Source organism: Streptomyces hokutonensis (assembly GCF_042751305.1).
Taxonomy (GTDB): domain Bacteria; phylum Actinomycetota; class Actinomycetes; order Streptomycetales; family Streptomycetaceae; genus Streptomyces; species Streptomyces hokutonensis_A.
In genome coordinates, this window is sequence record NZ_JBHYWD010000026.1 from 1 (window position 1) to 52,940 (window position 52,940).

The 52,940-nt window shown below is 69.4% G+C and carries 44 protein-coding genes, 1 tRNA gene, 2 pseudogenes and 1 riboswitch; of the genes and pseudogenes, 11 read left to right on the forward strand and 36 right to left on the reverse strand.

Translation table 11 applies throughout. The annotated features are described in order from the left end of the window. Positions 1-433: 433 nt before the first annotated feature. A pseudogene (locus ACFXC1_RS42350) lies at positions 434-714 on the forward strand (IS5/IS1182 family transposase); the annotation flags it as partial. 16 nt (positions 715-730) lie between these two features. On the opposite strand, the gene ACFXC1_RS42355 reads toward ACFXC1_RS42350, so the two are convergent. The 5 genes from ACFXC1_RS42355 to ACFXC1_RS42375 all read right to left on the reverse strand — a co-directional run bounded on the left by ACFXC1_RS42355 (position 731) and on the right by ACFXC1_RS42375 (position 12,055). Further along, positions 731-7,066 carry an AAA family ATPase gene (locus ACFXC1_RS42355; RefSeq protein WP_381253358.1) on the reverse strand — a complete coding sequence of 2,112 codons (6,336 nt, stop codon included), beginning with the start codon at positions 7,064-7,066 and terminating at the stop codon, positions 731-733. Between the two features lie 690 nt (positions 7,067-7,756). Beyond that, entirely contained in the window at positions 7,757-8,671 is a 915-nt protein-coding gene (locus tag ACFXC1_RS42360) for an IS982 family transposase (RefSeq protein ID WP_381253361.1), read from the reverse strand. 86 nt (positions 8,672-8,757) lie between these two features. After that, positions 8,758-9,696: a MerR family transcriptional regulator gene (locus ACFXC1_RS42365; protein ID WP_381253363.1), complete on the reverse strand. Its 939-nt coding sequence runs from the start codon at positions 9,694-9,696 to the stop codon at positions 8,758-8,760. Between the two features lie 220 nt (positions 9,697-9,916). Then, the gene (locus ACFXC1_RS42370) at positions 9,917-10,651 is read right to left on the reverse strand and encodes an RNA polymerase sigma factor (RefSeq protein WP_381253366.1); all 735 of its coding nucleotides are present in this window, start codon (positions 10,649-10,651) and stop codon (positions 9,917-9,919) included. 648 nt (positions 10,652-11,299) lie between these two features. Beyond that, the gene (locus tag ACFXC1_RS42375) at positions 11,300-12,055 is read right to left on the reverse strand and encodes a hypothetical protein (protein WP_381253369.1); all 756 of its coding nucleotides are present in this window, start codon (positions 12,053-12,055) and stop codon (positions 11,300-11,302) included. 599 nt (positions 12,056-12,654) lie between these two features. Between ACFXC1_RS42375 and ACFXC1_RS42380 the strand changes: the two genes are divergently transcribed. Both ACFXC1_RS42380 and ACFXC1_RS42385 read left to right on the forward strand, forming a co-directional pair. Next, the gene (locus ACFXC1_RS42380) at positions 12,655-12,792 is read left to right on the forward strand and encodes a hypothetical protein (RefSeq protein ID WP_381253372.1); all 138 of its coding nucleotides are present in this window, start codon (positions 12,655-12,657) and stop codon (positions 12,790-12,792) included. 815 nt (positions 12,793-13,607) lie between these two features. Next, the gene (locus ACFXC1_RS42385) at positions 13,608-15,347 is read left to right on the forward strand and encodes an AIPR family protein (RefSeq protein WP_381253374.1); all 1,740 of its coding nucleotides are present in this window, start codon (positions 13,608-13,610) and stop codon (positions 15,345-15,347) included. Between the two features lie 743 nt (positions 15,348-16,090). Here ACFXC1_RS42385 and ACFXC1_RS42390 read toward each other — a convergent pair. From ACFXC1_RS42390 to ACFXC1_RS42400, 3 genes are all read right to left on the reverse strand, one after another. Continuing rightward, entirely contained in the window at positions 16,091-16,828 is a 738-nt protein-coding gene (locus ACFXC1_RS42390; RefSeq protein WP_381253377.1) for a SpdA protein, read from the reverse strand. Next, entirely contained in the window at positions 16,821-17,780 is a 960-nt protein-coding gene (locus ACFXC1_RS42395) for a tyrosine-type recombinase/integrase (protein WP_381253380.1), read from the reverse strand. Before ACFXC1_RS42395 ends, ACFXC1_RS42390 begins: the two co-directional genes overlap by 8 nt. 118 nt (positions 17,781-17,898) lie before the next feature. Then, positions 17,899-17,972: transfer RNA gene (locus ACFXC1_RS42400), tRNA-Pro, on the reverse strand. Positions 17,973-18,130: 158 nt separating this feature from the next. Between ACFXC1_RS42400 and ACFXC1_RS42405 the strand changes: the two genes are divergently transcribed. Then, on the forward strand, positions 18,131-18,838 hold the full coding sequence (locus ACFXC1_RS42405; protein ID WP_381253382.1) for a transketolase: 708 nt from the start codon (positions 18,131-18,133) through the stop codon (positions 18,836-18,838). 52 nt (positions 18,839-18,890) lie between these two features. Further along, positions 18,891-19,811, forward strand: coding sequence for a transketolase family protein (locus tag ACFXC1_RS42410; RefSeq protein WP_381253385.1), 921 nt, complete (start codon positions 18,891-18,893; stop codon positions 19,809-19,811). A gap of 31 nt (positions 19,812-19,842) precedes the next feature. Here ACFXC1_RS42410 and ACFXC1_RS42415 read toward each other — a convergent pair whose 3' ends face one another. The 9 genes from ACFXC1_RS42415 to ACFXC1_RS42455 form a co-directional block, all read right to left on the reverse strand. After that, positions 19,843-20,202 carry an MmcQ/YjbR family DNA-binding protein gene (locus ACFXC1_RS42415; protein WP_381253387.1) on the reverse strand — a complete coding sequence of 120 codons (360 nt, stop codon included), beginning with the start codon at positions 20,200-20,202 and terminating at the stop codon, positions 19,843-19,845. Between the two features lie 30 nt (positions 20,203-20,232). After that, complete coding sequence (locus tag ACFXC1_RS42420) at positions 20,233-20,772, reverse strand: GNAT family N-acetyltransferase (RefSeq protein ID WP_381253389.1); 540 nt, start codon at positions 20,770-20,772, stop codon at positions 20,233-20,235. After that, complete coding sequence (locus ACFXC1_RS42425; RefSeq protein ID WP_381253392.1) at positions 20,769-21,347, reverse strand: helix-turn-helix domain-containing protein; 579 nt, start codon at positions 21,345-21,347, stop codon at positions 20,769-20,771. Before ACFXC1_RS42425 ends, ACFXC1_RS42420 begins: the two co-directional genes overlap by 4 nt. Before the next feature lie 35 nt (positions 21,348-21,382). Next, positions 21,383-22,285, reverse strand: a complete 903-nt coding sequence (locus tag ACFXC1_RS42430) for a LysR family transcriptional regulator (protein WP_381253395.1) — start codon at positions 22,283-22,285, stop codon at positions 21,383-21,385. 59 nt (positions 22,286-22,344) lie between these two features. Beyond that, the gene (locus tag ACFXC1_RS42435) at positions 22,345-23,538 is read right to left on the reverse strand and encodes a glycine C-acetyltransferase (protein WP_381253398.1); all 1,194 of its coding nucleotides are present in this window, start codon (positions 23,536-23,538) and stop codon (positions 22,345-22,347) included. Positions 23,539-23,592: 54 nt separating this feature from the next. Continuing rightward, entirely contained in the window at positions 23,593-24,621 is a 1,029-nt protein-coding gene (gene tdh, locus ACFXC1_RS42440; protein ID WP_381253400.1) for an L-threonine 3-dehydrogenase, read from the reverse strand. A gap of 164 nt (positions 24,622-24,785) precedes the next feature. Further along, entirely contained in the window at positions 24,786-25,160 is a 375-nt protein-coding gene (locus ACFXC1_RS42445) for a YybH family protein (protein ID WP_381253403.1), read from the reverse strand. A 15-nt stretch (positions 25,161-25,175) separates the two neighbouring features. Beyond that, positions 25,176-25,889, reverse strand: coding sequence for an SDR family NAD(P)-dependent oxidoreductase (locus tag ACFXC1_RS42450; protein WP_381253406.1), 714 nt, complete (start codon positions 25,887-25,889; stop codon positions 25,176-25,178). A 172-nt stretch (positions 25,890-26,061) separates the two neighbouring features. After that, positions 26,062-26,982 (reverse strand): LysR family transcriptional regulator, encoded by a 921-nt coding sequence (locus tag ACFXC1_RS42455; protein ID WP_381253409.1) that lies wholly within the window; start codon positions 26,980-26,982, stop codon positions 26,062-26,064. 139 nt (positions 26,983-27,121) lie between these two features. Between ACFXC1_RS42455 and ACFXC1_RS42460 the strand changes: the two genes are divergently transcribed. After that, positions 27,122-27,415 carry a muconolactone Delta-isomerase family protein gene (locus ACFXC1_RS42460; RefSeq protein ID WP_381253412.1) on the forward strand — a complete coding sequence of 98 codons (294 nt, stop codon included), beginning with the start codon at positions 27,122-27,124 and terminating at the stop codon, positions 27,413-27,415. Between the two features lie 97 nt (positions 27,416-27,512). Here the strand turns inward: ACFXC1_RS42460 and ACFXC1_RS42465 are convergent, their stop codons facing one another. The 6 genes from ACFXC1_RS42465 to ACFXC1_RS42490 form a co-directional block, all read right to left on the reverse strand. After that, positions 27,513-28,121, reverse strand: a complete 609-nt coding sequence (locus tag ACFXC1_RS42465; RefSeq protein ID WP_381253415.1) for a TetR/AcrR family transcriptional regulator — start codon at positions 28,119-28,121, stop codon at positions 27,513-27,515. 23 nt (positions 28,122-28,144) lie between these two features. Beyond that, the gene (locus ACFXC1_RS42470) at positions 28,145-28,705 is read right to left on the reverse strand and encodes a GAF domain-containing protein (protein ID WP_381253418.1); all 561 of its coding nucleotides are present in this window, start codon (positions 28,703-28,705) and stop codon (positions 28,145-28,147) included. Between the two features lie 61 nt (positions 28,706-28,766). Beyond that, positions 28,767-29,384 carry a GTP-binding protein gene (locus ACFXC1_RS42475; protein ID WP_019069668.1) on the reverse strand — a complete coding sequence of 206 codons (618 nt, stop codon included), beginning with the start codon at positions 29,382-29,384 and terminating at the stop codon, positions 28,767-28,769. Continuing rightward, positions 29,362-29,733: a DUF742 domain-containing protein gene (locus ACFXC1_RS42480; protein ID WP_019062160.1), complete on the reverse strand. Its 372-nt coding sequence runs from the start codon at positions 29,731-29,733 to the stop codon at positions 29,362-29,364. Before ACFXC1_RS42480 ends, ACFXC1_RS42475 begins: the two co-directional genes overlap by 23 nt. 2 nt (positions 29,734-29,735) lie before the next feature. Beyond that, positions 29,736-30,170, reverse strand: coding sequence for a roadblock/LC7 domain-containing protein (locus ACFXC1_RS42485; RefSeq protein ID WP_019069670.1), 435 nt, complete (start codon positions 30,168-30,170; stop codon positions 29,736-29,738). 95 nt (positions 30,171-30,265) lie between these two features. Beyond that, positions 30,266-32,365: an ATP-binding protein gene (locus tag ACFXC1_RS42490; protein ID WP_381253423.1), complete on the reverse strand. Its 2,100-nt coding sequence runs from the start codon at positions 32,363-32,365 to the stop codon at positions 30,266-30,268. Between the two features lie 530 nt (positions 32,366-32,895). On the opposite strand from ACFXC1_RS42490, the gene ACFXC1_RS42495 reads away from it, so the two are divergent. Then, entirely contained in the window at positions 32,896-33,300 is a 405-nt protein-coding gene (locus ACFXC1_RS42495; RefSeq protein WP_381253426.1) for a hypothetical protein, read from the forward strand. Between the two features lie 64 nt (positions 33,301-33,364). Here the strand turns inward: ACFXC1_RS42495 and ACFXC1_RS42500 are convergent, their stop codons facing one another. Next, positions 33,365-34,567 carry an MBL fold metallo-hydrolase gene (locus tag ACFXC1_RS42500; protein ID WP_381253428.1) on the reverse strand — a complete coding sequence of 401 codons (1,203 nt, stop codon included), beginning with the start codon at positions 34,565-34,567 and terminating at the stop codon, positions 33,365-33,367. Positions 34,568-34,776: 209 nt separating this feature from the next. On the opposite strand from ACFXC1_RS42500, the gene ACFXC1_RS42505 reads away from it, so the two are divergent. Next, complete coding sequence (locus ACFXC1_RS42505; RefSeq protein ID WP_381253431.1) at positions 34,777-35,955, forward strand: Glu/Leu/Phe/Val dehydrogenase dimerization domain-containing protein; 1,179 nt, start codon at positions 34,777-34,779, stop codon at positions 35,953-35,955. A gap of 44 nt (positions 35,956-35,999) precedes the next feature. Beyond that, entirely contained in the window at positions 36,000-36,614 is a 615-nt protein-coding gene (locus ACFXC1_RS42510) for a TetR/AcrR family transcriptional regulator (RefSeq protein WP_381253433.1), read from the forward strand. A gap of 234 nt (positions 36,615-36,848) precedes the next feature. Here ACFXC1_RS42510 and ACFXC1_RS42515 read toward each other — a convergent pair whose 3' ends face one another. The 3 genes from ACFXC1_RS42515 to ACFXC1_RS42525 form a co-directional block, all read right to left on the reverse strand. Beyond that, positions 36,849-37,634, reverse strand: a complete 786-nt coding sequence (locus ACFXC1_RS42515; protein ID WP_381253674.1) for an SGNH/GDSL hydrolase family protein — start codon at positions 37,632-37,634, stop codon at positions 36,849-36,851. Positions 37,635-37,823: 189 nt separating this feature from the next. Beyond that, positions 37,824-38,741, reverse strand: a complete 918-nt coding sequence (locus ACFXC1_RS42520) for a M23 family metallopeptidase (protein WP_381253435.1) — start codon at positions 38,739-38,741, stop codon at positions 37,824-37,826. Between the two features lie 4 nt (positions 38,742-38,745). After that, a riboswitch (cyclic di-AMP (ydaO/yuaA leader) is annotated at positions 38,746-38,908 on the reverse strand. A gap of 301 nt (positions 38,909-39,209) precedes the next feature. Then, positions 39,210-41,282, reverse strand: coding sequence for an alpha-galactosidase (locus tag ACFXC1_RS42525; RefSeq protein WP_381253437.1), 2,073 nt, complete (start codon positions 41,280-41,282; stop codon positions 39,210-39,212). Between the two features lie 162 nt (positions 41,283-41,444). On the opposite strand from ACFXC1_RS42525, the pseudogene ACFXC1_RS42530 reads away from it, so the two are divergent. Beyond that, positions 41,445-41,588: pseudogene (locus tag ACFXC1_RS42530) on the forward strand (SDR family oxidoreductase); the annotation flags it as partial. Positions 41,589-41,711: 123 nt separating this feature from the next. Beyond that, the gene (locus ACFXC1_RS42535; protein ID WP_381253440.1) at positions 41,712-42,509 is read left to right on the forward strand and encodes a tyrosine-protein phosphatase; all 798 of its coding nucleotides are present in this window, start codon (positions 41,712-41,714) and stop codon (positions 42,507-42,509) included. An 18-nt stretch (positions 42,510-42,527) separates the two neighbouring features. Here the strand turns inward: ACFXC1_RS42535 and ACFXC1_RS42540 are convergent, their stop codons facing one another. The 9 genes from ACFXC1_RS42540 to ACFXC1_RS42580 all read right to left on the reverse strand — a co-directional run bounded on the left by ACFXC1_RS42540 (position 42,528) and on the right by ACFXC1_RS42580 (position 52,788). Next, on the reverse strand, positions 42,528-42,653 hold the full coding sequence (locus tag ACFXC1_RS42540) for a DUF6126 family protein (RefSeq protein WP_019069690.1): 126 nt from the start codon (positions 42,651-42,653) through the stop codon (positions 42,528-42,530). Continuing rightward, complete coding sequence (locus ACFXC1_RS42545) at positions 42,650-43,282, reverse strand: helix-turn-helix domain-containing protein (protein WP_381253443.1); 633 nt, start codon at positions 43,280-43,282, stop codon at positions 42,650-42,652. The genes ACFXC1_RS42540 and ACFXC1_RS42545 overlap by 4 nt, the downstream gene beginning before the upstream one ends. A gap of 73 nt (positions 43,283-43,355) precedes the next feature. Next, positions 43,356-44,741, reverse strand: coding sequence for an aspartate aminotransferase family protein (locus ACFXC1_RS42550; protein WP_381253446.1), 1,386 nt, complete (start codon positions 44,739-44,741; stop codon positions 43,356-43,358). After that, positions 44,738-46,645 carry a 1-deoxy-D-xylulose-5-phosphate synthase gene (gene dxs / locus ACFXC1_RS42555; protein WP_381253449.1) on the reverse strand — a complete coding sequence of 636 codons (1,908 nt, stop codon included), beginning with the start codon at positions 46,643-46,645 and terminating at the stop codon, positions 44,738-44,740. Before dxs ends, ACFXC1_RS42550 begins: the two co-directional genes overlap by 4 nt. Before the next feature lie 26 nt (positions 46,646-46,671). Continuing rightward, entirely contained in the window at positions 46,672-47,829 is a 1,158-nt protein-coding gene (gene ispG, locus ACFXC1_RS42560; RefSeq protein ID WP_381253452.1) for a flavodoxin-dependent (E)-4-hydroxy-3-methylbut-2-enyl-diphosphate synthase, read from the reverse strand. 4 nt (positions 47,830-47,833) lie between these two features. Continuing rightward, positions 47,834-48,856 carry an adenosyl-hopene transferase HpnH gene (hpnH, locus tag ACFXC1_RS42565; protein ID WP_019069695.1) on the reverse strand — a complete coding sequence of 341 codons (1,023 nt, stop codon included), beginning with the start codon at positions 48,854-48,856 and terminating at the stop codon, positions 47,834-47,836. 5 nt (positions 48,857-48,861) lie between these two features. Then, positions 48,862-49,503 carry a phosphorylase family protein gene (locus ACFXC1_RS42570; RefSeq protein ID WP_381253455.1) on the reverse strand — a complete coding sequence of 214 codons (642 nt, stop codon included), beginning with the start codon at positions 49,501-49,503 and terminating at the stop codon, positions 48,862-48,864. Further along, positions 49,503-51,542 carry a squalene--hopene cyclase gene (shc, locus tag ACFXC1_RS42575; protein ID WP_381253458.1) on the reverse strand — a complete coding sequence of 680 codons (2,040 nt, stop codon included), beginning with the start codon at positions 51,540-51,542 and terminating at the stop codon, positions 49,503-49,505. Before shc ends, ACFXC1_RS42570 begins: the two co-directional genes overlap by 1 nt. 112 nt (positions 51,543-51,654) lie before the next feature. Further along, entirely contained in the window at positions 51,655-52,788 is a 1,134-nt protein-coding gene (locus ACFXC1_RS42580) for a polyprenyl synthetase family protein (RefSeq protein WP_381253460.1), read from the reverse strand. Between the last annotated feature and the right edge of the window lie 152 nt (positions 52,789-52,940).

Here is a 52,940-nt window from a genome sequence, read left to right on the forward strand (position 1 = left end):
CCCCGCTACGACGTCGGCAAAACCGTCAAACGCCCCGAGACCCTCAAGGCCATCGGCAGACCTGGCCGATCTTGGTAGATAAAGAACAAGCTTAGCCAAGTGGCAGGTATGACACAGCGGTTGAACATTGCTGTCTGTGCTCTCGCCACCAGGAGCGAGTTGCTGCACACGATCCGCGTCCGCGAGGACGAGCAACCCGCACCCGCACTCCGGGCAGAGCACGGAGGCGAACGACCCCTGAGAACAGCCAGGGCAGCACCACACACTGAGCTCGCCGAGCACGCACCGAAGCGACTCCTCGCTAGTCACAGTCGGCGGTTCGCCATGACCGGATTGCCTTATACGTCATCCGCTTTCCGAACGCGATGAGTAGGTTCGGGCCGGGGGAGCATGAACTCTCGTCGATGGGGGGAAGGGTGGGCGTGATTAGTCCAAAATCGGCTGGAGCATGGCCAGCGTGGACTCGACCTCGTGCCGAGCTCGCCAACACGAGGTCGGGGCGCCGCAGTTGAAGGACTTGGCCAGTCCCGAGGCAGCCTCGCCTGCAAGATCCACCTTGCCGGGAAAGGCGGCCGTTGGCCTTGCTGATCACACCCGGTCAGTGGGGCGACGGTCCCCAATCGCCAGTACCTGCGCAGACGGCAGATCAGGCACACCATTCCTGAGCCGAGGGACCAGCGCGCCAACCATCGGCACCGCGGCAGCAACAGTGGCCATCGCCTGCTCTTCTTCAGTCCGTCTCCAGCCGTATAACCACGTCGCGGGTGACGATCGGTGTGGAAGCCAGCTCGGACAGGATGTCCAGCAGATCGGGGCGGATCACAACGGCGCAGCCGGTCGTCCGCGGCCAGGGCAGGCGGTAGGCGCTTCGCTCGTACTCGGTGCGCCAGCAGATGAGTCGCAGGGCCGGACCCCGGTCGTCCTCCAGTGTCAGCGTGGCTCCGGGCCTCAGTCGGAGTGCGGTGCGGAGCCACGGCGTGGGTGTCAGTGCGAAGCCGGGTAGTCCCAGACCTTGGGCGGCGTCTGCGGCGGCGGTCATGGCGCGGTCGAGGCCCAGGAGAGGAATCCCTGGCGGGGCGTCGGCAGCGGAGTGGTGTCCCGGCGGTCGGGTCCATTCCTCGATATCTCCGTCCGCGAAGGGGGGAACGCCGCTGTTGCGGTTCCCGTAATCCGTGACTTCCGGGCCTGAGAAGTGAACGACGGTCAGGCCGGTCGTCCGGGTGCGCGGTGACAGGAACTTGCGTTCCTCCACGGAAGCGAGGATGCGCCAGCACGGAAGGGTCTGTCCGGTGAGGGTGGCGGCTTGCATCAGTGGCCGTGTGGAGATGGTCTCGGCGGTTGTTCCGGTCAGCGGAGTGTCCTGGCTGGCCAGGTCGTCCGGGCCGGGTGGCAGGGGAAGATCGGGGCGTGGCCAGCGTGCCTCTTCGAAGGCCAGCGGAATGCAGGGGTCGTCTGTCAGTACGGTGGCCAGCTGATCCTCCCAAGCTGCCGGATCGCTCACGCCCAGGCCCTGTGAGAGCCTGTACGCGCGGCTACCCGTTGCCACCGTCTGGATCGCCTCTTCAATAGTTTCCTCGATGGCGAGGTAGGCGTCCGGCGGTTCGCCCTCGTCGGCGCTGCGGTTGGCGCGGGACTGGGCTTTGTTCCTCTCGATGGTGCGCTCCGCGTAAACCTCGCGGCGAACCCTGGCGAGGACCGCTCGGATCAGCCCGGGCTGCAGGTGCTCGGCTTCGTTCAGCCGCGCGCCAGCCACCTCTCCCACCATCCCTTTCACGACGCGGTCTCTCGGGCTGTCTCCCTGTGCGGCGGAGGTCCACAGGCGGCTCGGCAGGTTCAGCCCGGCCGGGTCCGACGCTCCCATGGGCACGCTGGCCGCATCGGTGAGCAGCCGGCGGGCGAGAGCGCGGACAGTGAGCAGCGGTCCTCGGGCCAGCTTCTCGATTGCGTCCTGGCAGTGGTCCACGACAGGTTGGGCTTGCGGCCCTTGTTCTTGGAGGAGGCGCAGCAGCCACATCAGGGTCGCCGGATCGGAGAGTTGCTCCAGTGTGAGGGCTATGGCGGGTGCCGTGGCTTCGGGGCGCAGTGTGACCAGGGATCGCGTCGCAACCATCGCTCGGCGTTTGCCTTCCCGGTCCGCGTGTGCGACTGCGGCCAGTGCCGCAGTCGCGAAGGCGTGGTCGAGATCGCCGGGGACGGGGGTTCCGTCGTCGTTGTCGGGGGCGCGGTAGGGGTGTTGGGGGTCGTCGCTGTCGTGGACGCGTGGCGCTCTGCTCTCGATGACCGTTGCGGCTTCGTCCCAGATGGCGAAGGCCAAGTCGAGGGAGTCGTTCGGGGGCAGGCCGAGGGCTTGCTGGGCGAAGGCGAAGATCAGTGCCTGGGTGATGCCGTGGGTCCCGTACCGGCCTGCGCTCACAGCTGCTTCGGCCTCTTCGGTGATGACGTGGTGAGTGAGGGTGGGATCGAGTTGCGCGGCCGTACGAAGGGCGTCGAGGGCTGTCTCGCCTCCGAAGTTCAGCCATCCGCCTTGTCCGCGGGTGCGTACCCAGGTCAGTGCGTAGGCTTCGGCGGCGAGCACGTCATGGCCGTTCTGGCGGAGCTTGTCCGCGAATCGGCGCAGCAGGAGGGGACCGTCCCGGAAGTCGAAGGGGCCGGCGATGGCACGCAGGACTTGTGCGGCCTCGTCGGCCTGTCCTCGGGTGGCAAGGTTGAACAGGCCGTCGCCAACGAGGTCTGTCATCTGTTCGAGGGTGTGTTGTGGTGCGTCGGCCTCGTTAGGGCTCAGGTGCCAAGCGCGCAGGACCCGGATCAGGCCGACCGGTTCGGAGGGCGCGGGCGAGGGGGCGGCAGGTGAGGTCGGGGCCGTGGCCGACTGCGCGGGGATGGGTGCGCTGCGGCGAGACTGGGACTCGTCGGTGACCGGTGGTTCGGGCAGGCGGGTGAGCTGCGGGGCGCCGACGCGTTCGGCGACGGCGTTGAGTTCCGCGACCAGCTGCGCGTCGGCCGGCCTGGTCTGGTCGCTGGACGAGTCGCGGTTGGCCTGCCGCTCGTCGGCCCTGCTCAGCGCGATGCGCAGCAGTTGTGGAACCCCGTCGGGCGTGGAGGGGCCGATAGTCCGGGCGAGCCGGTCCAGAAGTGCGGCATCGCCTTGGAGGAGCGGGGTGTCCAAGGTGATGCGGAGCGCGGTTGCCACGACCGCATCGGCGGTGTCGTTCCACGCTTGCCAGAGGTCTTCTCGGGCACCGTGGAGGATGGTGTCAGGGCCGTTGCAGTCGCTGAGCAGGCCGGTGGCTGCGAGATCAGCGAGGGCCGCGGGGTCTGCCCCGGCCAGGACGTTCCACCACTGCGGGCGGGCAGCGTTGGTCTCCTTGCCATCGGTGTGACGGACAAGGCGTTCGCACAGTGACTGGATTCGCGCCACCCGGGTCCGTCCCCGGGCCGGGTCCGCGGTGACCAGGGCGGGCAGCGGATCCAGCAGCTCATAGACGGTGATGTCCTTGTGCCACCCGTAGGCCACCAGGAAGTGGCAGGCCGCCAGCCAGTGTTCCTCCACCTTGGCGAGGTCGTCGGCGGTGAGGGCGAGGCGTGCGTGGATGAGGAGGTAACGGGCGAGGTCGCTGTAGAAGCGTCCGCCGGCCTGCTGGAGGAACTCGTTGCGGACGGCTTCAGCGACGCCGGCCCGCCGTGCCGGCGTGGTGTGCTCGACTGCGATCGTAAGGAGTGTGTCGGCTGGCAGTGGTCCACCCATCTCGCCGCGCAGGCTGACGCTGATCTCCCGGCTGACGTGGATGAGCGTCCTCCACGCCTGTGGCCAGTCCTGGTCGGACACGAGGGCGGCCGACCGGCGTACCGACTCTTCGATGAGCGGATGGATCGGGTAGAGGTCGCACGCACGCGGGCTACCGGTGAAGGGGCTTAGGTCTGCGGTCAGGAGCCCAAGGGCTTCGATCACCAGGCCAGATCGAGTGTGTGCCGCGGCGACTTCGGCGCGCGCGAGGGCGATCGCGAACCGCAGCCAACAGGGGTACCAGCCGGGCCCCTGAACGAGCGCCGGTGCCACGTCCAGGGCGATGGGGTCGGTCTGTGCCGTGATCGCCAGGGCATCGAGCCACCTGGCCACGGCCACGGGGCTCCACTGGACACGTTCGTGCTGGACTTCGCGCGTGAGGGAGAACAGGGTGTCGCGGGCAGTCGGAGTCTCGTCTGTCGAAATGCCCTCAGCGAGATCGGCGGCAGCGACCCCCAGCGCGAGCAGCCGGTGCACCGTTCCCAGCACGTATCCCAGGTCGGCCGCCTCCTGAGCCCAGTCCGCAGGGCTGTGCGCCTCACCGGGTACCGCGTCTGCGGCGATCTGCTCGGCGAGTGCGAGGCGTACCGGGCCGCCCGTTGCAAGGCGCGGCAGCAGGTCGATGACGGCCTCGACTCCGACGGTGTCGAGGAGCGTCTTCACGACAGCGTCGGCCGTTGCCTGGTCACCCCGTTCCTCAAGCCACTCGGCGATGCGGTCCAACGACACCGGCCGGTCAGACCCGTCCTCGTGGGGCTCCCCGCCTCTCCCCTGATCGGTAGCCGACAGGCGCAATCGGCCCCGCAGGCGGGCCAGTTGGACGGCTCGGTCGGACTCCGGCCCGTAGGAGGTGTTGTCCGACTCGGCCTCGTGGTCGTGTGCCGTCAGGTACGCGTGCCAGGGTGCCACGGCGCCTGCCGCGTCGAGGACGGCGCACATCTGCAGACCTGCCCGGGCGGGCATGACGGTCCGGCCGTCGTGCAGGAGACGGTCCGCCAGGGTCTGAGCTCCCATCAAGGCGATCGGTACGTCGGCGAATTCCACCAGGTCCGAGTCGAAGCGCTCGAACTCGTACGTCTGCGCGGCCCTGGCGAGTTCGACGCAGCGCACGACGGCGGGCCAGTTCGCCGTCCTGGCGGCGCAGCGGACGCCGGTGGCCAGGTTGTCCCTGATCGCCGAGGCCGGGTGGGCGGTGGAGACGGCCCGGGTGACGAAGTCCCGCCCGATATGGTCCAGCACCTCCGTGTCGCGTCCAGCTTCGGCGAGGATCTGCAGGAGGCGGCGGAAGGCCCTCGGGTCGTCGAACAGTCCTTTCCCGGTCAGCCACGTTGCGATCAGCGCCAGCGTCGATTCCAAGGCTCCGGGGTCGCTGTCGTAGCCCAGACGCAGGTAGCGGGCGAACGACTCGTGGTAGACGCGGATTTCACTGGGTCCGGCCGTTGTGGAGAGTACGGGGGCCAGCACCTTCAGCGCGCCGTCGATCCTGTGCGCCCGGTCCGGGATGATCTGTCCGAGCTCCTCACGGGTGACGGAGACGCCGAGCAGAGCGATGATGTCCGCGACGACATCGGCCTCCGCGCCGAGCGTGTCGTAGAGGTGGGCGTAGTAGCCCTCCAACGATCCCTGGTAGGCGGGGAGCGCCCGCACCACTGCCGCGGCCTTCGTGATCGTCTCCGGCCGGAGGGCCACCTCGCGGCAGAGGTACGTCGTGTACAGGGCGTTGCCGCCCGAGCGTTCGTGCAGCGCGTCCAGGAAGTCGGTCACGTCGCGGTCGTCGGTCAGGAGGGCCTCGGTGCGCTCGTCCTCCGCCGCCGGGACCAGTCCGAGCCGCTCCGCGACGGCGCGGCACTCGTGCGCAGTCAGTGGCGGCACGGCGACGGAAGCCGCCCCGGCGCTCTGGAGGGCGGCGAGGTGGTTCCCGGGCTGGCTGAGGACGATGAGGACGCTGCCGGGCGGAAGAGGCAGCGAGCCGAGGACCGCAGCGAGGGCCAGGGACGGATCGGCTCTTCTGGTCCTTCCTCCTTGTACGCGGGTGACATGGTCCAGTCCGTCCACGACGAGCGCCACGCGCCGGGTGGGGTCCTTGCGAAGAGCGGTGTCCACAGCCGTCGTCAGCGCTTGTGCATCGGCGGCAAAACGCGGGCGCTGCTCCTGGACGAGGTCGGGGTCCGACTCGGCCAATCGGCCCAGCAGGCTACCAAAGACCGTTTCGGTGACCACCCGCGTCAACTGATCGCCGTCGGCGTCGCCGAGGTAGCAATAGTGCTCGGCAACCAGCCATCCACCACCGGTGAGTTGGTCGACCAGCTGCTGGCACGCCCAGGACTTGCCTTGTCCCGGAGGGCCCGTGACCAACAGGACTCCCCCGTCGGCCGCCGCTGCCCCGGCCGCCTCCGCCAGGATGCCGACCGTGGCGGGCCTGGCCACTTCCAGTGCCCGGTCGACAGGGTTCGCGCGCACCACGGCGCCGAGGTCGCTGCGCAGCTGGGCCTGGCGTAGCAGCTCGCGGAATGTCACCTCGACGCCGCGCTGCCGGGCGGAGCGAACCGTGCGGATCAGCGCCTCGGCGACGTCCACCGGTGACCGTCCTTCGTTGGGGTAGATTCCCGCGCCGAGCTCGCCGCGGACTCGTTGGAGGAGAAGCTGTTCGGCCGGCCCCGGCCGCAGGAGGTCTGTCGTCATGGCCGGTGCGCCGACTTCCACCACCAAGTGCTCGCACAGCCATTCCAAGTCCTGCTTGGACACGGCCTTGTCACCACTGGTCAGGAACCCAAAAGCGTTACCCGCCTTACGTCGGCCCCGCGCGGGCAAGTCGAACCCTCGCCAGAGGGCTTCCGCGTCGAACCGGAGAAGTGTGGTGTTCATCCCAGGCAAGAACGGCACGTCGGAGGAGCGGGCGGGCACCATCACCGCGCTCAGTGCGTCGTCGTCGGGAGGTGCGTCGCGCATCACGATGCGCAGCCGGTGGACGGTGGCGCCCGCACCCGGTCCGTCCCGGTCGGCTACGCCAGCCGCCACAAGGTGGTTCAGCATCAGCCCACGATTGTCCGTCGTGAATGTGGTGTAGCCGAGGGGACCTTCCTCGTCCGAGTGCTTGAACTGGGTCCGTTCACGAGATCCGTCCGCGTTGATCACCGTGAGGTCGTCGAAGCGGTCGTCCGTCACCAGCTTCTCGTCAACATGGACCCTGGCGATCCCGCCGAGCAGTAGGTCGACGACGCGTCCTGCCTCCATCAAGTCCTGGTACTCGTAACCGCGGTGCGCGGCCGTTAGATCACTCATGTCGGCAGCATTCTCCACCGTCGAACACCCTGCTGGCACAGAAGTGACCAAACCGCGACGAAGGCTCCCGATCAAGGCCACCGGCTTTGCCATCCCCCTGGCTGCATCGCTTGAGCCAGACTGTCGCCCACCTCGAGGGCTACGGCACCGATCCCATCGAGGCAGGCCACGAAGACAGCCCACAGCCGCGGCCCAGATCTCAGCGTCCAGTCCAAACCCCCTGGCGTGTGCCAGGAGGACATCTTCGACGTCCCGGTCCCCTCCCGCGACGGCCCTCTGCGCAAGAAGCCCCCGAACTGCCGATCCTGGTTCCAACGAACCAGACGGGGAAGCGGTGACAGGACCAGACCCGGATGATGAGCCGCCCGCTGAACTTCAGCTCACTGCGCTAGAGAGAGATCGCTGGCACGCCTACCGCCACGGCCTCAAGCCCGATGTGAGTACCGGCCTCCCCGAGGACACCAACGTGTCCCGAGGACCGATCGGACCCCACTCGAGGGGCCACAGAGGCTTCAACGACGCCGCCTCTGATGAGGCCACCACCCACCCTGTCTGGATAACGCCCAGTAACCGCAGACTGAGCCGTTGCTTCGGACTGGTCACAGAAAGCTGTGGACATACCCTTCTGGGTTGCCAGTGGGCCCGGCGGAGCATCGGCTAGATGAATGAGTCCAAGGGGTGTCGTCGCGGTCAGTGATCGTAGGCGATCAGGGATCGCTTGACGGGTTGGCCGGTCTTATCGTTCAGCCAGATCGCGGCGGTGAGTGCCAGGATGCGTGTCAGTACCCGGGCGATCACTCCGGAGGGAGTGCGCCCGCCGTGTTGTTCCAGGTCGAGCTGCCCTTTGAAGGTCTGGTTGATCGACTCGATGACCTGCCGCAGCGGCCTGAACAGGTGTACCCCAGCCCGTTCGGGTTCGCCCTTGCGGGCCGGGCGTAACAACTTCAGGTGACGATCGGTGAGATCGCGCTCGAAGCCGCGGCCGTAGTAGTTCTTGTCGCCGATGATCGTCTGTCCTAGATGGGTGGCGGCGACGTCGTGTGCAGTGTCGAGCATATCGCGCAGTGTTTCGCGTTCGTCGGCCTTCGCGCCGGTGAGCGCGAACAGAACGGGCAGTCCGCCCAGCGTACACATCAGGTGCAGGCGCAGGCCCCAGAAGTACCGGGAGTGCGACGCGCAGTAGCCGTACTGTGCCCAGCCTGCGAGGGCCGAACGCCTGGCGGTCTCACGGGAGCAGCCGCAGCCGACCGGGGTGGAATCGCCCACCCACACGTCGTCGCTCCACAGCGAGGTGCCCTGAGCCAGCATCCTGATCATGTGCTTGAGCAGCTCGGATGCGTTGCGGAGTCGCTTGTTGTAGCCGGACTGCTGAGGCAGATACGGGAAGAGGTGGCGGAAGTCCCGGCCGGCGCGCCGCAGCCACCTCCGCTCCGAGGTGTAGCCGAGTAGCGCCGACATCGCCGCGACGGTGACCAGTTCGGCGTCACTGAGCGTGGACGCGATTCCGACGGCCGGACGCCACGGAGCCAGATGCGGCGAAGCCTTCAACGCGTCATCGATCCTGACATACAGTGCCGTTGCGAGGGTGTCCAAGTCCGTCATCACACACCGACATTGGACACCCTCGCGCCATGTCCGCAGGCCACCCTTTGGACTCATTCAGGGATTCCGGGCGGTCTCCACTACGGCGACTATGCGTCACGGTCATTTCGCAGGGCCTGCACGAGCCAGGGGTACACCGGAATCAGGTTCGGTACTACCAGCCAGCCGTTGACGATCCACACCAGCCGCCAGTACCGGTCCACCCGGGGATCGTGCGCCTCTTCGAACTGCTGCGCCATCCAGTCCCGGAATTCCGTGTCAGGGGTGCGCGCGAACACCTCGGCGAAGCGGTGCACGAGGTCGTCGATGACGGATGCGACCCTGTCGCTGAGCGGGTCGATGCCCGACTCCATGGCCTCGGCCACCTTCTGACGGGTGAACTCCATCAGTTCCTCGCCGGCATCGCTCTCGATGTCGAGCGTACGCCCGGCGGCCTGGCACATGGCCGTCCGGCGCATCCGGGCACGGAAATCCTCGTCGCCGACCAGCTCGGCGAGCTCCACCCACGCGGCGACCTGCTCGCCGGTCGGATCATCGGGGAGGTCGGGAGTGGCAGCGCGAACCATGGCCACCGCGGCCGGGTCGGCATCCACTGTGCCGAAGGTGCCATCCACGAAATCGTCGATCAAACGTCGGCGTTCCTCGCCGGACAACTGCGTGAGCCTGTGCATGAGCTTGGTCTCCTCGGGACTGGACCCGCGGCTGGCCACGACTCGCAGAACGCTCCGACGCAGTCGCAGCATTCGGATCTGGACGTCCAAGGCGTCGGCGTGCGCCGCGGCGACTTCCGCCACCGAGAGCTCACGGTCCAGTACCCGTTGAATCGTAGGCAGGTCCATGCCCAACTCGCGCAGTGTGCACAGGAGTTCCAGACGAAGCAGTGCGTCGAGGTCGTAGAGCCGATAACCGGCGGGACTTCGGGTGGTCGGCGCTACCACCCCCGAATCGGAGTAGAACCGGATCGTCCTCACGGACAAGCCGGTCCGCCGGGACAGCTCCCCGATTGAGTAGAGGGTCGTAACGTCCATGTCCCCCACTCTGCCGTCTCCAGTCACTGGAGACTCAAGGCCATTCCCCAGCTGGGCCCCGACCGAGACGTCCTCCGAGTTGCTGAAGCATGCCTCGCGTGCTCTCCGCTGACCGCCAGGATGAAACGGGCACGCCTTGCACGCGCTGGGCGAGCGATGGCAGCGACATGCGACACCGCTCGCTGGCGGCCTACGGCTACGAGCCCTTGGACTCAATCATCTAGGGCTCGCGGAGATGGGCTGGCACACGACGACGGCCACGCACGCGAACGACCACGATCAGCCAGCTCACAACGTAGAGGGCCAGGAGGAACGACGGAAGCGCTCCCATCCACGGCCACCCGGGCACCGCCGGCAGCGCCGGGCCATTGTGCGGGTCGTCCGCAGGTGTCGTGCGCTGGAACGCACCGCCGACCGCGAAACCGAGGGAGGTCAGGACGCCAACGATCGTGGCAGCGATGGCCGCACGCATCAGGACCAAGGCGCGCGTGCAGTGCTGGGCAACTGTGCCGGGATGTTTGTCCATCAACACGGCCGTCTCGGCCCGGGTGTAGCCCAGACCTTGGGTCGCCCACACCGCCGTGCGCTGCGGGATCGACAGGCCCTGTGCCGCCCGGTACACCGCGTCCCGGTTATCTACCAGAGCGCTGAAGTCGGCGATATGCGGGGCCGGATGGTACAGCGGATCGGCTGCCCACTTCTCGTCCAGCCGGCGGTGCTCCCCGAGGCGCGTCGCCAGATGCAAGACCTCAGTACGGATCAGTTTGTGCAGGTAGGGGCGCGGTTGCCGCACAGCGCCCGGGTCCCGCAGTGCCGTGGCGAAGGCGCTGCTGACGATGTCGTCAGCGTCCGCCACCGACTCCGGCACACCGGCGTCACTGAGAAGCCTGCTCGCCTTACCCATCAACTCGCCCTGGTACTGCGCAAACACCCGCGCCAGCGAATCGGCGGTCACCGCCTCTGGCTGAGTCACCGCACCCTGCCCTTCCCCCGTTTCGCCTGCTTCCACCTGCCGGACGGCGCGCGCCCCGGGTGCTCGCCGCCACGCTCTGCGCGGATGATCTCGGCTTTGCCTCGTGCTCTGATCCTGTACGCCAGGCTGTTCAAGAGCTTCCTCATACTCGGAACCAACAGCAGGAGCACCAACGCCACCGTGCCAACGACCTCCACAGCCCAACCTCTCTTTCAGTGTGCGGCCGTTGAGGGCTCAGGTACACGAGCGTCGGCCGTTCTTACTGAAGGGCCGCGAGGGCACCGTTTTGATGACGCCGATCCCAAGTTATTTTGGAGTGGCTGATGCCGCCTTGCTGGGACGGACACCAGCAAGGCGGGGTCCGTCCCAGCACTCGGTGCGGCGGGAGATGCACCCCTTCAAGAGAGCAAGATCGTGAGCATGCTCAGGATGAGCGTCATCGACCCCAAAAATGTGCCGGCGCCCCAGCCAACGGCCTTGAGCCCGCGCCCGCCTGTGGCATAGGCGAGGAGCGCTGCGGACAGGGCTGCGATAAGCGAGAGAAGAACCGCGACCGTCACGAGTAGCGCCCTCGTGTGAAAGTCCCCGTGCATGAATCCGTCCTCGATGGAGCTGCCGCCCCGAAGAGGGCTAAACAGCCAGGGTCATGGTCGATTGATGAGGCCATGTCCGAATGCCGGGCGCACCGGGGACGATCGGCGTTGCGAGTCGCAGGACACCGCATGGCGACGACTCATGCGGTGGCACTGCGATGAGGCACCCGACGAGTTTCGCGCCACCGCAGAGAAGTCCTTGGGTGAGAGCTTGAAGGAACTCCCGCAGTACTTCTGTGTTGTTGACGAGGTGCGGGAGGAGCGACGTCGTCTGGACTCGCTCTGCTCGGTTCATCCAGCCCGATCGATGAAGCAGAGTGGTCAGCGCAGCGAAGGTCTTCCCGCTGCCCAAGGCGCTGTAGACGATCCCGTTGACTACTTCGATGCGATCCTCGTAGTCATGCCAGAGCTGGACTGGAGGCGGTGTGGGCTCGAGTCCCTGGATAATCCCGGACGCGATTGACGGGATCCCAAGGGCTTCCTCCGCCGTTCGAAGAAAACGCCGTGTCAGCTCTGTGTCTGGGTCAGATGCGTGATCATGCAGACCTTGGAGTTGTGAGGACAGAGTCCCTAGCGCGATCTGGGCCCGCCAAGTGGCCCCGGCGCGAGGAGCCTTCGCCTCAACTAGGAAGCGTGCCGTGCCGAAGTCCACCAGCGCGAGATCCGGTCCCTGGAAGCCTGGACTCGCCTTCCCGATGTCATGGTTAGCCACTGTCGCCTTCACCAACTCCGCCCAGAAAGACGCCGTGTCGTTCGGCGTCTCCGAGAACTGGAGGAAGGATGAGCCAATCACCTAGACAGACTACGTCACTTGCTGCTGGCACAATCCACACCAGCGCTCTCCACCGGCGGCCCGTGCCACGAATCTACGCCAGCATCGGCACGGAGCCCTAGTGGAGCCGCCAGATCGTCCCTACGCTGGCGGGGAATATGAGGTCTGCGACTGCCGTGTCCCCGCCGGCAGGGAGCACAAACTCGTCAGGCGAAGAACAGGACCCGAAGAACATCTCTGCGGATTGCCTCGGTGTCGGCCGCTCGGATTCTCCGCGAACTGCAACACCGACACCATCGCGAGGCGGGCCGGAGACAGACTCCGACATCTGTCGGACGGGTACCAGTCGATGAAATCCTCGTCCGGCCAACCCGCAAGTCTGGGCCGTCCTCGTACGCGGTGACGGCGGGCGGTTCTGCGCGGGTGACGACATCGCCTTGATGGCTCCGAACTTCCCCAGTTCGTTGAGAACCAGACCGAGTGGGGCGAGGAGTGCCCCTGGTCGGTTGGTCGCCCTTCTCCAGGGTGGGCAACTCGGCGCCCGCAGCCCGAGCTTCGCACGCTTGGAATGACGCTCCCCGCCAGAGGGTACCTACCAATGGACCGCGAATGAAGGGGAGTTGTACGCCAACGACCTGGACGACCAACGCGACCTGATCGCGGTGTCCGCAGCCAGCAACCGCTCCAAGGCCGACAAGGACCTCAGCGAATGGCTGCCCTCGTACACGGGCTACCGGTGCCAGTACGACACCAACTGAATTGCTGACAAAACCCGTTGGGGCATGAGCATCGAGGCCACCGAACGCGACGCGCTCACCCAGCAGCTCGCCAGCTGCCCGGACCAGCCCATCACCGTCACCCTCGCACGTTGAATGAGTGGCCACGTCCGCTGCTACGGGCGAAAGGCACGTCGCCGGCCACGGCCCGGGAGGTCTGCTCCCCGCACCCGGGGGTCCGCGGAACAAGAGGCGTGTGGGCCGGGCTCGCCTGCTCTTCACACCTCGGGGGCACCAGAACATCGCACTATGGGACGCTTTATCTTCCCACTCCTTGCACTTGCCGGATAGTCCCCGCGACGGCGGCAGCCTCCCCGGCGCCACCTGCTCCCCGCACCTGCGAGGCTGATCCCTTGTCGCCGCCGGGAAACAGCAGGGCAGGATTCTGCTCCCCGTGCCGTCGAGGTTGATTCCTGGACGGCCGCGGGCTCGGGCCGACTGGAGCTCTGTTACCTGCGTCCGCAGGGTTGGTCCCTCCGGCTGAACCCCCTGGAGGAACTCGCTGAACTGCTCCCGGGACCCGTGGGGTTGGTCCCAGATACTGCGTGGTCACTGCGACGCTCGCGCCCTGCTCCCCGCACGCCACCCGGGCACATCGCCAACCCGACATCGAGGGCTGTCCTGGCTCGGCAATCGCCCTGGAAACTGATTGACCATCACCCGGCCGGACTGCCGTCACCAGCACGACAAGGAAACAGCAGTTCTCCAACTCTCCGCAGTACGCGGGCTGTTCACAGCCGCACCAGCCTGCCAACATCGGTGTCCGGGTTGGACGCTTTGGTGGGGGCTGATGCTGTATGACGTCCGTACAGAACAACGACCAACGGTTGCTCGACCGCATCCTGGAGGACCAGCACCGGAAGCTGGCGCCGGACAAGAGCAGGGACGACTTCTTCACGTTCTTCGCTGCCGACAAGGCCCTGCAGGACTGGGACCTCGACAACGACGAAATCATGGACGGCATCGTGGACGGGGCCCACGACTGCGGCATCGACGGCATCTGGACCTTCGTGGACGAGCGCTACGTCACCGCTGACGCCCATCAGTTCCTGCCGTCGCGTGCCAGCAAGATCGAATTAGTGATCCTGCAGGCCAAGACCTCGACGGGTTACCAGGAAACCGTGGTCGAGAAGCTGCACTTCCACCTGCCGACGCTGTTGGACATGAGCCGGGACGAAGAAGGCCTGGTCGCGCACACGAACGCCAAGCTCCTGGACCGCACACGACGCTTCCTGCACATTCTCGAAGAACTGGCATCATCGTTCCCGCAGGTCCGCATCAAGGTGATCTACGCCAACAAGGCCGCCGAGACGCCGCACCCCAACGTGAAGGCCAAGGGGGACCGACTGCGGCGAGAGCTCGCGAAGATCACTTCGGATACCAAGGCGGATCTGGAGTACCTCAACGCCGCTGATCTACGCGAACGCACCGCCCGAGGTGCCAAGGCGGTCGCGCAGTTGGTATTCACCGAAACCCCGATGAGCACGTCGCTCGGTGAAGGGTACGTATGCCTGGCCCGCCTGGACGAGTACTACCGCTTCATCACCTCGGACAACGAAGCACTGCGCCTGGAACTGTTCGAATCGAACGTACGCGACTACGCCGGGTCCACCGCGGTGAACAACGCCATCGGCCAGACACTCAAGTCCGGCACGGGCGAGGACTTCTGGTGGTTCAACAACGGCGTCACCGTCGTCGCGGACGCTGCCCAGATCGCAGGCAAAAGGATCGTCGTCAAGGAGCCACAGATCGTCAACGGGCTCCAGACCAGCCATGAGATCTACAGCTACTTCCAAAGCGGCGGCCAGCACCGCGACCGCTCCCTTCTGGTCAAAATTGTGGTCGCGCCCGAATCCGGCACTGCCCGCGACCGGATCATCCGAGCCACGAACAGCCAGACACAGCTGCCGGCAGGTGCCCTACGAGCCACCGAAGCCATCCAGAAAGACATCGAGGAAAGCCTGGGCCACTCCGGTGGCTACTACTACGAACGGCGCGCCAGCTACTACCGCAACCTCGGCTTCCCTCTCGACCGGGTCATCAGCATGACCCGCCTGGCCCGGGAGTTCACGGCCTTCGTCCAGCGAGATCCACACACCGCCCTACGGCACTCGGACGCACTGCTGCTGGACGACGAGCACTACTCACAGATCTTCTCCTCCCGCCATGACCTGGACATCTACCGCCTCTGCCTAGACGTCCACGCCCGTCTACGAACTTTCCTCACTCAGTACGCCGAAGACCGCCCGCTGCTCGGAGAAACCCTGGAGAATTGGCTCTACCCCCTGGCAGCCATGTCCGCCCACACACTCACTCGGCTGAGGCAGCCCACCCCACGGGACTTACTCAACATCGATCTCGCGCATCTTAGCGACGACCTCATGTCCCGCATGACGGGCACGCTGGAACAGAACTTCAAGAGCTCCCTGCGCCAGAGCAAAGCCGGCGGCGTCGACCGCATCGCACGCACACCAGGCTTCACCACCAAACTCCGCCAAGCCGTCATCTCCCAAAGCCGCTACCACATCGAGCACTAGCCCCTCGGCAACAGCACATCCTCCAGCGCTCACTGCTCTGACCGCTCGCAGCCGACTCCATAGGCGAGAGATCCCGTCCCCATGGCTGGGGCGCAACTGCCACGCGCCGAACAGGCCGCGCGGACCGCGCACGTCAAGGCGATTGGCACCGGAAACACCGCCGCGCGTCGCACAAGCAGAACTACCCGGTCCGGCTACGTCGTGTACGCACGTCAAGGGCAGCCAGCGCCATAGGCAGGGGGGAAGGCCCATTGCTGTGCAAGATCATCCCCGCACCCGCAGGGTTGGTCCCGAGGCGCTACCCAATCGTGTATTCGCCTTCCCCTGCTCCCCACGGCCGCGGAGTTAGTCCCACTGCTGGATACACTGACCTGGTCTGGGGTGTCTGCTCCCCCGCACCCACCGGGAACATCCCTCGCTCGTGCGCAGTCCGTACGACAACGCTCCCCACTCTCCGCACCCGCAGAGACAGTCCCGATTACGGGCACTTCCAACACGCTGAAGCACAGGACCTCTGCCCGCGGAGGAAGGCACCCACCCACCAAGATCCGGACCAGAAGCGGGCCAACTTCACCTCCCGACAAGCAATCTCACACGTCTCTGCAGCTCAGAAGCGGTCAGACTCGCGTACCGCCAGCAGACCAGGAACCTGCTGGCAGTACAGCCCCTGACACCAATCCCACGTCGCCCCGCGCGGCGTCGACAATCGCTGGATCCCTCTTGAAATTGCAGGTCAACAGCTACTAAGACATGCGGCGTACAGCATGGACCCCGCTGCCCACCTCCGGGACGCCTCCGGCCCGCAGGACGGCGACCAGTGAGCGGGAGCGCGCGGCACCGATATGCAGGCACTTGCGGAGTGTTTCCGCAGAAATCGGCCGCCGGTGAGTCTGCCAGTGCCGGGCGTCTTCCACCCGAGCCCGGTCCAGAAGATCATCGGTGGCGTCGTCCCAGCTGACGAATTCGGCCACCGGCACGCCGTACAGTCGCTCTCCGGTGCGGCCGAAGTTGCCGCGTGGCAGTGTCGTCACATCGTCAGCTCGGATACCGCCGATGGCCTGCAGCAGGCCTGGGCCTACCTCTGCCCAACCGATCAGCAGCAGCGGACCCACAGAATCGAAAGCCGCCCGCCCATACACGCCCGCGAGCAGCGGCTCTGTGACGTCGAGGGCGAGGGTGAGCAGACTGGCCAGGGGCAGCAGCCTGCGGGCCGGGCGCAGTGCGGTCTCGGGGGCGCCGTAGAGGGCGAGACACCGGATCGCCAGGAGGAGTGCCAGGACCGAGAGGTCCACGGCGGGTGCGACGAGTGGGGCCACCCATGCGGACACGCCCAGCCGCAGGGCCAGTTCCCAGACGTTGCCGAAGCCGAAGAGGAAGGCGAGGCCCACCACTACTCCCGTGATGGTGGTGACAGCGCGGAAGGCCAGCTGCTGCTCGCCCACAGCACCCCGTCGCGCGAGGAGCTCACCGGGTTCAGACATGATCGCCGACCCCGATCCGCTGGTGGGTTTCCTGGGCGCGTTCGGCGGCGGCGCTGGCGCCGTAGCGGCGGGGCATCTCCTGCGACGTCCAGCCCAGCAGCAGCATCAGGTCGCCGGTGTCGCCGCCGGCGCGCTTCCACTCGTGGGCGAAGGTGTGCCGCCACCGGTGCGCGTGCAGCTTGACCAGCCCGGCCTCAAGGCCCCGCCGCTTGAACATGATCTTGATGCCGTTGGGGGCGAGCGGGCGCATCCCGCGCTCGGCCAGCCACAGGTCCGGCAGGTCGGCCGCCTTGTGCTTGGCACGGGCCCGCAGATAGCGGCTGACGGCCCGCGCGGTCCTCGGCCCGAAGCGCACGCGCCGGTCCTTGCTGCCCTTGCCGTGGAAGTGCACCGACTCGGTGTTCATGTCGACGTGGTCGAGCAGAAGGTTGCCGACCTCGGACAGGCGCGCACCCGTGTTGCAGTACAGGCGGATGATCGCCTCGTCCCGCAGCTGGGCGAACTGCCTGCCCTTGCACGTACCGAGGACTTTCGCAGTCTCCTCGTCACGGATGACCGGGACCAGCTTCTGCGGCATCTTGGGCTGCCTGACCCGCTCCATCGGCGACCGGTCGATCTCGCCCTCGTCGAGCATCAGCCATTTGAAGAACTGCTGCAGTGCCTTGTGCTTGTTCAGTGCCGTCGAGGCCGACCGCGTCTCGATCATCCACGCCTGGAACGCCTCGATATGCGCGCGGCTGACATTGGCCGGATCCTCGGCCGCGTCGTCGGCCTCCGGGTTCGGCGAGTACTCCCCCAGGTAGCGGCCCAGCTGGGCGGCCGCCAGCAGATAGTTGTAGCGGGTGGTCTCCGGATAGTTCCCCGACCGCAGCGAGCGGTCCCAGTCCCGCAACAGCCCCGACCATGTCTTGGACAAACCAGTAGTGATCTTGTCCAGGTTCAGAAGCGGCATTTCCGCGAAGCCTCCGAGTAAAGGCGCCGATGAGCGGCATGCTCAACCTCGAAGATCGGAAACAACCCATATGAAAAGGGCCCCCGCAGGCTCTCGCCTGCGAAGACCCTTCGCACTGTCGGGACGACAGGATTTGAACCTGCGACCCCTTGACCCCCAGTCAAGTGCGCTACCAAGCTGCGCCACGTCCCGTTGCCCATCTGACCTGGGGTTTCCCCTGGTCGAACGCGCATGGAAACAATACCGCACTCGCATCGGTGATCGCGCACGCCTTTATCGGGGGCCGACTTCCGGCCGCCTCCCCCGCCGTGCTTGACCTGAAGTTTGGTTGAGGTTGCACGATCGTCGGCATGACCATCACCGCGGAACACAACCACCCGTACACGCACGGCGACCTGACCGGGCTCATGGGCCTGATGACCGGCGACGAGAAGCACGGTCCGGCGGCGACCTCGACGCTGGACGTGCTGTGGGTGCTCTACGACCGGGTGCTCCGGGTCGGCCCGGAACGGATGGGCGACCCGGAACGGGACCGGTTCCTGCTCTCCAAGGGGCATGGGCCGATGGCGTACTACGCCGTACTGGCCGCCAAGGGATTCGTCCCGCTGGAGTGGCTCCCGGACTTCGGCTCGTACGACTCCCCGCTCGGGCACCACCCCGACCGCGTGCTGGTGCCGGGCGCCGAGATCGGCAGCGGGTCGCTGGGGCACGGGCTGCCGATCGCCGTCGGGACGGCGCTGGGACTGCGCGCCCAGGGACGTACGGAACCCCGGGTCTGGGTGCTGGTCGGGGACGCCGAACTGGACGAGGGCAGCAACCACGAGGCGATCGCCTTCGCCGGGCCCGCAGGACTGGACCGGCTGCACACCGTCGTCGTCGACAACTCCTCCGCCACTCACGCCCGGCCCGGCGGCATCGCCGCCCGCTTCGAGGCCGCGGGCTGGTCGACCGTGACGGTCGACGGCCGCGATCACGACGCGCTCTACGCCGCTTTCACCGCGCCGCATCCCGGCCGACCCCATGTGGTCGTGGCCCGGGTCGAACCGAAGTCCGCGTGACCGCCCGACCTCCTCAGCCGCAGTTCAAGAGTTCAAGAAGGGCTTTCTCTCCATGGACACCATGCGTGACCGTTTCGCCCCGGTCGTCTCCCGGCTTCTCGACGAGGATCCACGCGTCGCGGTCGTCCTCGCCGAGATCGGCGCGGCCACGCTCGCCGAGGCGCAGCTCCGCCACCCGGACCGGGTGATCAACGTCGGCATCCGCGAGCAGCTGCTCGTCGGGGCGGGCGCGGGGCTCGCGCTGACCGGGATGCGTCCCGTCCTGCACACCTTCGCCAGCTTCCTCGTCGAGCGGCCCTTCGAGCAGGTCAAGCTGGACCTCGGGCACCAGGGCGTGGGCGCGGTGCTGGTCAGCGCGGCGGCCTCGTTCGACTGGCCCGCCGGCGGGCTGACGCACATGGCTCCGGGCGATGTGGCACTCCTCGACACGCTCGACGGCTGGACCGTGCATGTGCCGGGCCACCCGGACGAGGCCGAGACGCTGCTGCGCCACGCGGTCGCCGCGGGCGGCGACAAGGTGTACGTACGGCTGTCCGTCCAGTCGAACGCCGACGCTCTCCCGGTCGACGGCGAGCGCTTTCTCCCCGTCCGCGAGGGCCGCTCCGGCGTGGTCGTCGCGGTCGGGCCGATGCTGGACGCCGTACTCGACGCGACCGAGGGCCTCGACGTCAGCGTCCTGTACGCCACGACCGTACGGCCCTTCGACGCGGCGGCGCTGCGCCGCGCCACGCGGACGGCCGGGACCGACGTCGTCCTCGTCGAGCCGTATCTCTCGGGCACCTCGACGGCCGCCGCGAACGACGCACTCGCCGACGTGCCCCACCGTGTACTGGGTCTGGGCGTGGCCCGCCCCGAACTGCGGCGCTACGGCACGGTCGAGGAACACCTGGCCGCCCACGGGCTCGACGCCCGGTCGCTGCGCGAGCGAATCAACGGTTTCGTCCGGGGCGGGCGCGCCGGTACGCACGGCTGAGTCCCGCCGCCCAACTCCGCGCCGCTCCGGCTCAGTCGCCGGTCGGGAGGCCCAACTCCGGGTAGGACTCCAGGAGTCGGGGCGGGGCTGCCTGGCGCCAGGAGTCGGCGAGGATGTCGCGCAGTTCCTCCTCGCTCTCCAGCGCGGCCAGCCGGGCCCGGACCCAGGCGAAGCCCGCCTCGTGATCGGCGACCCAGAACTTCTCGGGCTCGGCCAGGACCAGTTCGTCGCGCTCCTCCTTGGGGCAGCGCACGGCGATGGAGGTCTCCTCCTCCGGCAGCGTGACGAACATCTTCCCGGCGACCCGGAACGTGGGCATGTTCCAGGCGATCTTCTCCGCCGTGTCCGGGAGGGAGAGGGCGATACGGCGTACGTCTTCGGCATCCGGCATGACAGGCAAGATATCGGCCGGCACTGACAATCACCTGGTGGGAGTGTGTACCCCCGCCCCCACCCTCTTGTAGTAGAGCGTCGTCGGCCGCAGCACCCCGTCCGGGCTCGCCGCGTAGTCGGGGATGACGCCGGCCCGGGTCCAGCCGGCCGAGTGGTAGAGGTGTTCGGCGGCGCTGTCCGTCTCGGTGTCCAGGTGGAGGAGGGTGATGCCGGCCGCCACCGCCGCGTTCTCGGCGACGGTCAGGAGTTCGCGGCCGAGGCCCCGGCCGCGGGCGTCCCGGTGCACCATCAGCTTGACCAGTTCGGCGCGGTGGCGGCTGTTGGGCTTGTCGGCGAAGGCCAGGCTCACCGTGCCGACGACCCGGTCGCCGTCCCGCGCCGCCCACACGGCGAGCCGCCCGGCGCCCACCCCGTCGGCGCGCTCCCGCCACCAGGCGACGGCCGCCGCCCGGTCGAGCGGCGCGAGGAATCCGATCGAGGCACCGTCGTGCACGGTGTCGGTCAGCAGGTCCGCCAACTCCTCGACTACCGAGAGCAGTTGGGGTGCGTCCAGCCGCTCCGTCCTCATGGCAGCACCACCGCCAGTACGTAGCGGACCCCGTCCGGACCCTGGCACCGGAACCGTGTCGGGCCCCATACCCGCAGCCGTAGACAGTCGCCGGTGTCGAGATGGTGCTCGACGTCCCGGGCCGTCACGGCGAGGGCGCCTTCCAGGACCCAGATGTGCTGTTCGAGGCCGGGGACGGGCGGGCGGTCGTAGGCGATGTCGGCGCCCGGTGTGAGCCGTCCCTCGACGAGTTCGCCGCGCAGGCCGGTGTGCGGGGGCGACACGGACCGTCGTACGAAACCGGAGGCGCGGTCCTCCCACACGGGTTGGTCGGCGGAGCGCAGCACCGGGGTGGGCTCGGCCTCCACCTCGCTGAGGAGTTGGGACATCGTGCGGCCGTAGACGCCGCAGAGGCGGTTGAGGAGGGAGGCGGTGGGGCTGGTCTCGGCGCGTTCGGCGCGGGAGAGGGTCGACCGGCTCACTCCGCTGCGCTCCGCCAACTCGCCCAGGGACCAGCCGTGTTGGGCCCGCAGTTCGGACAGGCGGGCGCCGAGGCGGGCGTCCATCGGGTCCGGAGCCTCGTCTTCGTGCTTCATATCCGGGACGGTATCCCGGATATGAAACGGCGAGGTTACGTCCGGGCCACTTCCGCCAGCGCGTCCAGCACCGGGCGGATCAGCGGATGCTCCTCCGTGCCGCGTCGTACGGCCGCGAAGACCCGGCGGGTCGGCGCCACCCCGTCGACGGGCCGGACGACGACTCCCGTCAGGTCCATGCCGCGCAGGGCCGAGCGCGGGACGAGGGCGACGCCCGCGTCGGCCGACGCGAGGGCGACAACGGCCCGGAAGTCGTCGGAGGAGTGTTCGAGACGGGGCTGGAATCCGGCGTTCTCGCAGGCCAGGACGACCACCTCGTGGCAGGGGTTGCCGGGGTAGGGGCCGATCCACGGGTCCTTCGCCAGTTCGGCGAGCGGGACCTCGTCGGCGCCGGCGAGGCGGTGGGCGACCGGGACGACCGCGTCGAAGGGCTCGGCGTAGAGCGGGACGTGGATCAGGCGCGGGTCGTCGGCGGGCGGGGCGCCGCGGTACTCGACGGCGACCGCGACATCCACCTGCCGGTCCAGCACCATCGGCAGACTGGCGTCGCCCTCGGCGTCCTGGACGCGGATCCGGATGCCGGGCGCGAGCCTGGCGAGACGGGTCACGGCCGGTGCCACGACCAGTGCGATACCGGTCGCGAAGGCGGCGACGGTGACCGTGCCGGCCTCGCCCGAGCTGTACGCGGCGAGTTCCGCCTCGGCCCGCTCCAGCTGGGCAAGGACGACGTTGGTGTGGCTCAGCAGAATCTCGCCGGCCGGCGTCAGCCGTACCCCCTTGGCGCCGCGCTCGACCAGGCGGTGGCCGGTCTCCTGCTCCAGGGCGGCGAGCTGCTGGGAGACCGCCGAGGGGGTGAGGTACAGCGCGGCGGCTGCCGCCGTCACGGTGCGGTGGTCGGCCACCGCACGGAGGATATGGAGCCGCCGCGCTTCGATCATGGGACCGATTATCGCAATATGTCCGAGGCTCCGGACGAACCCGGGCCCGGGGGAACGGATCAGCCCTCGAGCTCCGCCCGCGCCGCGACGAACGCGTCGACCGCCCGGTTCACGTCCTCCGTCGAGTGCGCGGCGGACAGCTGGACCCGGATACGGGCCTTGCCCTGCGGGACGACCGGGTACGAGAAGCCGATCACGTACACGCCCCGCTCCAGCAGCAGCTCCGCCATCCGGCCGGCCACCGCCGCGTCGCCGATCATCACGGGCGCGATGGCGTGGTCGCCGGGGAGGATGTCGAAGCCCTCCTCGGTCATCCGGCGCCTGAACAGGGCGGTGTTCTGGGCGAGTTGGACGCGCAGGTCGTCCGCCGACTCCAGCAGGTCGAGCACCTTGAGCGAGGCCGCGGCGATCACCGGGGCGAGGGTGTTGGAGAAGAGGTACGGCCGTGAGCGCTGGCGGAGCAGGGCGACGATCTCGGCGCGGGCGGCGACGTAACCGCCGGAGGCGCCGCCGAGCGCCTTGCCGAGGGTGCCGGTGATGATGTCGACACGGTCCATGACTCCGTGCAGTTCGGGGGTGCCCCGGCCGCCGGGGCCGACGAAACCGACGGCGTGCGAGTCGTCGACCATGACCATCGCGTCGTAGCGGTCGGCGAGGTCGCAGATCTCGCGCAGCGGGGCGACATAGCCGTCCATGGAGAAGACGCCGTCGGTGACGATCAGCTTGCGCCGGGCGCCCGCCGCTTCCTTCAACTGCTGTTCCAGGTCTGCCATGTCGCGGTTGGCGTACCGGTAGCGGCGGGCCTTGGAGAGGCGGATGCCGTCGATGATCGACGCGTGGTTGAGGGCGTCGGAGATGACCGCGTCCTCCGGGTCCAACAGGGTTTCGAAGACACCGCCGTTGGCGTCGAAGCAGGAGGAGTAGAGGATCGTGTCCTCCTGGCCGAGGAACGCGGAGAGGCGGGCCTCAAGTTCCTTGTGCACCTCCTGAGTTCCGCAGATGAAGCGGACCGAGGCCATGCCGTAGCCCCAGCGGTCGAGGGCCGCGTGGGCGGCGGCGACGACCTCGGGGTGGTCGGCGAGGCCGAGGTAGTTGTTGGCGCAGAAGTTGAGGACCTCGCCGGGGCGGCCGCCCGCGGTGACGTTCACGGTCGCGGACTGCGGGGAGCCGATCACGCGCTCGGGCTTGTGGAGTCCGGCGGCGCGGATCTCGTCGAGGGTGGTGCGGAGGTCGTCGCGCACGGAGTCGAACATGGGGAAGCTCCTAAAGTTCCTTCGCCGAAAGGGAGTTGTGCGGCCGGAAGGGAGTTACGCGGTCCAGTCGAGGATGACCTTGCCGCCGCGTCCGCTCGCGGCGTCCGCGAACGCCGCCTCGAAGTCGCGGTGCCCGTACCGGCCGGTGATCACGGGCGCGAGGTCGAGGCCGCCTTCCAGCAGGACCGACATCGCGTACCAGGTCTCGAACATCTCACGGCCGTAGATGCCCTTGATGGTGAGCATCGAGGTGACGATGCGGGACCAGTCGACGGGGAACTCCTCGGAGGGCAGTCCCAGCATGGCGATCCGGCCGCCGTGGGTCATGTTGGCGATCATGTCGCGCATGGCCTCGGGGCGGCCGGACATCTCCAGGCCGATGTCGAAGCCCTCGCGGAGGCCCAACTCACGCTGCCCGTCCGCGATCTGAGCGTCCGTCACATTCAGGGCGAGGCTCACGCCGATCTTGCGGGCCAGGGCGAGGCGTTCCTCGCTGACGTCGGTCACCATGATGTTCCGCGCGCCCGCGTGCCGCGCAACTGCCGCCGCCATCAGGCCGATCGGGCCCGCACCGGTGATCAGTACGTCCTCACCGACGAGCGGGAACGACAGCGCGGTGTGCACGGCGTTGCCGAACGGGTCGAAGATCGCGGCCACATCGAGGTCGACGGGGACGCGGTGCACCCACACGTTGGCGGCGGGCAGCGCGACGTACTCCGCGAAGGCGCCGTCCCGGCCGACGCCGAGCCCGACCGTGGCACGGCACAGGTGGCGGCGCCCGGCCAGGCAGTTGCGGCACTTGCCGCACACCAAGTGGCCCTCGCCGCTGACCAGTTCACCGACGGCGATGTCGGTGACGTCCCGGCCGGTCCCGACCACCTCGCCGGCGAACTCGTGCCCGAGCACGAGCGGTGTACGGATCGCCTGCTGCGCCCAGCCGTCCCAGGCCCGGATGTGCAGGTCGGTGCCGCAGATCCCGGTGCGCAGCACCTTGATCAGTACGTCGCCGGGTCCGACGGCGGGCTCCGGGACGTCCACGAGCCACAGCCCGGGCTCCGCCTTCTCCTTGACCAGCGCCTTCAACGCTACGGCTCCTGTGCGTGAGGCCCGGGGCCGGGCTCGGTCCGGGCATGCCGGACGAGCCCGTTCCGGGGGTGAGGGTGGATTCTGCTAGCAATCTGCCCTACCGGAACGCCCGGGTCCATCGAGGTTTTCTTAAGCGGTGTCGCAGCTTTCCTTCACACGTCTCACCCGTCCAGCCGCGAGACCTGGTAGTGGGCGATGTACCAGCCGTCGGCCAGCCGCCGCACCAACACGGCGAGCTTGACGTCGACCGGCGGCCGGTCGGTGAACGTGAACTCCGTGTCCAGATAGCCGAGTACGAGATCGTCGGCGTACCGCCGGGTCTCCAGGACCTCGTAGGCCGCCTTCATACCGAGGGGCTGGGAGGCGTAGTACTCGGCGACACCCGCCCGGCCGACGCCGTAGGGGTGCAGCCCCTGGAAGATCGCGTCCTCGGTGAAGAGCCGGGCCACCTCCTCCGGTTCATGGGCGTCCACGGCCGCTTTCCAGGGGTCGAGGACACCGCGCAGGACGAGTTCCTCGTCGTTGCCGCTGTTCATCTCCGTCGCCCTTTCTCAGTGACCGGCGCTCATGCCGCCGTCGACATGGAGGATCTCGCCGGTGACGAAGGGAGCGTTCTCCAAGAAGAGCACGGCGTCGACGATGTCGCCCACCTCACCCATCCGGCCGACCGGGTGCAGGGCGGCGAGGAAGTCGTGGGTCTCCTCCGCGTGCATCGGAGTCTTGATGGTGCCCGGCGACACGGCGTTGACGCGGATGCCCCGGGTGGCGTATTCGATGGCGAGGGACTTGGTGGCGGACTGGATTCCGCCCTTGGTCAGCGAGGCCAGCACGGAGGGGACGCGGGCGTCCGCGTTGTCGACCAGGCTGGTGGTGACGCTGACAATGTGGCCGCCGCCCTGGGTGAGCAGGTGCGGAACGGCCAGCTGGGTGAGCCGGAAGAACCCGGTCAGGTTGATGCCGAGCATGCTCGCGTAGTCGTCGGCCGTGTAGTCCGTGAAGGGCTTGGCGACGAAGACGCCCGCGTTGTTGACCACCGTGTCGATGCGGCCGAACCGCTCGATCGCGGCGGCCACGACCCGCTCGGCGGTGGCCGGGTCGGCGATGTCGCCCTGGACGGTCAGGATGTCCGCGTCGTCGGCGGGGGCGATGGTGCGCGAGGTGGCGACGACGGAGTGACCGAGCTTGCGGTAGGCGTCGACGACGCCCGCTCCGATGCCCTGCGAGGCGCCGGTGACGATCGCGACCTTCTGGTTCCGAGTGCTCATGACGACCTTCTCCAAGGTAGTGAATGTGGTGCTCCCGGTCGGCCGTTCCAACTCGCCGACCGGTCGCCTATTCGAGAAGGTAGGTGACTCGGAGAGGTGAAAGCAAAGGTCAGAAGGGGTTTTCCCAGGACCGGAATCCTCGCTGCTGGGAGGCTCGGCCTCCCAGTCCACGTCAGCGGTGCGGGTCGCCCGCCGGCAGCCAGGCGTCCGGGGCGCGCAGCCCGAGGTCGCCGACGCCGTCGCACAGCGCGTCCACGGCGGCGAGGACCCCGGCGCGCGTCTCGCCCTCGCGCCACACCAGCGACCAGGTCCAGTGGACCGACGGTTCGACGACCTCGCGGCGTACGAGGTCGGGCGGCAGCGGAGCCGTCTGCCCCTTGGGCGAGTTGACGACCGGGCGGCGGCTGCGGCGGACGTGGTCGAAGAAGGCGGGGCCGGTGATCCCGCCGTCGGAGATGGGCACGGCGTGCGCCCCGGTGTCGTGGGCGAGCTGCTCGGCGTAGACGTTCCAGGACGACCACGACTGGGTGTCGTCGTCCAGGAGGACGGAGGTGTCCCGGGCGCGTACGTCACCGGTGTCGGTGCCCGTGGCCACCGCGTACAGCCGGTCGGCACCGAGCAGCCGGGCCCGCAGGCCGTGCCGCTTCAGGTCCTCGTCGCGTACCCAGCACACCGCGAGGTCCAGGCTGCCGTCCGCGATCCGGGTGGCCTGGGTGTGCGAGGGCGCGATCCAGGCGTCCACATGGACCTGGGCCACACCCGCGGTGCGCGTGGTCAGGTCGGCGGGGAGCCAGTTGACGTAACCGAGCCGGACCGCCTCCGAGCCCGCCAGCCGGCCGGCCCGGCGCCGGAGGTCGTCGGCGCGCTCGAGCAGGGCGCGGGTGTGCGGGAGCAGCGCGGCTCCGGCCGCGGTGAGGGAGACCGAGCGGCGGTCGCGGTCGAAGAGCCGTACGCCCAGATCGCGTTCGAGGGCCTTGATCTGCTGGGAGAGGGAGGGGCCCGCGATCAGGAGGCGGTCGGCGGCCCGGCCGAAGTTCAGCTCCTCGGCGACGGCGACGAAGTACCTCAGTTGGCGCAGCTCCACGCCCGTCATGCTACGCGTGGCTGGGAGGCCGCAGCTCTCAGCAGGAAGCGAGCCCGTCATGGCGGGCGGGCCGGTCCCGGGCCACGATGAGGGCATGGAGACCCGGCACCCTGTCGCCCGGCCGGGCGGGCCCGAACGGAGCGAGGTCATGCGAGAGTTCCTGGTCGAGATCACCACCACCGTCCCCGAGGGCACCCCGCAGGAGGAGGTCGGCCGGCGCCGCGCCGCCGAGGCCGTCCGCTCCCGCGAGCTGGCCGCCGCCGGTCACCTGGGCCGGCTGTGGCGCCCGGTCGGCGAACGGCGCAGCATCGGCATCTGGCTCGCGGACGACGAGGACCAGCTCCACGAGAAGGTGCTCGGCACGCTGCCCCTCGCCCCGTGGATGACCTTCGCCGTCACTCCGCTGGAACCGCACCCGAACGACCCCGGCCACGCGGAGTAACTCGCCCTGTCCGTAAGGGACTTGGGACCTTCATCGGCGTCAGCGCCCTCGCCGCCGTGATGGTCCTCGCCGCGGCCGTCGCCGCCGCAGTCGCCGATCAGGCCGCGCGGGCCCCCAGCAGGGCACGGCAGTTGGCCCAAAGGGGGCTCAGCCGCCCGGTGTTGTTGTAGAGCTTGGCGAACATCACCTGGCCCTCGAGCTGCGCGACGACGGACCGCGCCGCCTCCCGGGTGTCGGTGACGGTGACGTCCCCGCGGTCGCGGGCCTCGGTCACGACCGCGTCGACCATCTCGACCTGGGCGTCGAAGATCTCCTGGAGGCGGGTGCGCACGGCCTCGGTCCGGTTGCTCATCTCCAGGCTGAGATTGCCGAACAGGCAGCCCAGTACGGTCCCGCGGCCCTGCTGTCCGGCGCGCTGGCCCGCCTCCGTCTCCTCGAACAACCGGCGCAGCCGCTCCAGCGGCTCGGCGTCCCCGCTCGCGGCGCTCAGGACGCGCGTCCACTCCCGCCGCTGCTCCGCCCAGTGCTCGTCGACGACGGCCAGCGCGAGGGCCTCCTTCGACTCGTAGAAGTAGTAGAAGCTGCCCTTCGGCACCCCGGCCGCGCGGCAGATCTCGGCCACGCCGAGTGCCGAGTAGCCGCGTGCCTCGAAGAGCGAGCGCCCGGCGGCGAGGATCTTCTCTCCGGCGTCACTGGTTCTGCCCATACGACGACTATACGACCGGTCGGCTACAGGCCGCCGAGGTGCTCAAGCCGGGTCACCAGCTCCGCCGCGGTCGACTTGATCGTCTCCAGCCCCGGTCTCCCCCACGGCCGGGGCTCCGTGTCGACGACACACACGGTGCCCAGCACCATCCCCGTGGAGTCGATGAGCGGTGCCCCCAGATAGGAACGGATGCCGAACTCGTCGACCACCGGATTCCCCGCGAACCGCGGATAGTCGCAGACGTCCTCAAGAACCAGCGCCTTACGTCGGACCACCACATGGGGGCAGAACCCGTACTCGCGCGCCAACTGCCGGCCCACCTCGGGTTTGGCGTGCTCCCGGGGCGGACCCACGCTCCCCGGAGTGTGCAGACCGGCGAAGAACTGCCGGTTCTCGTCGATGAAGTTGACCATGGCGTACGGCGCCCCGGTCAGCTCGGCGAGCCGGTCCGCGAAGGCGTCCAGTGCCGGGTCCGGGTGCTCCCCCAGGCCCAACCCCCGTAGCCGTCGCGCCCGTTGGGGTGCCTCCTTGTCCTCGGGCGTGAGCAGCAGACGACCGGCCGGACGCGGCGGGTCGTAGCTCATGGGCGTACTCCGTCCCTGTGGACGTATGGCATGGAGGAACTCCGTGAAGGGTGTGCGGGGATCACATGTGGGCACCATGGCTCGGCGCGTGCGCCGGGGCGTGCTCGATGAGATGGCGGACGAGGGTCAGCAGGGTCTGCACCCCGGAACTGGAGATCCGCGCGTCGCAGCGCACGACCGGGATCCCGGGGTCGAGGTCTATGGCGGCCCGCACCTCCTCGGGGTCGTAGCGGTAGGAGCCGTCGAACTCGTTGATCGCGATGATGAATCCGAGGCCGCGCTGCTCGAAGAAGTCGACGGCGGCGAAGCACTCCTCCAGGCGCCGGGTGTCGGCGAGGATGACCGCGCCGAGCGCGCCCTCGGACAGCTCGTCCCACATGAACCAGAACCGCTCCTGTCCGGGCGTGCCGAACAGATAGAGCACGTGTTCCGGGTCGAGGGTGATCCGGCCGAAGTCCATCGCCACGGTCGTCTCGACCTTGTTCTCGATGCCTTCGAGATCGTCGGTCGCGGCACTGACCGTGGTGAGCAGCTCCTCCGTACTGAGCGGCGCGATCTCGCTCACCGCGCCGACGAAGGTCGTCTTGCCGACGCCGAAGCCGCCCGCCACCAGGATCTTCAGCGCGGTGGGGAAGGGATCGTGGCCGCTCTCGTAGTCAGAGCTGTCGTCGTAGTCCATCGAGCACTGCCTCCAGAAGAGACCGGTCAGTGGGGTTGTGGTGGAACTCGGGCGGCTTGGTGGTCAGCGCTCCGCAGTCGACCAGGTCCGACAGCAGCACCTTGGTGACCACCGCCGGCAGCTTCAGGTGGGCGGCGACCTCGGCGACCGAGACGGGCGCGCGGCACAGGTCCAGTGCCTGTGCGTGCTCGGGGCCGAGGTAGCCGAGGGGGGTGGCGCCGGTGGCCATCACCTGCGACAGGAGGTCGAGTGCGACGGACGGCCGGGTACGGCCGTTGCTGACCGTGAAGGGGCGCACAAGACGTCCGGCCGCGTCGTCCAACCAGGGCCCGTCGCCGGCCGTCGCCACGCTCAAGGCCTCATCGCGGGGGATTCGACGGCGTGCTGGCGGGGCGCGGTCACGAGGTAGGGGCGGACGCTCTTGACCAGCATCGCCATCTCGTAGCCCAGCACGGCCGCGTCGGCCTCGCGGCCGGCCAGCACGGCGAGACAGGTGCCGGATCCGGCGGTGGTGACGAAGAGCAGCGTCGAGTCGAGTTCGACGACGACCTGGCGGACGTCCCCGCCGTCGCCGAAGCGGACGCCCGCGCTCCGGCCGAGGGAGTACAGGCCGGAGGCCAGGGCCGCCATGTGGTCGGCGCTGTCGGGGTCGAGGCCGTGGACCGACTTCACGAGGCCGTCGCAGGAGAGCAGTACCGCGCTGGTGGTGTGCGGTACGCGCTGCACGAGGCCGCTCATCAGCCAGTCGAGATCGGATACATGGCCGGTCGGCGCGTCGCTCGCCATGGTGGATCGACTCCTTGGGGTACGAAGGTCTGCGGGAGCGCTGGTGGGGGTGGGGCGGTGGGACGCCGTGGTCGTGGGGGTGGGGGCGTGCGTGGTCATCCGGCTGATGCGCTCCCGTCGTGCCGGGCGGTGAGGTCATGACCGGGCGCATGCGCGTGCGCTTCGGATATGGGTGCCGCGTCCCTGTGGGGGGCGAGGGTGAGGGGCGGCATTTCCGTGTGGGGCGCGGGGGTGTGGTCGGAGCCCATGGGGGGCGTGCTCATGTAGACCCCGCCCGTGTGCACTTCGGTCGAGCGCGGGACCTCCGCGCGGTGCGTCTCCATGTGGGCCGACTCCATGTGCGGCACATCCATGAGCCCCTCCGCGTGCGGCACATCCACATGCGGTGACGCCATGTCGGCCCCCTCCACCAACTCCGTTGCCTCCATGTGCTGTTGGGCTTCCGCGAGGCCGATCCCCCGCTGGAAGGCCGCCATCAGGCCCGGGTCGTGGCCGGCGGCCTGCTCGGAGTCCTGGCGGGGTGCGGGGCCGCCGCGGAGTTGGGGTGCGATGTGCTCCTGGGCGCGGCGCCGGGGCAGTTGGGGCGGCTTGCCCATGGTGCCGCGGACCGCACCGCCGCCTCGCGGGACGGGCGGTGTGGTCACGTTCGCCGCCACGGTGTGCCGGTCGTCGGGCCGGATGCCGGGTACGGCCTCCGCCGGATTGGCCCGCTCCACGTGGGCGCCGCGCACGGGCAGCGGCACCGGCCCGCTGCCGTTCGGCACCGGCGCGGCGGGCGGTGCGGAGTCCCGCCGTTGATGCCGTCCCGGTGCCCCGGACTCACGCTGGGGCCGCCCCGGCGCGGCGGGCGTCGCCGCGGGCGCACTCCACCGTCCGGCGGCCTGCTGACCACCCTCGGCGCCGCCCTGCGAAGGCTGCTGCGGCGGCACGAGCGGTCGCCCCCCGCCCATCGTGTCCTCCGGCTGTCCTACGGCTCCGGGTGCGCCCGGTGCCGTACCCAACAGGGCCTGGGGCACGACGAGTACGGCCTGCACCCCGCCGTAGATGTTGGTCTGGAGGCGGACGTGGATGCCGTGGCGGCGGGCGAGTTGGGAGACCACGAACAGGCCGATGCGGCCGTCGGCCAGCAGGCTGGCGACGTTGACCTGGTCGGGGTCGGTGAGCAGGGCGTTCATCCGGCTCTGTTCGCCGACGGGCATGCCGAGGCCGCGGTCCTCGACCTCGACGGCGAGGCCCGAGGTCACGAGGTTGGCGCGGAGCAGGACCTGGGTGTGCGGGGCGGAGAACACCGTGGCGTTCTCGACGAGTTCGGCCAGCAGGTGGATCACGTCCGCGACGGCGTGGCCGCGCAGGGTGCCGTCGATGGGCGGCACGAGTTTGACGCGGGAGTACTGCTCAACCTCGGCGATGGCGGAGCGCAGCACCTCGGTCATGGAGACCGGGTTGCTCCACTGTCTGCGGGAGACGGCGCCGCCGAGGACAGCGAGGTTCTCGGCGTGGCGGCGGATGCGGGTGGCGAGGTGGTCGACGTGGAAGAGGCCCTTGAGCAGGTCGGGGTCCTCGATCTCGTTCTCCAGTTCGTCGAGGATGGAGATCTCCCGGTGCACCAGGGACTGAAGGCGCCGGGCGAGGTTGACGAAGACCTCGACCTTCTGTTCGCTGCCGGCCTGGCTGGAGAGCTGGGAGGCGGACACGACGGCGGTGACGGCGCCGTCGTGGGCGCGTGCCAGGTCGGCGGCGAGCAGGTCGAAGTCGTCGGCGTCCCCCGGCGGGCGGCTCCGCGGCTTGCGCTGGGGCGGGCCCTCTCCGCGCCGCAGCGCCTCGACCAGTTCGCGCAGATCGGCCTCGCCGCGCGCGCTGTCGCGGCGCAGGGCGCCGATGCGGTCGCTGACGGAACCGGCCGCTCGGCCCGCGGCCACTGCGGCGATCAGGATGCCCGCGCAGGTCACCGCCGTGGCTCCGGCGAGGACGCCCCAGAGGGTGAGACCGGTCCGTGCTCCGGTGGAGCGGACGGTGAACAGGACGGCGGCGCTGGCGCTCAGCGCGACCGCGACGGGCGGCAGCACGGCGAGACGCAGGAGTTGGGATCGTATGTGCGTCTCGGGCAGTGCGGGCACGGGGCGGGCGGCCGGTCGCCCGTGCCGGCCGCCCTCACGGCGGTCTGCGCGTGCGGCCGGTGCACGGAGTTGAGACATCTGCGTCCTCGTACTGGTGCGTCGGACCTGTTTGCTCGCGCGGGGTGCGCGATTCGGGCATACGCCATCGCGGTGCCGGTCGGGAGAGCCGAAGAATTCGGCCCTGCGTCGCCCGGCGGACACTCACAGTAGTCGTCAACGCATCAGGTGCGGTGGGCAGTTGACAAAGTCCCCCGGGGAGCGTCCCGCTCTGGTATGACGCCTCGCACGACAGACCGATAACCCGGGCGGCCGTATGCCGAAGAAGGACAAAGAATCGATCACCCCTGATCAGAGCCGGTCATGAACGGGCGCCGGGGGTCGGGGAGTTCGATGCGGCCCGACGCCGCCGTTCGTCCGCTCCGGGCCCGGCGGTCGGGTCGGCGGAGCGATTTCAGGGGATCGGTCCGGCCCCCTGCCGCGTCCCCGGCATGTCACAGGCCGTGTCCGCCGGAGGCCGTCGGCTGAGCGTGCGGAACCGATCCTGTCCGGGTGTTGTCCGGACAGGATCGGCCTCTCTTCTGTTTCTGATCCTGGCTCTCTCGCCGCTCGTGACACCGTTCGTGTTCCTGGCCGCGGCCACGGGACTCGCCTGGCGGGCCTTCCAGCGACTGCCGGTCAGCGGGTGGTGGCACCTGCCGAGCGTCGAGACGTGTGCGCTTGTGGCGGTGATGGCCGGCTCGGCGGCACTCGGCGCGTACGCGCGGGGCGCCATGTCGGGGTTCTACGTCCTGGACCCGGACCAGATGTGCGCGGCGATGGGTGCGGCGGGCGATCACGTCGTGACGCGGATGACGTTGCCGGTAATTTCTCAGTGCGTCACGTCGGGCGACCTGGGCACCGAGTTGGTGCCGGGCCGGGTGAACCCGGTGATCCTCCTGGGGCTCCCCCTGCCGGTGCTCGCGCTCACGACGGGGACGTACATGGGAGTACAGCGGCTCCGTGCCCTGCGGTGAGACGTCCCTTCGACGACGCGGCGAACCCCGGCCGTCGACGCCGTCGAGGGGACCGTCGTCCGTGTCAGCGCTCGTTCGCCAGGTCCATTGCCGCCGGAGCCGCCACCGGCTTCGGCTCCAGCCCCACCGGCTCGGCACCCCGCCAGGGACGCGCGAGCGTGCCCCCGTAGGGCAGCCACCAGCGGTCCGTCGTCAGTTCGGCGCCCGGTTCGAAGGGCTCGCCCGGCCTCGGGGTGGCCACCGCCTGGCCCGCCGCCTCCGCCGCGTCCGCGGTCCACTCGCCGGGCTCGGCCCACGCGTGCAGCGCCAGGTTGAACGTGCCCCAGTGGATGGGCAGCAGCACGCCGTGCGCCTGCCCGCCCTGGAGGTCGAGGTGGGCGCGCATGCCCTCCTCGGGTGTCATGTGGATGTCGGGCCAGAACTCGCTGTAGGCGCCGATCTGGATCATCGTGGCGTCGAACGGGCCGTGCGCCGCGCCGATGTCCTTGAAGCCCTCGAAGTACCCGGTGTCGCCGCTGTGGTAGATCCGGTGCTCGTCACCGGCGACGACCCAGGAGGCCCAGAGGGTGTGCTGGGTGTTGCGCAGGCCCCGGCCGCAGAAGTGGCGGGCCGGGGTCGCGGTGAGGGTGAGGCCGCCGACCTTGGTCTCCTCGTTCCAGTCCAGCTCGCGCAGCCGGTCCGGGGAGACACCCCAGTGCTCCAGGTGGGCGCCGACGCCCAGCGGCACGGCGAACAGGGTGTCCGTGTCGGCCAGCGCCTTGATCGAGGGCATGTCCAGGTGGTCGTAGTGGTCGTGCGAGATCACCACGACGTCGACGGGACCGAGGGCGGCCAGCGGCAGGGGCACCGGGTGCAGCCGCTTGGGGCCGGCGAACGGGAAGGGTGAGCAGCGCTCGCCCCAGACCGGGTCGAAGAGGACCCGGTGGCCGTCGATCTCCGCCAGCACGCTGGAGTGGCCCATCCAGGTCAGGCGCAGCCCGGTGGCGGCGGGCCTGGCCAGGTCGGCGAGGGTGGTGGCGTGCACCGGCAGCGTGCCGTCGGGGGCGCGGCGGGCGCGCGCCTCCTTGTCCAGGTAGGCCTTGCCCATTTCGCGCATCGTGCCGCCGGACGGGCGGACGTTCGTGTTGCCCCCGGGGTTCTGGAAGACCCCGTCCTTGAAGTGGGGCGATCTGCGGATGCGCGCCAGGCGCTCGCCGCTCGGGTCCGCGCCGAAGGCCGCGGGCTGCAGCGCGCGGAGCCCGGAGCTCAGGGGACGGATTCCGGTCACGATGCCTCCAGGTGGAGTCGGTCAGGCTTTCCATTATGGTCGACCCCTGTGACAACGCCGGTGCATCGGCTTCACGGGGCCGTCATTCCAAGGAAAGACCAAAGTTCCGCGCCCGGGGTTGACACCGCGGCGCGGAATTCGATCTTCCGTTGACAGGACCCGCCCCCACTTCCGATACTGACTCGCCGTTCAGTACCCGAGGAGTCCGCATGACCGCCCCCTTGATGTCCCTCACCTGGACCGACCACGTCACCGGCCGCCAGGGCTTCCTGGTCGTCGACCGGCTGGTGCGCGGGGTGTCCAGCGGCGGACTGCGGATGCGGCCGGGCTGCACCCTCGACGAGGTGGCGGGGCTCGCGCGCGGGATGACCATGAAGGAGGCGCTGCACTACAACCCCGAGGGCCGTTACGTCCCGCTGGGCGGCGCCAAGGGCGGCATCGACTGCGATCCCCAGGACCCGGTGTCGTACGGCCTTCTCGTGCGCTACCTGCGCGCCATGCGGCCGTACGTCGAGAGTTTCTGGACGACGGGTGAGGACCTCGGGCTCAGCCAGGACCTGGTCGACCGGGCCGCCGCGGAGGCGGGGCTCGTGTCGTCGATCCAGGCCGTGTATCCGCTGCTCGACGACGAGGCCGCGGCACGGCGGCGGCTCGCGGACGCGTTCGCGGTCGAGGTGGACGGGATCGGTCTCGACGAGCTGGTCGGCGGCTGCGGGGTCGCCGAGTCGGTGCTCGCGGCGCTGGACCGGGCGGGCGTGCCCTACGCGGGGACGCGGGTCGCCGTGCAGGGTCTGGGCACGATGGGCGGGGCCACGGCGCGGTTCCTCGCGCGCGCGGGGCTGGCGGTGGTCGCCGTCGCCGACGTCAAGGGGACGATCGTGAACCCGGCCGGCCTCGACGTGGACGCGCTGCTCGCGGCGCGGGACTCCTACGGCACCGTGGACCGGTCCGTGCTGCGCCCCGGCGACCGCGAACTCCCGGGCGGGGACTGGCTGTCCGTCGAGGCGGAGGTGCTGGTCCCGGCGGCGGTGTCGTACGCGGTCGACACCACCAACCAGGAGGCGGTCACCGCCCGCTGGATCGTCGAGGCGGCCAATATGCCGGTGCTGCCGGAGGCGGAGGAACTGCTCTCCGCGCGCGGGGTCGTCGTACTGCCGGACGTGGTCGTGAACTCCGGGACGAACGCCTGGTGGTGGTGGACCCTGTTCGGCGACATCGGTGCGGACGCGGACGAGGCGTTCGCCCACACCCGGCGTTCGATGCGGGCCCTGATCGAGCTGATGCTGGCCCGCGCGGAGGCCGACGGCACGACACCGCGCGCCGCCGCGCACGCCATCGTCGCGGACCGGCTGCCGGTCATCGCGGAGCGGTTCGGCTGGTACCGGTGAGGGACGGAGCGACACCTCCGCCGGCTACGGAATAGGGTGATCGCGTGGCGAGAGTGCGGTTGGGTGTGGCGGAGCGGCGTGCGGAGTTGCTGCGGGCCGCCGTCGAGCAGATCGAGGCGCGGGGTGTGGCGGCGGTCAGGATCGCCGATGTGGCCTCGGCGCTCGGGGTGAGCAACGCGCTGGTGCTCTATCACTTCTCGACCAAGGAGAAGCTGGTCGCCGCCGCGTTCACCTATGCCGCCGAGGACGATCTCGCGCATCTGCGCAAGCTCCTCGGCCGCCGTACGACCGCGCTGCGCCGGCTGCGGGCGGCGGTGCGCTGGTACGCGCCGACCGGGCAGGCCAAGGGCTGGCGGCTGTGGATCGAGGGCTGGGCGGCGGCGCTGCGGGAACCCGCCCTGCTGGAGGTGACCCGTGATCTCGACCGGCAGTGGAAGCGGGCGCTCGCGGAGGTCGTCGCCGAAGGGGTGATCGCGGGCGAGTTCCACTGCGCGGACCCGAACGCGGCTGCCCTGCGCCTCACGGCCCTCCTCGACGGTCTGGCCGTACAGATGACGGCGTACGCGGGCGCGGTGTCGCGGACGCGGGCCCTGGAGTGGGTCGACGAGGCGCTCGCGCGGGAACTCGGCCTGGAGCGGGCGGCGTTGACCGCGTCCTGAGCCAACCCTCCGCAGACGTGCGGTCCCGTCCGTGGACGGCGAGGAGCGCACGGTGGCGAGTGGGAGCAACAGGGCGGCCACGCGTGCATGTGCGGACCTCGCGGCGAGGGCCGGATCCCCTGGTCCGGCAGAGCGGCCACGCGCGCGGGCCCACGGGTCCGTCCGCCGTTCACCACTCCCGCGCGGCCACCTCACCGGCCACGTCTGTCGGCACTCCCTGGGCCTCTCACCCCGTCAAGCCACCCAGTCGATCCGCATCTTGATGTCGTCCGGCGACAACGCGCCCTTCGCCTCCACGTGGTCCCCGGAGGACTCGCCGCGCAGTCGGCGGCCGATCCACGGCACCAGGTACTCGCGCGCCCAGTGCACGTCGTCGCGGCGGATGTCGAGCGTGCCGCGCGGCGGAAGCGGCGGCCAGGGCTGGTCGGGGTCGGCCGGGACATCGATGCCGAGGACCTGGCCGGCGCGGAGCGCCACGCGTGTGTGGCCCTCGGGAGAGAGGTGGAGCCGGTCGCCGTCCCAGGCCCGGCGGTCCTGGACCGTCTTGAGGGACCACAGGTCGAGCACCGGGCAGCCGTAGCGGTCGGCGATGGCCCGCACATGTCCGTTGTAGGTGGCGATCTTGCCGCGCAGATGCTTGAGCACCGGCACACCGCGGGTGTCGAAGCCGGTGGTCACCAGGACGGTGCCGACGGCGGAGGTGAGGTCGGCGACCGCGCGTTCGAAGCGCTCGGCGACCTCGTCGGGGTCGGTGCCTGGACGGATGATGTCGTTGCCGCCGGCGCAGAAGGAGACCAGGTCCGGGCCGATCTCCTTGGCCCGGGCGAGCTGGTCGGCCACGATCTGGTCGAGCAGTTTCCCGCGCACCGCGAGGTTGGTGTACTCGAAGTCGCCCTCGGGCCGCCGGTCCGCGAGCAGTACCGCGAACCGGTCGGCCCAGCCGACCATCGCCCCGTCGGGCCCGGGGTCGCCGACGCCCTCGGTGAAGCTGTCCCCCACCGCCACGTACGACCCGATCACTGATCTGTTGTCACTCTTCGAATCGTTAGCCACGGCAACCATAGTTCACCCTGGACTGTGACCTACGCGATCGTATTTTGGGGTTGACGGGCGGTGAGATAAGCCACTTGTAAAGGGTTCTCCAAAGTCGGAATAACCCCCTGGTCAGGGGCGTTGAGCCCGGGAACCGCCCTGCGCCGGGCCCCGGTGTCAGCCGACGGTGACGCCGTGCGAGCGGAGGTAGGCGACCGGGTCCACGTCCGAGCCGTAGTACGGAGTGGTCCGGATCTCGAAGTGCAGGTGCGGGCCGGTCACATTGCCGGTCGCGCCGGAGAGACCGATCTGCTGGCCCTCGGTCACGGTCTGGCCGGCCGAGACGGAGAGCTGCGACATGTGGGCGTACTGCGAGTACTCGCCGTCCGCGTGCCGGATGACGACCTCGTTGCCGTAGGCGCCGTCGTAGGCCGCCGAGACGACCGTACCCGCGGCGACCGCCTTGACGGTGGTGCCGGTCGGGACGACGAAGTCGACGCCCGTGTGGTAGCCGCTGGACCACATGCTGCCCGCGACGTGATAGCCGGTGCCGATGGTGCCGCCGGTCACGGGGAGGGTGTAGCCGCTGGAGGTGCTGGTGGTGTCGGCGCTCTGCGTGGCGGTCGTCTTCTTCGACGAAGAGGAGGACGAAGAAGAGAACGAACCGGATGAACTGGACGACGAGTCGGACGACTTGCTCGCGCCCGTCGTGGCCTTCTTGCCGAGGGAGAGCTTGAGGCCCGGGTGGATCAGCGACGGATCGGCGCCGATGGCCTCGCGGTTGTCCTGGTAGATCTTCTTCCAGCCGCCGGTGACGTCCTGGTCCTCGGCGATCTTCGCGAGCCAGTCGCCCGCCTTCACCGAATACGTCTTGACGCCTTCGGTCTTCGCGGTCGCCGCTTTCCGCGTCACCGTCTTCTCGGTCGCCGGAACCGACTGAACGGCCTTTTCCGGAGCGGAAGTCGAAGGGGCGGCATGGGCGCCGGCGGCTCCCACGAGCGGAAGGGCGAGCGCGGCGCCGCCGGTTCCGGCTACGGCTATCGAGCGGATGAGGCGCTGGGACTTGGGACGGCGGTGCTTACCCTTCGCGGGCATGACGAATTCCTCTCCGGCGCCTGCGAGGTGAGCTGTCGGGTGCGGGCTGGAGATGCCCGGCCGCGCGCTGGGCGCGGCTTTACCCCAAGCCCGTTCCGGAGACCGGAACAGGCGTCCTACCTGTGGGTCCCCCGCTCCTGCCGCATACGGGTGGGTGTGTGCGGAGTCCGGTCGGCGGCAGGATTGGGCGTCCGTCCGGATTGGTGGCGAACGTAAGCGAGGAAGACGCAAAGGGACAAGCAGGAGGTTCCGCGGTTTTGTGTTTCTTGTGATCTCCTGTGGGAATTCACAGTCACCCTCCGTGAATTCCCACTCGACTTCGACCTCAATTCCCCTGGAAAAGCATGTCAATTACGTGAACATGACGAGCGACGTACGGTCACGGATATGACGCTGCTCACGTACAACCTCTCAGCTTCCCTCATTCCAGAGCGAGTTGTAACGAAGGCTGCAATTCGGGCAGAAGGCTCAGATGCGACGCAGCCGGAGAACCGTCGCATCGAGGTCACCACGCAGCCCGGTCCGCAGCCCGTGGTGCAACAGCACGGCACCCCGGTGGACTTCGCCCGTTTCGAGGCATTCGTACGACGCCGTCGGGTCGAGCCCGCGCAGCCGGAGCGCCGGTACCGGCTCGCCGTAGTGCTGCGCCTGGAGCAGGGCGAGGACGACGCTCTCGTCGCCGCGCGTGTACTGCACGGCGCTCAGTCCACCGGTCGGCGGGCGCAGCCGGTGGAGGTCGCCGTGCTGCACCAGCGGCCGGATCTCCTTGTAGAGGGTGATCCACTCGCGGGCCTCGGCGAGTTCCTCCTCGGTCCACTCGGAGAGGTCGCCGCCGACGCCGAGCACTCCGGCCATGGCGCTCACGAACCGGAAGCGCAGGCTGCTGACCCGGTCGTTGAGCTGGGTGTTGGGGCTGTCGGTGACCCAGGCGGCCATCACGCGCGCGGGGTGGATCTGGCTGAAGCCGTGCTGGATGGCGAGCCGGTCGAGCGGATCGGTGTTGTCGGAGGTCCACACCTGGTCCGTACGGCTGAGGATGCCGAGGTCGATCCGGCCGCCGCCACCCGAGCAGGACTCGAAGGCCACACCGGGGTGGGCCTCCCGCAACCGGTCCAACAGGGCGTACAGCGCGCGCACATGGTCGACCCAGAGGCGCTGCGGATAGGCGTCGCCGGGCCAGCCGGCGTCGGTGAAGCAGCGGTTGAAGTCCCACTTCACATAGTCGATGGGCGCGCTGGAGAGGAGGCCGTCGAGCTGCTCCCAGAGGTACTCCTGGACGTCCTCGCGGGCGAGGTTGAGGACGAGCTGATTGCGGAATTCCGTCCGCTTTCGTCCCTCTTGGTACTGCACCCAGTCCGGGTGGGCGCGGTACAGGTCGCTGTCCGGGTTGATCATCTCGGGCTCGACCCAGATGCCGAACTGCATGCCCAGTGAGTGGACGCGGTCCGCAAGGGGCTTGAGGCCGGCGGGGAAACGGTCCGGGTTGGGGGTCCAGTCGCCGAGTCCGGCGCGGTCGCTGGTGCGGGCGCCGAACCAGCCGTCGTCGACCACGAACAGCTCGACGCCGGCGGCCGCCGCGCGCTGTGCGAGGACCTCCTGCTGCTCCTCGGAGATGTCGAACTGGGTGGCCTCCCAGGAGTTGTAGAGCACCGGGCGGTCCCGGTCGGCGTCCGGGATGACATGGGTCCGCTGGTAGTCGTGCCAGGTGCGGCTGGCGCCGCCGAAGCCGGCGTCGCTCCACAGGGCGGCGAAGAGGGGGGTCGTGAAGGACTCCCCGGCGGCGAGGCTCAGCAGCCCGGACTCGTCGTACCCGGCGCCGCCGGTGATCTGCACGCGCGCGTCCGGGAGTTGGGCCACGGCGATCCGCCAGGACCCCGACCAGCCGAGGGCGCAGCCGTAGACCTCGCCGCGTTCCTCGGTCGCGTCGGTGTCGAGCGCGACCCAGGGGAGGTACTGGTGTCCGGTGTGGCCGCGGCGGCTGCCGATGACCTTCTCACCGTAGGTGAGGGGGGAGCGCACCAGCCGTGACTCGGCGGCCCAGCGCCCGTGCACGTGCGACAGCTGCCAGTCCTCCCGGTCGGGCAGGGTCCAGGTCGCGGAGTCGGCGCGCAGCAGCTCCAGCGGCTCGGTCCCGTCGTTGTCGAGGACCGTCCAGCGTTCCACGACGTCGCCGCGCGTCCGGTAGTGCAGGGTGATCGTCAGTCCCGCGTCGCGGAAGCGGAGCCGCAGTTCGTCGCCGTCCGTGTCGTAGCGGTCGAAGGTCCACTCGGTGCCGCGCCGCTCCGGGGTGCGCACCGACAGGGCGGGCCGGACGAAGCGGGGGCCGCCCTCGACCGGGTACTCCTCGTGTCCGTCGAGCGGGGCCTCGAAGGAGGCGCCGCCGGGGAGCGGGCGGGCGGCGAGTTCCTCGGCGTCGGCGAGCGCGATACGGGGACCCCAGTGGAGATGGAGCAGTTCGTCGCGCTCGGTGAGATGGACGGCGTAACTGCTCGTGGGTCCCGACAGCACCCACGTACGGCCGTTCTCGGCAGTCTCCAGCATCAAGTCCCTCACAGATTCGAACAAGTCCACTCAAGCGCCAACATCATCAATGGTGCGGGACCTGCGAGGCAACGCCTGTGGAGAACTCTTCATCTGTGGAGACCCGTGTCACGCGTCCGGGTCAGCGATGCCGGCCCGGTCCGGTCAGCACTCCGCTGAAGCCGGCCGCAGTCCCCGCTGCAACGGCTGATCGAGCCAGAGGAGATCGCCAACATGGTCGTCTACCTCAGTTCCGACCAGGCCTCGGCCACGACGGGCGGTGCGCTGCGGGTCGACGGGGGTTGCGTCGACTCGATCCTGCCCTGATGCCACTTGGAAGAGACCCTGGTCAGCGCCTCGAAGGCATCCCGGGCCGCGGTGCGTATGTCGTATCGTCGACAGGGTGCCCGCCGGTGAGCCGCGTCGTCGGGCCGAGCGGGAGGAGCCCTCGTGACGCAGCAGATTCCGTCGACCGAGCCGGAGTTGTCCGGAGTGCGTAATTTCCGGGACGTGGGCGGGCTTCCGACGGCGGACGGACGGCGGGTGCGGCAGGGTGTGCTGTTCCGCAGCGGCCACCTCGCGCACGCGACCGAGGAGGACGCCGCGTTCCTGGCCTCCCTCGGCCTGCACACCATCTTCGACTTCCGCAACGCGTCGGACCAGAAGCTGGAGGGCCCCGACGTCGAGCTGCCCGGCGTGCGCAATGTGAACCTGCCGCTGTCCGACCCGGCGGACGGCTCCGAGTTCTGGAAGATGGTCCGTGACGGGGAGATAGAGCAGCTGCGCGGGATCCTCGGCGACGGCAAGGGCGCCAACCGCATGATCGCCTCGTACCGCACGATCGTCACCCAGCGCACCGCCGAGCACTCCCAGGTGCTGCTCGCGCTCGCCGAGGACAGTGTTCCGGCGCTGATGCACTGCGCGGCGGGCAAGGACCGCGCGGGTCTGTCGATCGCCGTGACGCTGCTCGCCCTGGGTGTGGAGCGCGAGGCGATCGTCGCCGACTATCTGGAGTCGAACGCCAAGCACCGCCGCTACAAGGTGCGCCGCAGCGACTCCTCGTCGGCCGGCTACTCCCCCGAGGTGATGGAGCTCCTCAGCCCCCTCTTCGACGCCCGGGCCGAGTATCTGACGGCGGCCTTCGACACCGTCGAGGAGACCTGGGGCAGCGTGGACGCCTATCTGGAACAGGGGCTGGGGATCACCCCGGAGATCCGGGAGCGGCTGCGCGAGCGGCTGCTCGACTGAACTTGCCGCTGCCGCGGGCTACTTGGCGCCCACGGAGAACAACAGGTAGATGAAGGCCGCGAAGAGGTGGCCGACGGCGATGTAGATGAGAAGCCGTACCCACAGGGCACGGGGGAACCTGTCCTCGATGTTGTTGCCGCTCATGGTGTGTCTCCGGTGATCGGGCCCAGGCACAGGGTGGCCGTGGGACTCTGCAGCAGGGTGTGGACGAAGAGCACCTCGACGCCGTCCTTGTCGGCGGCGGCGAGGCGGTGCGGGGTGAGCGAGTCGAAGTGCGCGCTGTCGCCGGGCGCGAGGATGTGCGCGGTGTCGCCGAGCCGCAGCCGCAGCCGCCCCGTGAGGACGTACAGCCATTCCTCACCGGGGTGCACGCGCACGATGTCGCCCTGGGAGCCGTGCGGGATACGGACGCGCAGCGACTGCATACCGCGGCCGGGGGCGCCGGCCTGCCAGTACGTCCAGCCGCCCGCCCGGGTCGGTTCCATGTCGGCGGCGCGTACGACGGCCTCCCGGTCGGTGACCGTCTCGCCGAGCAGATCCGAGACTGTCGTACCGTAGATGCGGGCGAGCGCGAGCAGCATCGGCAGCGACGGCTGGCGCTGCCCGGTCTCCAGGCGGGAGAGATGGGCGGGCGAGAGTCCGGCCGAGCGGGCGGCGGCCTCCAGGGTGAGGGAGGCGCGGCGGCGCAGGGCGCGGAGCTGGGGTGCGACGGTGACCGGCAGGTCGTCGGCCGGTCCGGCCGACGGTTCCGGCTCGGTCTCGGAGGAGCTCATACCCTCTATTCAGCCGCAGGCGTGCCTCTGCGGCAAATTTCTTGCCACAGAGGCAAAAGCCCCGTCCTGGGGCTCAGCGGTTGGCCACCGCCTGCTTCACGAGCGTCCTGCTGAAGTCCCACATCAGCCCGCCGCCGCTGTGCGCGTCGTCCATCACTGCCGTGAAAGCGTCCACAAACCGGTCCACCTCGCGCTCGCCGACGATCAGCGGCGGGATCAGCTTGATGACCTCCAGGTGGTCGCCGGAGACCTGGGTGAGGATGCGGTGCCGCTGGAGCAGCGGTACGACCACCATCTGCGCGAACAGTCCCTTCCGCGCCGCCTGCAGCATGGTCCAACGGCTGCGCAGCTTCAGCGACTTGGGCTTCCCGAACTCGATGCCGATCATCAGGCCCCGGCCGCGTACGTCGGCGAGCAGCTCGTACTTGTCGACCAGCGCGGCGAGCCGGGTCCTCAACTGGTCCCCGGTGGCACGGGCGTTGGCAACGATCTGCTCGTTCTCCATGACCGACAGCACGGCGAGGCCTGCCGCCATGGCCTGGGCGTTGGACCCGAAGCTCGCCGAGTGGACCAGCACCCGGTCCATGGACGAGTAGACCTTCTTGAAGATCCAGTCCTTGCCGAGGGTCGCGCCGACCGGCACATAGCCGCCGGACAGCGCCTTGGCCACGCACACCAAGTCCGGTTCCACGCCGTCCTCGTGCTGGTAGGCGTAGAAGTCGCCGGTGCGGCCGAGCCCGGTCTGCACCTCGTCGGCGATGAGCAACGCCTTGTGCCGGCGCAGGAGTTCCTGCGCGGCGCGCAGATAGCCCGGCGGCGCCTCGTGCACGCCCTTGCCCTGGATCGGCTCCACGACGAGGGCGGCGACGTCACCCTTCTTCAACTCCCGTGCCAGGGCGTCGAGATCACCGAGCGGTACGGCAGTGTCCGGCAGCAGCGGGGCGAAGCCGTCCCGGAAGCCGTCCTCGCCGTTGACCGACAGCGAACCGGTGGTCAGGCCGTGGAAGGCGTGGTCGCAGTACAGAATGCGCGGCTTCCCGGTCGCGTACCGGGCGAACTTGAGCGCGGTCTCGACCGCCTCCGTACCGCTGTTGCCGAAGAACACCCGGTCCAGGTGCGGGCTGTGGGTGAGCAGCTTCTCGGCGAGGAGGCCGGGCAGCGGCTGGCAGTCGAAGCGGGTGAGGTCGGCGAGCTGGGCGTCGAGGACGTCGTGCAGCGCCTTGCGGACGACGGGGTGGTGACGGCCGAGGCCCATCACCCCGAACCCGGCGAGCATGTCCAGGTAGTCGTTGCCGTCCGCGTCCCAGAAGTAGGCGCCCTCGCCCCGCTCGTAGACCTTGTCGAAGCCGATGGTGTGCAGCATGCGCGGGAGCTGGTGGTTGAGGTACTTGGCGTGCAGCTCGTAGCGCTCGGCTCCGCGCTCGGCCAAGAGCGCGGTGAGGTCGAACTCCTTGGTCATTCGGGTTTCTCCTTGGCTGCGTGGCCGGCCGTGTCCTTGACCGCCAGGCTTGCGCTGATCCGTCCGGCGACCTCGACAGGTGTGAGGCCGATGTCGGCGAGCACCTCGCCGCGTTTGGCGTGCGCGAGGAACTGTTCCGGAATGCCGAACCGCCGTACGGGGACGTCGACTTCCGCGTCACCGAGGGCCAGCGCAACGGCGGCGCCGACGCCTGAGGCCCGGCTGTTGTCCTCGACGACGGCCACCAGGCGGTGTTCGGCGGCGAGGCCGGGCAGCGCCGGGTCCACGGGTTTGACCCAACGGGGGTCCACCACCGTGCAGTTGATGCCGCGCGCTTCGAGGAGTTCGGCGGCCTGGAGACAGACGGGTGCCATCACTCCTACGGCGACGAGCAGCACCTCGGGTGTTCCCGGGCCGCGGTGCAGGACGTCGAGGCCACCCACGCGGTCGATCGCCGGGATCTCCGGTCCGACCGACTCCTTCGGGAAGCGGACGAGGGTCGGCGCGTCGTCGACGGCGACCGCTTCCCGCAGCTGCGCCCGGAGTTGATCGGCGTCGCGCGGCGCGGCGATGCGCAGACCCGGCACCACCTGGAGGATGGACATGTCCCACATGCCGTTGTGTGACGCTCCGTCAACACCGGTCACTCCGGCGCGGTCCAGGACGAACGTCACCCCGCAGCGGTGCAGCGCCACGTCCATGAGGAGCTGGTCGAAGGCCCGGTTGAGGAAGGTGGCGTAGACGGCGACGACGGGATGCAGTCCGCCGGTCGCGAGGCCCGCCGCCGACACGGCCGCGTGCTGCTCGGCGATGCCGACGTCCCAGACCCGGTCGGGGAAGCGTGCGGCGAACTTGCCGAGGCCGACCGGGTGCAGCATCGCGGCCGTGATGGCGACGACGTCGTCGCGTTCCTCCCCGATCCTGACGATCTCGTCGCCGAACACGCTGGTCCAGGAAGGGCCGTTGGAGGGCACGAGCGGCTCACAGGTGAGCGGGTCCATCACGCCGACGGTGTGGAAGTGGTCCTCCTCGTGGGCGAGGGCGGGTTCGTAGCCGCGCCCCTTCTCCGTGAGGCAGTGGACCAGGACCGGTCCATGGAAGCGTTTCGCACGGCGCAGTGCCGACTCGACGGCGCCGATGTCGTGTCCGTCGATCGGGCCGACGTACTTGAGGCCCAGGTCCTCGAACATGCCCTGCGGGGCGAACGCGTCCTTGAAGCCCTTCTTCGCGCCGTGCAGCGACTCGTAGACGGTGTTGCCGACGACCGGGGTGCGCAGCAGGACCTCCTTGCCCCAGGCGAGGACCTTCTCGTAGCTGTCGGTCGTCCGCAGGGTCGCCAGGTGGTTGGCGAGGCCGCCGATCGTGGGCGAGTAGGAGCGCTCGTTGTCGTTGACGACGATGATCAGCGGCCGGTCCTTGGCGGCGGCGATGTTGTTCAGCGCTTCCCAGGCCATGCCGCCGGTGAGCGCGCCGTCGCCGATGACCGCGACGACATGCCCCTTCTCGCCCTGCACCTGGCGGGCCTTGGCGAGTCCGTCGGCCCAGCCGAGCGCGGTGGAGGCGTGGCTGTTCTCGACGATGTCGTGCTCGGACTCCTCGCGCGAGGGATAGCCCGAGAGGCCGCCCTTGCCGCGCAGCTTCGAGAAGTCCTGACGGCCCGTCAGGATCTTGTGCACATAGCTCTGGTGGCCGGTGTCCCAGACGATGCGGTCGACCGGTGACTCGAAGACCCGGTGGAGCGCGATGGTCAGTTCCACCACGCCCAGGTTGGGCCCGAGGTGGCCGCCGGTCCTGGCCACCGCGTGGACCAGGAACTCCCTTATCTCTTCGGACAGTTCGCCGAGTTCCGCCTCGGACAGCGACTTCAGGTCGCGTGGTTGGCGGATGCTCTCCAGGATCGTCACGTCGGGCCCCCTTCGGTCCGTGCTGTTCAGCTCACGGTGACGGCCGGCTCCCCCGCCGCGACGCCGTCCTGCTCCATCTGCTCGGCGATCTTCATCGCCTCCTCGATGAGGGTCTCCACGATCTTCGACTCGGGCACGGTCTTGACGACCTCGCCCTTGACGAAGATCTGGCCCTTGCCGTTGCCGGAGGCGACGCCGAGGTCCGCCTCCCGCGCCTCGCCGGGTCCGTTGACGACGCAGCCCATGACCGCGACGCGCAACGGCACCTCCATGCCCTCGAGCCCGGCCGTGACCTCGTCGGCGAGCTTGTAGACGTCCACCTGGGCGCGCCCGCAGGACGGGCACGACACGATCTCGAGACGGCGGGGCTTGAGGTTCAGCGACTCCAGGATCTGGAGGCCGACCTTGACCTCCTCCACCGGCGGGGCGGACAGCGACACCCGGATCGTGTCGCCGATGCCCTCGCTGAGCAGCGCCCCGAAGGCGACCGCCGACTTGATCGTGCCCTGGAAGGCGGGCCCGGCCTCGGTGACTCCGAGGTGCAGCGGATAGTCGCTCTGCGCGGCCAGCAGCCGGTAGGCGTTGACCATCACCACGGGGTCGTTGTGCTTGACGGAGATCTTGATGTCGCCGAAGCCGTGCTCCTCGAAGAGGGACGCCTCCCAGAGGGCCGACTCGACGAGCGCCTCGGGCGTCGCCCTGCCGTACTTCTGGAGCAGACGGCGGTCCAGGGAACCGGCGTTGACCCCGATACGGATCGGCGTGCCGTGGTCCTTGGCGGCCCGCGCGATCTCCTTGACCTTGTCGTCGAACTGCTTGATGTTGCCGGGATTGACGCGAACTGCCGCGCACCCGGCCTCGATTGCGGCGAACACGTACTTGGGCTGGAAGTGGATGTCCGCGATCACCGGGATCTGCGACTTGCGCGCGATGGTGGCCAGCGCGTCCGCGTCGTCCTGCGTGGGGCAGGCGACGCGGACGATCTGGCAGCCGGACGCGGTGAGTTCGGCGATCTGCTGGAGGGTGGCGCCGATGTCCGACGTACGGGTCGTGGTCATCGACTGGACCGACACGGGGGCCCCGCCCCCGACCGCCACCGGCCCGACCTGGATCTGCCGCGACACACGTCGCTCGGCGATCGGCCGGACCGGCATCTCGGGGACGCCCAGGGACACTGCGGTCATGACGTCAGTCGCGGTTTCCGGCGACGGTCTCGCGCATGGCCCGCAGCGACTCCTTGAGGGAGCCCATGGTGGCGAGGACGGCGGTGGGCTCGTAGCCGCAGTGCGCCATGCAGTTGGCGCAGCGCGGGTCCTTGCCGCGGCCGTACTTGTCCCAGTCGGTCTCCTCGATCAGCTCCCGGTACGTCGGGACGTACCCGTCGCTCATCAGGTAGCAGGGGCGCTGCCAGCCGAAGAGCGAGTAGTTCGGGATCGCCCAGGCCGTGCACGGGAAGTCGACCTTGCCCTCCAGGAAGTCCAGGAAGAGCGGGGAGTGGTTGAGCCGCCACTTCCTGCGGTTGCCGCCCGCGAAGGCCTTCTTGAACAGCTCGTGGGTCTGCGCGACACCCAGGAAGTGCTCCTGGTCGGGCGCCTTCTCGTAGGCGTAGGCGGGCGAGATCATCATCTCGTCGACCTTGATGTCGTCGTTGAGGAAGTTCAGGACCTCGATGATGGTCTGCGGGGTGTCCGTGTTGAAGAAGGTGGAGTTGGTGGTGACCCGGAAGCCGCGCTTCTTGGCCTCCTTCATCGCCTCCACCGCCTCGTCGAACACGCCCTCCTTCGCGACCGACTCGTCGTGCCGCTCACGCAGTCCGTCGATGTGCACCGCGAAGGCGAAGTACGGGGAGGGCTTGAACTTGTCGAGCTTCTTGCGCAGCAGCATGGCGTTGGTGCAGAGGAAGACGTACTTCTTCTTCGCCACCAACTGCCGCACGATCTCGTCGATCTGAGGGTGCATCAGGGGCTCGCCGCCCGCGATGGACACCATCGGCGCACCGGATTCGAGCACCGCCCCGACGGCCTGCGCCACCGGCATGCGCTGCTTGAGCACACCAGCCGGGTGCTGGATCTTGCCGCAGCCCTCGCACTTCAGGTTGCACGCGAAGAGAGGTTCCAGCTCCACGATCAGGGGGAACTTGTCCCGCTTGCGGAGCTTCTGTTCAGCCAAGTATGTAGCGACCTTGATTGTCTGGCGCAGCGGCATGGCCATCTGGCTCACCTCCGAGGGAGCAGCAAAGAACGGTGCCATTCGAAAAAAGCGGGAAGAACGGATCGAAGAACGCGGAAAGCCGATATTCCACCGCGCACCGTGCCGATCCGGACGAGTTCATGTTCAGGAGCGTCCACGACCACCCGTACGGCCGCAACCGGGCGCGCGCCCGTGCGCACGGCGCTCAGCAGCGTGGCCGCCGACTCCATGTCGACCGCGATCGCGCCGGTCGCGAGCAGATCCGACCGTTCCTGACCGCGGACGACATGATCGGAGCCGGTGAGGGGGCCGGTGTGGACGGTGCGTCCGGGCAGGGCCCGCACCAGTTCCTTGACGAGCAGTTCGGTGGCGACGCACGGAACGGTTCCGCGCGGGTCCCGGGTCTCCTCGGCGACCACCAGGTCGCCGGGGTGCATCCCGGGGGCGAGTCCGGCGCAGAAGCCCGTGGCCAGTACGGCGGCCTCGGACAGCGCCGGGTCGGCGAGGCGCCGGGTGACGGCCGCTTCGGCCGCCTCGGGCCCCATGCCCGTCCGCAGGACGGTGACCTGCCCGCCGGCGCCGGAGCGGTCGCCGGTGCGCAGGGCGAGGTGCTCGATGCCGAGCGCGCAGGCGATCAACAGCGGCGGAGCGACGGGCCGGATGCTCATCAGCCCCCCTTGGTCTGGGAGACGGCCGGGGCCTTGCTCTGGGAAACGGCCGGGGAGACGTTCTGGCTGAACGGTTCTCCGTGCACGAAGCGCCCGAGCGCGGTGAGCGGGAACACCTGCCGGTAGAGGTGGTAGTTGATGGAGAAGTCCCACGGGAAGCCGGTCCCCGTGAAGTAGGGCTCGTCCCAGGAGCCGTCCTCCCGCTGGGTGGTCGCGAGCCATTCGATGCCGCGCTCGACGGCCTTGGAGTCCCTCTCCCCCGCCGCCAGCAGGGCCATCAGCGCCCAGGCCGTCTGCGAGGCGGTCGAGGCGCCCCGGCCGCTCCACTCCTTGGCGTACTTGTAGGAGCGCAGGTCCTCGCCCCAGCCGCCGTCCTCGTTCTGCACGGTCTCCAGCCAGGTCACCGCGCGCCGGATCGCCGGGTGCGAGCCGGGGATTCCGGCGGCGGCGAGGGCGGGCACCACGGACCCTGTTCCGTATACGTAGTTGACGCCCCAGCGCCCGAACCACGAGCCGTCCGGCTCCTGTTCGGCGAGCAGCCACTCGATGCCGCGCCGGGTGCGCGGGTCGTGGGCGAGGCCCTCGACGGCGAGCATCTCGACCACGTGCGCGGTGACGTCCGCCGACGGCGGGTCGATGACCTCCCCGAAGTCGCAGAACGGCAGCCGGTTGGGGAAGGGGCTGGTGTTGTCGACGTCGAAGGCGCCCCAACCACCGTTCTTGGACTGCATTCCGAGGTTCCAGCGGACTCCGCGTCCGACGGCCCGGTCTAGGCGTTCCGGGTCGTGGTGTCTGACCCGGCGCAGCGCGAGGACGACCTCCGCGGTGTCGTCGATGTCGGGGTAGTTGTCGTTGTGGAACTCGAACGCCCAGCCGCCGGGCGGCAGTTGGGGCCGCTTCACTGCCCAGTCGCCGGGGCGGACGATCTCCTCCCCGAGCATCCAGTCGGCCGCCTTGACCAGTTGGGGGTGGTCGGCGGGCACGCCCGCGTCGGCGAGGGCGATGGTCGCGAGGCAGGTGTCCCACACCGGGGACTGGCAGGCCTCGATCATCCGGGCCCCGTCCTCGCGCCAGATCGCGAACCGGTCCAGTGACTCCAACCCCGCGCGCATCACGGGGTGTTCGAGGTCGTAGCCCAGCAGGTGCAGTGCGATCACCGAGTACACGGCCGGCGGCTGGATGCCGCCCCAGCAGCCGTCGTTCTCCTGGCGTTCGATGATCCAGCGCGCGGCCGTGTTCATCGCGGATCTGCGCAGCTTGCGCGGGGCGATCTTGCGGTAGAGGTGCAGCGCCTTGTCGAGCCGCTGGAAGGCGCCGTCCCAACTCGCCACCTTGGCAAGGGGCTTGACCGGGTTCGGGTTGTTCGCGTCGGTGTGGAGTTCGTCGAGCGGGAAGGGCGCCGGCCGTACCGGCCGCTTCGCGGAGACGACCGTGAGCGGCACGATGGTCTGCCGGGCCCAGCATCCGAAGTCGTAGATGTTGAGGGGGACCCAGGTGGGGAAGTAGATGAGTTCCGGCGGGAGTTCGGGCAGGTCGTCCCACTTCCACCAGCCGAACAGCGCGAGCCAGATCCGGGTGAAGACGCGGGCCGAGGCGATGCCGCCGCGCTCGCGGACCCAGGCGGAGGCCTTCGCCATGTGCGGGGCGTCCGGCGCGTCACCGGCCAGCCGGAGGGCGACGTAGGCCTCGATGGTGGTGGAGAGTTCGCCCGGGCCGCCGTAGAAACTGGCCCAGGTGCCGTCCTCGCGCTGCTCGCCGCGGATGAAGAGTGCGGCGGCCCGGGTCGTCGACTCGTCGCGGATGCCCAGGAACTGACGGAGCAACAGATCCTCGGCGTCCATCGTGACGTTCGTGTCGAGGTCGCCCTTCCACCAGCCCTGCGCGTCCTGAAGGGAGAGCAGGAAGTCGGTGGCGCGTTGCACGGCGACTGCGGCGGCGTCGTGCACCCCGGCCGCCACGGGTGTGTTGATGTCGGTTTCGCTGGCCGCGGCAACACGGGGCCGCATCGCCCCGGTGCTTCCGTCGGTCGTCGCTGTCATGGCTTCCCCTTCGTGCAGTGGCATGTCTCTGCTGTGGGTCCGCCGTCGGCCGGTACTCGTTCGTTCGCAGCACCGGCCGGCGACTACGCGAGGGCTATTCGACCGATAGTGATCATCTCTTTCGTACGACGACGAAGTCGGCGAGCGCCGTGAACTGCGCCCGAACCCGGTCGGGCATGTCGATGGCGTCCAGGACCTCGATGGCGATGGTGTGCTGACGGCGTGCCTCTTCGGCGGTCCACTCGCGGCCGCCGGCCTCCTCGATGAGCGCGGCGCGGGCCGCGAACTCCTCCTCGGAGAAGTTCTCGAAGTCGCTGCTCTTGGCGTCGGCGGCGAGGATCTCACCGAGCCGCTCGGAGGCGGGCCCGCCCGCCGCGAGCGCCGCCACCACGGGCAGGGACTTCTTGCGCTGGCGCAGATCGCTCCAGGTCTGCTTCCCGGTGGACTCCGGGTCGCCCCAGATGCCGAGGAGGTCGTCGACGGCCTGGAAGGCCAGGCCGAGGTGGTGGCCGTACTTCTCCAGGACGTCGGCGGTACGGTCGTCCGCACCGCCGAGCACGGCCCCGATGGAGGAGGCGCAGGCGAGCAGGGCGCCGGTCTTGTTCCCCTCCATCTCCAGGCACTCCTCGACGCTGACGCGGTCGCGGTGCTCGTAGGAGATGTCCTGCGCCTGGCCGTCGATGAGGGCGCGGGTCGCGGTGGTGAGGCGGCGGGTGGCGCGGCCGGCCTCTACGGTGCCGAGCTCCAGCAGGACCTCGTTGGCGAGCGCGAACAGGGCGTCGCCGACCAGGATGGCCTGCGCGGGGCCGTGCACCTTCCACACGGTGTCGCGGTGCCGGCGCTGTTCGTCGCCGTCCATCAGGTCGTCGTGCAGCAGCGAGAAGTTGTGGACCAGCTCGACGGCGACGGCCCCCGGGATGCCGACCTCGGGCGCGGCGCCGGTGACCTCGGCGGAGAGCACGGCGAGCGCGGGGCGTACGGCCTTGCCGCCGTCGCCCGCGGCCGGGTTGCCCTCGGCGTCGATCCAGCCGAAGTGGTAGGCGGAGACGGTGTCCATGGGCGGTGCCAGGCGGTCCACGGCTGCGCGCAGTACCGGTGTGGCAAGGGTCCGGCCGCGCTCCAGGAGCGCGGACACGTCCACCGCGGTCCTCGCAGCGGCCGTCTCGGCCGGGGGCACAGTGGGCACAGTCTCTCCTCTTGTCGCGGTACCGGGGGTGCGGGGGCCTGCCGTATGCCGATCGAGCATCAGGCCGCCTCCTCGAACTCGAAGAGCTTTCGGGGGCGGGGCCGGCCCAGGGCAGTGGGGGGGGGGGGGCCGCGCGCCCCCCCCCCCCCCGCCCGCCCCCGCGAGACGGAGGCGGCGCGCGCTCGGGGGGGGGCCCGCCGCCGCGGGAGAGT

What these genes read in the sequence shown, in the direction of transcription:
- ACFXC1_RS42570 (WP_381253455.1), bottom strand. Translation starts at nt 49,503, where the DNA reads ATGAGCATCCGGCCCGTCGCTCCGCCGCTGTTGATCGCCTGCGCGCTC.
- ACFXC1_RS42465 (WP_381253415.1), bottom strand. Translation starts at nt 28,121, where the DNA reads ATGGGCAGAACCAGTGACGCCGGAGAGAAGATCCTCGCCGCCGGGCGC.
- ACFXC1_RS42485 (WP_019069670.1), bottom strand. Translation starts at nt 30,170, where the DNA reads ATGGCGAGCGACGCGCCGACCGGCCATGTATCCGATCTCGACTGGCTG.
- ACFXC1_RS42420 (WP_381253389.1), bottom strand. Translation starts at nt 20,772, where the DNA reads ATGAGGACGGAGCGGCTGGACGCACCCCAACTGCTCTCGGTAGTCGAG.
- ACFXC1_RS42450 (WP_381253406.1), bottom strand. Translation starts at nt 25,889, where the DNA reads ATGAGCACTCGGAACCAGAAGGTCGCGATCGTCACCGGCGCCTCGCAG.
- ACFXC1_RS42455 (WP_381253409.1), bottom strand. Translation starts at nt 26,982, where the DNA reads ATGACGGGCGTGGAGCTGCGCCAACTGAGGTACTTCGTCGCCGTCGCC.
- hpnH (WP_019069695.1), bottom strand. Translation starts at nt 48,856, where the DNA reads ATGGCCATGCCGCTGCGCCAGACAATCAAGGTCGCTACATACTTGGCT.
- ACFXC1_RS42490 (WP_381253423.1), bottom strand. Translation starts at nt 32,365, where the DNA reads ATGTCTCAACTCCGTGCACCGGCCGCACGCGCAGACCGCCGTGAGGGC.
- ACFXC1_RS42385 (WP_381253374.1), top strand. Translation starts at nt 13,608, where the DNA reads ATGACGTCCGTACAGAACAACGACCAACGGTTGCTCGACCGCATCCTG.
- ACFXC1_RS42405 (WP_381253382.1), top strand. Translation starts at nt 18,131, where the DNA reads ATGACCATCACCGCGGAACACAACCACCCGTACACGCACGGCGACCTG.
- ACFXC1_RS42505 (WP_381253431.1), top strand. Translation starts at nt 34,777, where the DNA reads ATGACCGCCCCCTTGATGTCCCTCACCTGGACCGACCACGTCACCGGC.
- ACFXC1_RS42365 (WP_381253363.1), bottom strand. Translation starts at nt 9,696, where the DNA reads ATGGACGTTACGACCCTCTACTCAATCGGGGAGCTGTCCCGGCGGACC.
- ACFXC1_RS42550 (WP_381253446.1), bottom strand. Translation starts at nt 44,741, where the DNA reads ATGACCAAGGAGTTCGACCTCACCGCGCTCTTGGCCGAGCGCGGAGCC.
- ACFXC1_RS42395 (WP_381253380.1), bottom strand. Translation starts at nt 17,780, where the DNA reads ATGCCGCTTCTGAACCTGGACAAGATCACTACTGGTTTGTCCAAGACA.
- ACFXC1_RS42580 (WP_381253460.1), bottom strand. Translation starts at nt 52,788, where the DNA reads ATGCTCGATCGGCATACGGCAGGCCCCCGCACCCCCGGTACCGCGACA.
- ispG (WP_381253452.1), bottom strand. Translation starts at nt 47,829, where the DNA reads ATGACCGCAGTGTCCCTGGGCGTCCCCGAGATGCCGGTCCGGCCGATC.
- ACFXC1_RS42545 (WP_381253443.1), bottom strand. Translation starts at nt 43,282, where the DNA reads ATGAGCTCCTCCGAGACCGAGCCGGAACCGTCGGCCGGACCGGCCGAC.
- ACFXC1_RS42520 (WP_381253435.1), bottom strand. Translation starts at nt 38,741, where the DNA reads ATGCCCGCGAAGGGTAAGCACCGCCGTCCCAAGTCCCAGCGCCTCATC.
- ACFXC1_RS42425 (WP_381253392.1), bottom strand. Translation starts at nt 21,347, where the DNA reads ATGAAGCACGAAGACGAGGCTCCGGACCCGATGGACGCCCGCCTCGGC.
- ACFXC1_RS42355 (WP_381253358.1), bottom strand. Translation starts at nt 7,066, where the DNA reads ATGAGTGATCTAACGGCCGCGCACCGCGGTTACGAGTACCAGGACTTG.
- ACFXC1_RS42475 (WP_019069668.1), bottom strand. Translation starts at nt 29,384, where the DNA reads ATGGACTACGACGACAGCTCTGACTACGAGAGCGGCCACGATCCCTTC.
- ACFXC1_RS42415 (WP_381253387.1), bottom strand. Translation starts at nt 20,202, where the DNA reads ATGCCGGATGCCGAAGACGTACGCCGTATCGCCCTCTCCCTCCCGGAC.
- ACFXC1_RS42445 (WP_381253403.1), bottom strand. Translation starts at nt 25,160, where the DNA reads ATGAACAGCGGCAACGACGAGGAACTCGTCCTGCGCGGTGTCCTCGAC.
- ACFXC1_RS42470 (WP_381253418.1), bottom strand. Translation starts at nt 28,705, where the DNA reads ATGAGCTACGACCCGCCGCGTCCGGCCGGTCGTCTGCTGCTCACGCCC.
- ACFXC1_RS42460 (WP_381253412.1), top strand. Translation starts at nt 27,122, where the DNA reads ATGCGAGAGTTCCTGGTCGAGATCACCACCACCGTCCCCGAGGGCACC.
- ACFXC1_RS42435 (WP_381253398.1), bottom strand. Translation starts at nt 23,538, where the DNA reads ATGTTCGACTCCGTGCGCGACGACCTCCGCACCACCCTCGACGAGATC.
- ACFXC1_RS42410 (WP_381253385.1), top strand. Translation starts at nt 18,891, where the DNA reads ATGGACACCATGCGTGACCGTTTCGCCCCGGTCGTCTCCCGGCTTCTC.
- ACFXC1_RS42390 (WP_381253377.1), bottom strand. Translation starts at nt 16,828, where the DNA reads ATGTCTGAACCCGGTGAGCTCCTCGCGCGACGGGGTGCTGTGGGCGAG.
- ACFXC1_RS42430 (WP_381253395.1), bottom strand. Translation starts at nt 22,285, where the DNA reads ATGATCGAAGCGCGGCGGCTCCATATCCTCCGTGCGGTGGCCGACCAC.
- ACFXC1_RS42540 (WP_019069690.1), bottom strand. Translation starts at nt 42,653, where the DNA reads ATGAGCGGCAACAACATCGAGGACAGGTTCCCCCGTGCCCTGTGGGTA.
- shc (WP_381253458.1), bottom strand. Translation starts at nt 51,542, where the DNA reads ATGACAGCGACGACCGACGGAAGCACCGGGGCGATGCGGCCCCGTGTT.
- ACFXC1_RS42525 (WP_381253437.1), bottom strand. Translation starts at nt 41,282, where the DNA reads ATGCTGGAGACTGCCGAGAACGGCCGTACGTGGGTGCTGTCGGGACCC.